Source organism: Scytonema hofmannii PCC 7110 (assembly GCF_000346485.2).
Classification (GTDB): domain Bacteria; phylum Cyanobacteriota; class Cyanobacteriia; order Cyanobacteriales; family Nostocaceae; genus Scytonema; species Scytonema hofmannii.
Map to the genome: position 1 here is coordinate 1,156,614 of NZ_KQ976354.1, position 57,671 is coordinate 1,214,284.

At 41.7% G+C, this 57,671-nt stretch carries 55 protein-coding genes, 1 tRNA gene, 2 pseudogenes and 1 CRISPR repeat array (2 of these 59 cut by a window edge); of the genes and pseudogenes, 27 read left to right on the forward strand and 31 right to left on the reverse strand.

What is annotated here, in order from left to right; all coding sequences use genetic code 11:
- Positions 1-645: the 5' portion of a hypothetical protein gene (locus tag WA1_RS05060; RefSeq protein ID WP_017743134.1), read on the reverse strand. Its footprint begins 135 nt before the window's first position; only the first 645 of its 780 coding nucleotides appear in the window; the start codon lies at positions 643-645; its stop codon lies off the left edge, out of view.
- 266 nt (positions 646-911) lie between these two features.
- The gene (locus tag WA1_RS05065; RefSeq protein WP_017743133.1) at positions 912-1,106 is read right to left on the reverse strand and encodes a hypothetical protein; all 195 of its coding nucleotides are present in this window, start codon (positions 1,104-1,106) and stop codon (positions 912-914) included.
- 1,218 nt (positions 1,107-2,324) lie between these two features.
- On the opposite strand from WA1_RS05065, the gene WA1_RS05070 reads away from it, so the two are divergent.
- From WA1_RS05070 to WA1_RS05080, 3 genes are all read left to right on the forward strand, one after another.
- Positions 2,325-3,560 carry a sedoheptulose 7-phosphate cyclase gene (locus WA1_RS05070; protein WP_026134619.1) on the forward strand — a complete coding sequence of 412 codons (1,236 nt, stop codon included), beginning with the start codon at positions 2,325-2,327 and terminating at the stop codon, positions 3,558-3,560.
- Entirely contained in the window at positions 3,560-4,393 is an 834-nt protein-coding gene (locus WA1_RS05075) for an O-methyltransferase (RefSeq protein WP_017743131.1), read from the forward strand. Before WA1_RS05070 ends, WA1_RS05075 begins: the two co-directional genes overlap by 1 nt.
- Before the next feature lie 82 nt (positions 4,394-4,475).
- Positions 4,476-5,873, forward strand: a complete 1,398-nt coding sequence (locus WA1_RS05080) for an ATP-grasp domain-containing protein (protein ID WP_017743130.1) — start codon at positions 4,476-4,478, stop codon at positions 5,871-5,873.
- A gap of 173 nt (positions 5,874-6,046) precedes the next feature.
- On the opposite strand, the gene WA1_RS05085 is transcribed toward WA1_RS05080, so the two are convergent.
- Both WA1_RS05085 and WA1_RS05090 read right to left on the reverse strand, forming a co-directional pair.
- A complete protein-coding gene (locus tag WA1_RS05085; protein ID WP_017743129.1) occupies positions 6,047-6,256 on the reverse strand; it encodes a hypothetical protein in 210 nt (69 codons plus the stop codon).
- A 390-nt stretch (positions 6,257-6,646) separates the two neighbouring features.
- On the reverse strand, positions 6,647-7,366 hold the full coding sequence (locus WA1_RS05090) for an SDR family oxidoreductase (RefSeq protein ID WP_017743128.1): 720 nt from the start codon (positions 7,364-7,366) through the stop codon (positions 6,647-6,649).
- A gap of 149 nt (positions 7,367-7,515) precedes the next feature.
- Here WA1_RS05090 and WA1_RS62075 point away from each other — a divergent pair, with 149 nt between their 5' ends.
- The gene (locus tag WA1_RS62075; RefSeq protein WP_017743127.1) at positions 7,516-8,226 is read left to right on the forward strand and encodes a winged helix-turn-helix transcriptional regulator; all 711 of its coding nucleotides are present in this window, start codon (positions 7,516-7,518) and stop codon (positions 8,224-8,226) included.
- Positions 8,227-8,603: 377 nt separating this feature from the next.
- Positions 8,604-9,452: a CRISPR direct-repeat array (repeat unit 37 nt; unit sequence CTTTCAATTAAATGAAACCCGCTTGCGGGATTGAAAC).
- 242 nt (positions 9,453-9,694) lie between these two features.
- Here the strand turns inward: WA1_RS62075 and WA1_RS05105 are convergent.
- From WA1_RS05105 to WA1_RS05115, 3 genes are all read right to left on the reverse strand, one after another.
- On the reverse strand, positions 9,695-10,585 hold the full coding sequence (locus tag WA1_RS05105) for a phytanoyl-CoA dioxygenase family protein (RefSeq protein ID WP_017743126.1): 891 nt from the start codon (positions 10,583-10,585) through the stop codon (positions 9,695-9,697).
- Between the two features lie 272 nt (positions 10,586-10,857).
- On the reverse strand, positions 10,858-11,175 hold the full coding sequence (locus WA1_RS05110; RefSeq protein WP_017743125.1) for a hypothetical protein: 318 nt from the start codon (positions 11,173-11,175) through the stop codon (positions 10,858-10,860).
- Between the two features lie 73 nt (positions 11,176-11,248).
- Positions 11,249-11,455 carry a hypothetical protein gene (locus tag WA1_RS05115; protein WP_017743124.1) on the reverse strand — a complete coding sequence of 69 codons (207 nt, stop codon included), beginning with the start codon at positions 11,453-11,455 and terminating at the stop codon, positions 11,249-11,251.
- 168 nt (positions 11,456-11,623) lie between these two features.
- Between WA1_RS05115 and WA1_RS05120 the strand changes: the two genes are divergently transcribed.
- Both WA1_RS05120 and cas6 read left to right on the forward strand, forming a co-directional pair.
- A complete protein-coding gene (locus tag WA1_RS05120; RefSeq protein WP_272819070.1) occupies positions 11,624-11,866 on the forward strand; it encodes a hypothetical protein in 243 nt (80 codons plus the stop codon).
- A gap of 36 nt (positions 11,867-11,902) precedes the next feature.
- Positions 11,903-12,737 (forward strand): annotated as a pseudogene (gene cas6 / locus WA1_RS05125) (CRISPR-associated endoribonuclease Cas6).
- A gap of 144 nt (positions 12,738-12,881) precedes the next feature.
- On the opposite strand, the gene WA1_RS05130 reads toward cas6, so the two are convergent.
- From WA1_RS05130 to def, 3 genes are all read right to left on the reverse strand, one after another.
- The gene (locus tag WA1_RS05130) at positions 12,882-13,229 is read right to left on the reverse strand and encodes a hypothetical protein (protein WP_026134616.1); all 348 of its coding nucleotides are present in this window, start codon (positions 13,227-13,229) and stop codon (positions 12,882-12,884) included.
- 301 nt (positions 13,230-13,530) lie between these two features.
- Positions 13,531-13,737, reverse strand: coding sequence for a hypothetical protein (locus WA1_RS05135; RefSeq protein ID WP_017743121.1), 207 nt, complete (start codon positions 13,735-13,737; stop codon positions 13,531-13,533).
- 11 nt (positions 13,738-13,748) lie between these two features.
- Complete coding sequence (def, locus tag WA1_RS05140; protein ID WP_017743120.1) at positions 13,749-14,312, reverse strand: peptide deformylase; 564 nt, start codon at positions 14,310-14,312, stop codon at positions 13,749-13,751.
- A 248-nt stretch (positions 14,313-14,560) separates the two neighbouring features.
- Here def and WA1_RS05145 point away from each other — a divergent pair, with 248 nt between their 5' ends.
- Positions 14,561-15,466: a cell division protein FtsX gene (locus WA1_RS05145; RefSeq protein WP_026134615.1), complete on the forward strand. Its 906-nt coding sequence runs from the start codon at positions 14,561-14,563 to the stop codon at positions 15,464-15,466.
- An 85-nt stretch (positions 15,467-15,551) separates the two neighbouring features.
- Here WA1_RS05145 and WA1_RS05150 read toward each other — a convergent pair whose 3' ends face one another.
- A complete protein-coding gene (locus WA1_RS05150) occupies positions 15,552-16,439 on the reverse strand; it encodes a hypothetical protein (protein WP_017743118.1) in 888 nt (295 codons plus the stop codon).
- Positions 16,440-16,900: 461 nt separating this feature from the next.
- Between WA1_RS05150 and WA1_RS05155 the strand changes: the two genes are divergently transcribed.
- Entirely contained in the window at positions 16,901-17,707 is an 807-nt protein-coding gene (locus WA1_RS05155; RefSeq protein ID WP_017743117.1) for a DUF3598 family protein, read from the forward strand.
- A 28-nt stretch (positions 17,708-17,735) separates the two neighbouring features.
- On the opposite strand, the gene WA1_RS05160 is transcribed toward WA1_RS05155, so the two are convergent.
- Together WA1_RS05160 and aat are read right to left on the reverse strand one after the other, a co-directional pair.
- Positions 17,736-18,023: a type II toxin-antitoxin system HicB family antitoxin gene (locus WA1_RS05160; protein ID WP_017743116.1), complete on the reverse strand. Its 288-nt coding sequence runs from the start codon at positions 18,021-18,023 to the stop codon at positions 17,736-17,738.
- 46 nt (positions 18,024-18,069) lie between these two features.
- Complete coding sequence (gene aat, locus WA1_RS05165; RefSeq protein ID WP_017743115.1) at positions 18,070-18,645, reverse strand: leucyl/phenylalanyl-tRNA--protein transferase; 576 nt, start codon at positions 18,643-18,645, stop codon at positions 18,070-18,072.
- A 68-nt stretch (positions 18,646-18,713) separates the two neighbouring features.
- Here aat and WA1_RS05170 point away from each other — a divergent pair, with 68 nt between their 5' ends.
- Positions 18,714-19,043: a hypothetical protein gene (locus tag WA1_RS05170; RefSeq protein ID WP_026134614.1), complete on the forward strand. Its 330-nt coding sequence runs from the start codon at positions 18,714-18,716 to the stop codon at positions 19,041-19,043.
- Between the two features lie 117 nt (positions 19,044-19,160).
- Here the strand turns inward: WA1_RS05170 and rpsN are convergent, their stop codons facing one another.
- The 5 genes from rpsN to WA1_RS05195 form a co-directional block, all read right to left on the reverse strand.
- Positions 19,161-19,463 carry a 30S ribosomal protein S14 gene (gene rpsN / locus WA1_RS05175; RefSeq protein WP_026134613.1) on the reverse strand — a complete coding sequence of 101 codons (303 nt, stop codon included), beginning with the start codon at positions 19,461-19,463 and terminating at the stop codon, positions 19,161-19,163.
- A gap of 277 nt (positions 19,464-19,740) precedes the next feature.
- Positions 19,741-20,421 (reverse strand): endonuclease III, encoded by a 681-nt coding sequence (nth, locus tag WA1_RS05180; protein WP_017743112.1) that lies wholly within the window; start codon positions 20,419-20,421, stop codon positions 19,741-19,743.
- Positions 20,397-21,494 (reverse strand): RIP metalloprotease RseP, encoded by a 1,098-nt coding sequence (gene rseP / locus WA1_RS05185; protein WP_017743111.1) that lies wholly within the window; start codon positions 21,492-21,494, stop codon positions 20,397-20,399. Before rseP ends, nth begins: the two co-directional genes overlap by 25 nt.
- Before the next feature lie 122 nt (positions 21,495-21,616).
- On the reverse strand, positions 21,617-22,909 hold the full coding sequence (serS, locus tag WA1_RS05190) for a serine--tRNA ligase (RefSeq protein ID WP_017743110.1): 1,293 nt from the start codon (positions 22,907-22,909) through the stop codon (positions 21,617-21,619).
- A gap of 137 nt (positions 22,910-23,046) precedes the next feature.
- The gene (locus WA1_RS05195; protein ID WP_017743109.1) at positions 23,047-23,616 is read right to left on the reverse strand and encodes a DUF3611 family protein; all 570 of its coding nucleotides are present in this window, start codon (positions 23,614-23,616) and stop codon (positions 23,047-23,049) included.
- A gap of 880 nt (positions 23,617-24,496) precedes the next feature.
- On the opposite strand from WA1_RS05195, the gene WA1_RS05200 reads away from it, so the two are divergent.
- Positions 24,497-24,859: a PadR family transcriptional regulator gene (locus WA1_RS05200; protein WP_017743108.1), complete on the forward strand. Its 363-nt coding sequence runs from the start codon at positions 24,497-24,499 to the stop codon at positions 24,857-24,859.
- Positions 24,860-25,004: 145 nt separating this feature from the next.
- On the forward strand, positions 25,005-25,538 hold the full coding sequence (locus tag WA1_RS05205; RefSeq protein ID WP_026134611.1) for a cofactor assembly of complex C subunit B: 534 nt from the start codon (positions 25,005-25,007) through the stop codon (positions 25,536-25,538).
- A gap of 395 nt (positions 25,539-25,933) precedes the next feature.
- Here WA1_RS05205 and WA1_RS05210 read toward each other — a convergent pair whose 3' ends face one another.
- Positions 25,934-26,251: a DUF3155 domain-containing protein gene (locus tag WA1_RS05210; RefSeq protein ID WP_026134610.1), complete on the reverse strand. Its 318-nt coding sequence runs from the start codon at positions 26,249-26,251 to the stop codon at positions 25,934-25,936.
- 325 nt (positions 26,252-26,576) lie between these two features.
- On the opposite strand from WA1_RS05210, the gene WA1_RS05215 reads away from it, so the two are divergent.
- A complete protein-coding gene (locus WA1_RS05215) occupies positions 26,577-28,001 on the forward strand; it encodes a sensor histidine kinase (protein ID WP_026134609.1) in 1,425 nt (474 codons plus the stop codon).
- 17 nt (positions 28,002-28,018) lie between these two features.
- On the opposite strand, the gene WA1_RS05220 is transcribed toward WA1_RS05215, so the two are convergent.
- The 3 genes from WA1_RS05220 to WA1_RS05230 all read right to left on the reverse strand — a co-directional run bounded on the left by WA1_RS05220 (position 28,019) and on the right by WA1_RS05230 (position 31,909).
- The gene (locus WA1_RS05220; protein WP_026134608.1) at positions 28,019-29,263 is read right to left on the reverse strand and encodes an S-layer homology domain-containing protein; all 1,245 of its coding nucleotides are present in this window, start codon (positions 29,261-29,263) and stop codon (positions 28,019-28,021) included.
- Between the two features lie 692 nt (positions 29,264-29,955).
- The gene (locus WA1_RS05225; RefSeq protein ID WP_017743103.1) at positions 29,956-30,645 is read right to left on the reverse strand and encodes a hypothetical protein; all 690 of its coding nucleotides are present in this window, start codon (positions 30,643-30,645) and stop codon (positions 29,956-29,958) included.
- A 340-nt stretch (positions 30,646-30,985) separates the two neighbouring features.
- Positions 30,986-31,909 carry an SMP-30/gluconolactonase/LRE family protein gene (locus tag WA1_RS05230; RefSeq protein WP_017743102.1) on the reverse strand — a complete coding sequence of 308 codons (924 nt, stop codon included), beginning with the start codon at positions 31,907-31,909 and terminating at the stop codon, positions 30,986-30,988.
- Positions 31,910-32,049: 140 nt separating this feature from the next.
- On the opposite strand from WA1_RS05230, the gene WA1_RS05235 reads away from it, so the two are divergent.
- The 4 genes from WA1_RS05235 (at position 32,050) to WA1_RS59410 (ending at position 36,655) form a co-directional block, all read left to right on the forward strand.
- Positions 32,050-32,493: a GNAT family N-acetyltransferase gene (locus tag WA1_RS05235; protein ID WP_017743101.1), complete on the forward strand. Its 444-nt coding sequence runs from the start codon at positions 32,050-32,052 to the stop codon at positions 32,491-32,493.
- A 35-nt stretch (positions 32,494-32,528) separates the two neighbouring features.
- Entirely contained in the window at positions 32,529-32,888 is a 360-nt protein-coding gene (locus WA1_RS05240; protein ID WP_017743100.1) for a hypothetical protein, read from the forward strand.
- A 482-nt stretch (positions 32,889-33,370) separates the two neighbouring features.
- Positions 33,371-36,397 (forward strand): exonuclease subunit SbcC, encoded by a 3,027-nt coding sequence (sbcC, locus tag WA1_RS05245; RefSeq protein WP_017743099.1) that lies wholly within the window; start codon positions 33,371-33,373, stop codon positions 36,395-36,397.
- A gap of 129 nt (positions 36,398-36,526) precedes the next feature.
- Positions 36,527-36,655 (forward strand): hypothetical protein, encoded by a 129-nt coding sequence (locus WA1_RS59410; RefSeq protein ID WP_272819071.1) that lies wholly within the window; start codon positions 36,527-36,529, stop codon positions 36,653-36,655.
- A gap of 51 nt (positions 36,656-36,706) precedes the next feature.
- Here WA1_RS59410 and WA1_RS52255 read toward each other — a convergent pair whose 3' ends face one another.
- Positions 36,707-36,898: a DUF5615 family PIN-like protein gene (locus WA1_RS52255; RefSeq protein WP_081403105.1), complete on the reverse strand. Its 192-nt coding sequence runs from the start codon at positions 36,896-36,898 to the stop codon at positions 36,707-36,709.
- A gap of 345 nt (positions 36,899-37,243) precedes the next feature.
- Here WA1_RS52255 and WA1_RS59415 point away from each other — a divergent pair, with 345 nt between their 5' ends.
- From WA1_RS59415 to WA1_RS05270, 5 genes are all read left to right on the forward strand, one after another.
- Positions 37,244-37,375, forward strand: coding sequence for a hypothetical protein (locus tag WA1_RS59415; protein WP_272819072.1), 132 nt, complete (start codon positions 37,244-37,246; stop codon positions 37,373-37,375).
- A gap of 363 nt (positions 37,376-37,738) precedes the next feature.
- A complete protein-coding gene (locus WA1_RS05260) occupies positions 37,739-37,975 on the forward strand; it encodes a hypothetical protein (protein ID WP_026134607.1) in 237 nt (78 codons plus the stop codon).
- Positions 37,972-38,319: a type II toxin-antitoxin system PemK/MazF family toxin gene (locus WA1_RS05265; protein ID WP_017743095.1), complete on the forward strand. Its 348-nt coding sequence runs from the start codon at positions 37,972-37,974 to the stop codon at positions 38,317-38,319. The genes WA1_RS05260 and WA1_RS05265 overlap by 4 nt, the downstream gene beginning before the upstream one ends.
- Positions 38,320-38,510: 191 nt before the next feature.
- Positions 38,511-38,684: a hypothetical protein gene (locus WA1_RS56625; RefSeq protein ID WP_017743094.1), complete on the forward strand. Its 174-nt coding sequence runs from the start codon at positions 38,511-38,513 to the stop codon at positions 38,682-38,684.
- Positions 38,685-38,880: 196 nt separating this feature from the next.
- Positions 38,881-39,672, forward strand: coding sequence for a class I SAM-dependent methyltransferase (locus WA1_RS05270; RefSeq protein WP_017743093.1), 792 nt, complete (start codon positions 38,881-38,883; stop codon positions 39,670-39,672).
- 276 nt (positions 39,673-39,948) lie between these two features.
- Here the strand turns inward: WA1_RS05270 and WA1_RS05275 are convergent, their stop codons facing one another.
- A complete protein-coding gene (locus tag WA1_RS05275) occupies positions 39,949-41,592 on the reverse strand; it encodes a purple acid phosphatase family protein (RefSeq protein ID WP_017743092.1) in 1,644 nt (547 codons plus the stop codon).
- Between the two features lie 375 nt (positions 41,593-41,967).
- Between WA1_RS05275 and WA1_RS05280 the strand changes: the two genes are divergently transcribed.
- The 6 genes from WA1_RS05280 (at position 41,968) to WA1_RS05305 (ending at position 48,849) form a co-directional block, all read left to right on the forward strand.
- A complete protein-coding gene (locus WA1_RS05280; RefSeq protein WP_017743091.1) occupies positions 41,968-42,687 on the forward strand; it encodes a response regulator in 720 nt (239 codons plus the stop codon).
- A 101-nt stretch (positions 42,688-42,788) separates the two neighbouring features.
- Positions 42,789-44,288 carry an FAD-dependent oxidoreductase gene (locus tag WA1_RS05285; RefSeq protein ID WP_017743090.1) on the forward strand — a complete coding sequence of 500 codons (1,500 nt, stop codon included), beginning with the start codon at positions 42,789-42,791 and terminating at the stop codon, positions 44,286-44,288.
- Between the two features lie 347 nt (positions 44,289-44,635).
- Positions 44,636-45,043, forward strand: a complete 408-nt coding sequence (locus WA1_RS05290; protein ID WP_017743089.1) for a hypothetical protein — start codon at positions 44,636-44,638, stop codon at positions 45,041-45,043.
- A gap of 464 nt (positions 45,044-45,507) precedes the next feature.
- Positions 45,508-45,690 (forward strand): CsbD family protein, encoded by a 183-nt coding sequence (locus WA1_RS05295; RefSeq protein WP_017743088.1) that lies wholly within the window; start codon positions 45,508-45,510, stop codon positions 45,688-45,690.
- 421 nt (positions 45,691-46,111) lie between these two features.
- Positions 46,112-46,831: a response regulator gene (locus WA1_RS05300; RefSeq protein ID WP_017743087.1), complete on the forward strand. Its 720-nt coding sequence runs from the start codon at positions 46,112-46,114 to the stop codon at positions 46,829-46,831.
- A gap of 347 nt (positions 46,832-47,178) precedes the next feature.
- Positions 47,179-48,849 carry a DUF8082 domain-containing protein gene (locus WA1_RS05305; protein WP_272819073.1) on the forward strand — a complete coding sequence of 557 codons (1,671 nt, stop codon included), beginning with the start codon at positions 47,179-47,181 and terminating at the stop codon, positions 48,847-48,849.
- An 8-nt stretch (positions 48,850-48,857) separates the two neighbouring features.
- On the opposite strand, the gene WA1_RS05310 is transcribed toward WA1_RS05305, so the two are convergent.
- From WA1_RS05310 to WA1_RS05330, 7 genes and pseudogenes are all read right to left on the reverse strand, one after another.
- Positions 48,858-49,775, reverse strand: a complete 918-nt coding sequence (locus WA1_RS05310) for a c-type heme family protein (RefSeq protein ID WP_026134605.1) — start codon at positions 49,773-49,775, stop codon at positions 48,858-48,860.
- 175 nt (positions 49,776-49,950) lie between these two features.
- Positions 49,951-50,118, reverse strand: a complete 168-nt coding sequence (locus WA1_RS56630) for a hypothetical protein (protein ID WP_017743084.1) — start codon at positions 50,116-50,118, stop codon at positions 49,951-49,953.
- 152 nt (positions 50,119-50,270) lie between these two features.
- Entirely contained in the window at positions 50,271-54,755 is a 4,485-nt protein-coding gene (locus tag WA1_RS05315; RefSeq protein WP_272819074.1) for a beta strand repeat-containing protein, read from the reverse strand.
- Between the two features lie 656 nt (positions 54,756-55,411).
- Positions 55,412-55,485, reverse strand: a tRNA-Pro gene (locus tag WA1_RS05320).
- Positions 55,486-55,537: 52 nt separating this feature from the next.
- Positions 55,538-55,678, reverse strand: a pseudogene (locus tag WA1_RS52260) (DUF1818 family protein); the annotation flags it as partial.
- Between the two features lie 54 nt (positions 55,679-55,732).
- Positions 55,733-56,974: a hypothetical protein gene (locus WA1_RS05325; protein ID WP_017743080.1), complete on the reverse strand. Its 1,242-nt coding sequence runs from the start codon at positions 56,972-56,974 to the stop codon at positions 55,733-55,735.
- 643 nt (positions 56,975-57,617) lie between these two features.
- Positions 57,618-57,671, reverse strand: partial view of a DUF1818 family protein gene (locus tag WA1_RS05330; protein WP_017743079.1) — the final stretch only. Its footprint extends 312 nt past the window's final position; the window shows 54 of its 366 coding nt (coding positions 313-366); its start codon lies beyond the right edge, outside the window; the stop codon is at positions 57,618-57,620.

The following is a 57,671-nucleotide window of genomic DNA, read 5'->3' on the forward strand; positions in this document are numbered from 1 at the left end:
AATGGAAGATAGGTGAGACTCGCAGCCGCAACCATGCTGGTAGGTAAAACCATATTTGGAAGCGATGCTTTGTATTTTCATTTGCACTGCAAAGACTTTTCCTGCATGCAGCACTGCATCCCACCCACGTTTGTGTTCGCGATCGCGAGGATCGAATCTTAGAGCACGTTCTTCAAATACAGTATCTCTGTAAATAGGCGCAAGGTGAACTTGGTAAAAGCTTGCAGGAAGTTCGTAACCAAACTCTTGAAACAGTTCCTGTGCAATACGAGCAACCTTAAGTTCGTTCGCCCACTCCGAGCCTTTTGACTCAAATTCACGAAGGCTTTCTGAAAAATCGGGATATTTCTCAATCTTAAAGTCTTGCCCGTAAAATTCCAGTGTTTCTTTTGCTAACTGTCCAAATATCTCAGTCAATGCTGGCTTGAGGCGAGCAAGTTCCGGGCGTTCGTTAAACAAGTCAACATCACCCTGTTCTAACTTGTACTGGAACAATTGCGCCATTTCAACATAGCTCTGACGGCTTGTCAGTCCAAAGCTAGCCTCTCCTGTAGCAATGTCTTGCCACACCTTTGGTAATTGAGAGATGGGAGCCGCATTCTCTCCAGCGATCGCTAAAACTTGAGGTGGATTGAGAAGAATCATATCTTGTTCTCTAGAGGTACATCCGTAGCAAGATTAAAATTGAGTTTACACTGATTAGCTCTTTTACAGTGTGGAGGGTCAAACCCATCACCACCTTATTGCGTACCTTTTTCTCTCATTTCTTGCTGTCGCATAGAAAATTGATATTAGCTCAAACCGTTAGTATGTAGCTCTTGATGCTATGGAAATCATAACAGCGTGTTGAATTTTAAATGGTTAGTGGTTAGTTGCACGACTAACCACTAACAACTAACCACTAACTATTTTTATACTTGAGTCACGTCTTCCTGATTTAACTGCTGCTCCACGTTACTAATAGCAGCATTTAAACCAGCAAGTTTGGTTTCTAAATCATCTCGCATAGTCTTCATAAATTTCAGCTTGCTTTCAAGGCGGGCTTTGCGAGAAACAGTTTCCCCACCATAGCAAGAGTTATTATACCAAAAAGAAAATGGAAACATAGTTCGCCGTTTTGAAATAAGAGCATATTTAAATTGTGGCGAAACTCTAGATAAAATAACGGCAATAAGATTGGGGGAAAACCGTCCAGGGAAATCCGGTTTTCAATCTTGGTTAAAAGCAGCTTGAACGTGATTAATACCTTTGCCTGTAATTATACCCTCGGAGAGAGGTAAAAAACGGTAAAGACATTTATTATCATGTAGACTCCAAGAAATTATTATTATCCCATTACAAAACGAGGTTTCGACCAAGTTAGTCCATTGCAAGCGTTCGCGAGTGCGTGTGCTTTATGATTATTTGCACCAGATGACTTAGTTAATGTAGTGGTTTCTCTCTTAAGGTTGCCTGAGGTGTGATTATAAGTATTTAGGTAAGCACAAAAAAACTTCCCGATCTTTCTTAATCCCCCTTTTTCCTTCAAATGCCTTAATGGTTAATAAATTGTTAAGAAATTTAAATTTTTTCTCATTTATGTTTTGCAATTTTCACAATAGCACGATCCTAACTTTGAGGACTAGTAAATATAATTACCACTTTCTTGAAGGGTACATATGTGTGATTTTGTGTATTCTGATGTCTTACTTCCTTTGGTGCTCTAAAGCTACCGATGTTTGTAGAGTGGGCATTGCCCACAATTTAATGTCAGTGGGCGAGATGTCCACCCTACGCTTATAGGTAATCTAGCTAGCTATTGGAGAGTAAAGAGGAGATCGAATAAGCAAAAAGACTTAGAAAATGCCTGAAAACCATTAAGCATATCATAATATGGTGCTCGCACTCGCTGTAATAAATATGACTTCTAATGTTTCGTAAACTTGATTGTTTGATTTCTGAGAAAAAATACATTCCATCTTAAATTTTAATTATAAAACATGATATTTTGTTAATTAGGTCAGCAAAAACTGACCGAAGACTACTCTCAAACCTGCTTCTTATATCAGATTTCTGCAAAATGCCAGCAAGTAACCTGATATAAGCAAATTTGACTCTCAAAAAGGCTCAGCAGATTCATTACAAATTCACAAAAGTATGCTCGAAATCGTATTTGGGGAAGAAGTAAGAGTTGATATCCGTTTTTCTGTTGCACTGGATGTATCTTTTGGGTGATTTATTCAAAGGTACATTTGGGGTTTGTTTGATAGTGTGCAGATTTTAATTGTCTTGTGAATAGTCCCCTAATTTTATTAGGGGATATTGTCAACTTAGGGTCAACAAGAATGAGTACCGTACAAACAAAGTTTGAAGCTACTGAAAGCGCTTTTCACGTAGAAGCTTACGAAAAGATTGAGTATAGCCTGGTTTATGTTGATGGGGTTTTCTCAATCAAAAATACTGAGTTGGCAGAAGTCTATAGAGATTTTGGACGTTGTCTAGCTGTTGTAGATACTAATGTAAACAGGCTATATGGCAGCCAAATGCAGGAGTATTTCGAGTATTACGACATTGACCTTACCGTTTTTCCGATTACGATTGCTGAGCCAAACAAAACTATTGAATCGTTTGAGACGATTATAGATGCTTTTGCTGATTTCAGGTTGGTTCGTAAGGAACCCGTACTGGTTATTGGCGGTGGACTGACTACAGATGTAGCAGGTTTTGCTTGTTCTGCTTATCGTCGGAGTTCTAATTACATTCGTATTCCTACAACTCTCATCGGGTTGATTGATGCAAGTGTGGCTATTAAGGTAGCTGTTAATCACAAAAAGCTGAAAAATCGCTTGGGTGCTTATCACGCTTCTAAAAAAGTTTTCCTGGATTTTTCGTTTTTGCAAACTCTTCCCACAGCACAAGTCCGCAATGGTATGGCGGAACTTGTGAAAATTGCTGTGGTTGCTAACAAAGAGGTCTTCGATTTGTTGGATGAGTATGGTGAGGAATTACTCCGCACTCATTTTGGTTACGTTGATGCTGAACCAGAAATTAGAGATGTAGCTCATAAGGCTACTTATGAAGCTATCAAAACTATGTTGGAGTTGGAAATTCCCAATCTCCGTGAATTAGACCTCGATCGCGTTATTGCTTACGGTCACACTTGGAGTCCGACTTTGGAATTGGCTCCTCGCATTCCTATATTCCACGGTCATGCAGTCAATATTGACATGGCTTTATCAGCAACAATGGCTGCACAACGAGGTTATATTACTAGCGAAGAACGCGATCGCATTCTAGGTTTGATGAGTCGTCTCGGTCTCGCCTTGGATCATCCCCTCATGGATGAAGAACTCATGTGGCGTGCAACTCAATCGATTATCCTGACAAGAGACGGTTTGTTAAGAGCAGCAATGCCCAAACCCATTGGCAATTGCTTCTTTATGAACGACTTAACTCGCGAGGAACTGGCTTCTGCTATATCCGAACACAAACATCTGTGCCAAAACTATCCTCGTGGTGGTGAGGGTGTAGAAATGTATCCAGATTCTTATAAGCCAGAACTCGTTGGGAGTGAAGCTTAATGTCTCAGCCTCAAGTTGCCGAAAAACCAATCGCTAGACCTGTTACACCATTGGGAATTTTAGCAAAACAGCTAGAAACCATTTTACAAGCCTTAGATGGGCAACCACCCAGTCTGCTAACTAGAGACCTTGACTTAGCATGGCGCTTGGCAGCTGGTTTAGACCCTTACCTAGAAGAATGTACCACCAATGAATCTTCTGCTTTAGCAGCGTTAGCAAAGAAAACTGCTGATGAAGCTTGGGGTCAGCGTTTTCATGAAGGGTCTACGGTACGGGAACTAGAACAGGAAATGCTTTCAGGTCATGTAGAAGGACAAACTCTCAAGATGTTTGTGTACATGACCAAAGCCAAGAAGATACTAGAAATTGGTATGTTCACTGGCTATTCTGCATTAGCAATGGCAGAAGCACTACCACCCGATGGAGAACTAGTTGCTTGTGAAATTGACCAATACACTGCTGAGTTTGCCCAATCCGCTTTTCAGGCATCCCCCCATGGAGAGAAAATTCGTGTAGAAGTGGGTGGTGCATTAGACATTTTGCAAAAACTCGCAGCAGCTGGTGAAACCTTTGACTTTGTGTTTATTGACGCTGATAAGAAGGAGTATATAAAGTACTTCCACACCCTGTTGGAAAAAGATTTGCTAGTTCCTGGGGGATTTATCTGCGTGGATAATACCTTACTACAAGGTCAAGTTTATCTCTCTGCCGATAACCGGACTCCAAATGGTGAAGCGATCGCTCAGTTTAACCGTACCGTTGCTGACGATCCGCGTGTGGAACAAGTCCTGTTGCCATTGAGAGATGGGTTAACTATCATCAGACGGATCTAGTTAGTGGTTAGTGGTTAGTGGCTGATTGTTTTAACCACTAACCACTAACCACTAACCACTAACCATTAACCAACAACCCTTTATGACACAATCCATTTCTTTTTCTTCCCCAGTACCCGCAACACCACCAATTTCTGTAAAAGCACGTTTTATTGCCCTGTTCCAGAACTTAGGTACTTTAACATTGCTCTTGTTAGCGCTACCTGTTAATGCAGTTATTGTTGTAATTTCCTTAGTTTGGAATAGCTTAACTCGTCTTTTCAGTACCCAACAAACAACAGTTGCACGCTCTAAAAATATCCTCATTAGCGGTGGCAAAATGACAAAAGCCTTGCAGCTTGCGCGTTCCTTTGGTGCTGCAGGACACAGAGTCGTTCTCATAGAAACCCACAAGTACTGGTTATCAGGACACCGATTTTCTAATGCCGTTTCTCGCTTTTACACCACTCCCACTCCACAGTACGATCCAGAGGCATATATTCAAACTCTAATAGACATCGTTAAACGAGAAAATATCGATGTTTATGTTCCTGTCACCAGCCCAGTTGCTAGTTACTACGACTCTTTAGCCAAACCAGCACTATCGCCCTATTGCGAAGTCTTGCACTTCGATGCGGATGTGACGAAAATGCTGGATGATAAATTTGCTTTTAGTGAGAAAGCACGAGATCTAGGTTTATCAGTTCCCAAATCATTCAAGATTACAAATCCAGAGCAAGTCTTGAATTTCGATTTTTCCCAAGAAACTCGCAAGTACATTCTCAAAAGCATTCCCTACGACTCTGTACGCCGCTTGGATCTGACTAAGCTACCCTGCGATACACTTGAAGAAACAGCAGCATTTGTTAAAAGTTTGCCAATCAGCCCAGAGAAGCCTTGGATTATGCAAGAGTTTATTCCTGGCAAAGAATTCTGCACTCACAGCACAGTCCGAAATGGAGAGTTAAGACTGCATTGCTGTTCGGAATCTTCAGCTTTTCAGGTCAATTATGAGAATGTTGAGAATCCGGAAATTCAGGCATGGGTGAAGCATTTTGTCAATGGTCTGGGATTTACCGGACAAGTTTCCTTTGACTTTATCCAAACCGATGACGGGAAGGTTTATGCAATTGAATGCAACCCCCGAACCCATTCGGCGATTACAATGTTTTACAATCATCCTCAAGTGAGTGATGCTTATTTAGGAACAGAGCCTTTAACTGAACCTTTACAACCATTACCTAACAGCAAGCCTACATATTGGTTGTATCATGAAGTTTGGCGGTTAACTGGAATTCGTTCTTTTTCTCAGCTTCAAAATTGGGTAAGGAACATTTTCAGAGGAACTGATGCTATCTACAAGTTGCACGATCCATTGCCGTTTTTAACGGTACATCACTGGCAAATCCCTTTGTTATTGCTGAATAACTTATGGCAACTGAGAGGCTGGACGAAAATAGATTTTAATATTGGGAAACTAGTAGAATTTGGTGGCGATTAACAGTGACCAGTGATCGGTGACCAGTGATGAGTGAATTAACTAACACTCAGGAACTTTAACTATGAAGATTATTACACAAGCACATATCGTCTCTTATGCAGAGGCTAAGACTCTTTTCCTTTAACACACGCACAACAGGTTGCTTGGTTCTCGTATAAATTAGCCCCACAGTTTTAATTACCTGGTTGTGACCAACCTTTGATAGCGGATTTTGCAACCTTAAGATACTTATTTTCCAAGATGAACTCGTCAATGGCTGTTTCACCACTTGCTTGTAAGGCACTAACTACGCGACGTTTAAAGCTGGGTGTGGTTTCATCATTGACGTAAGCGACTTTCTCTGAATCAGTAGCAGTAGGATTAGTACGCTCCAACTGTTTCAAAAGCTGTTGAATTTCTGCTGCGGCTTCCGCATCGCTTAATTCTCATGACAAATAGCGGCTTTAGGTTTTGACTTTTCATCATCTTAATCCATCGCTCAAAATCCTGTCTAGAAGTCTAGAAGAGAGTTTTAGTATTGCCCCCAAAATGTCTGTTCTAAGTTTTATTTATTAAAAATAAAGCTCAAGGATTGATTGCCAAAATTCCACCTTAGTTTAGAGCATTGTTAATATTTTTCTCCAGTCATATTAATTAAAGAGCTATATGTCACAGCCAAGCGCTTTGATAATAATTGCTTAACTGTGACAATTACCTAAATCTTGACTATGTCATGACAAAGAGGTCACTAGCGCTAATGGTTGGTCTATTTGATAGCATTGTAGATAAGTCTTTTAAACGGGTTGGTCTCTGGGAACTACCAAGAGATGAGGAATCAGAACATGCTCTGGCTGCTCTAAGATAAACCGGACGCAACGAGCAATATCTTCTGGTTGCAAAGCACCACCAGAATTAATGTAGGATTTGTCTTCTGCATTCCAATGGTCGTAAAGCCCTGTGTCTACTGTCCCTGGTGCGATCGCAGCCACTTTAATGCCAGTACCTGCTAGTTCCATTCGCAAAGCGTCTGTGAAAGCTTCAACCGCATACTTTGTGCCATTATATGCGCCGTAACGAGGTACTGTTTTCAAGCCGGAAATACTTGATGTATTAATCAGAAAGCCACTGCCTACTTGTTTAAAGTGCCGCAGCGCTATGTAAGCCATCCTATAAACAGATTCAACGTTTAAACGAACCATTTGACAAATAGCCTCAATGTCTACTTCTTCAATGGAACCGACAGTCATCCCACCTGCGTTATTCAGAACCACATCGAGTTGACCAAAAGTTTGAAGTGCGAAATTCACCAGTTTTTGGGGCATATCTACATCTGTGATGGCTCCTGCAAGAACACTAGCATTGTTCAGTGATGCAGCCAGTTGATCGAGCTTATCTTGCGATCGCGCACTCAGCACTAGTTTCATACCTAAAGCATCGAGTTCTTTAGCAATCGCTGCACCAATACCGCTACTAGCACCTGTGATGATAACTACTTTGTTTTGTAGAAAACTCATAATCTCCTCTGAATTATCAAACCTTTTTTGAGATAAAATTTCGTAGCCCTTTGTTGAAAAATTTTTCTCCTAAGCGTGGCTGTATCTTGAAATAAGGAATAGCACGAGCCATCAATAGTTACCAAATAGATACTAATGGAATTGTGAGTATGCCAAAGACAGAGTATAACTGCCCAGTTGAAGTGACGCTTGACGTGATTGGCGGTAAGTGGAAATGTGTTATCTTGTGGTGGCTGAGACGAGACGCAAAGCGGTTTGGAGAATTGAAACAGTTAATTCCAAGAATCACTCAGAAGGTTTTAACTGAGCAATTGAGAGAACTCGAAAGAGATGGATTGATTCGTCGCGAAACCTATCGTGAAGTCCCTCCTCGCGTAGAATATTCACTGACTCCATATGGCGAAAGCGTGCGCCCTATTACGGAGTTAATGTGTACCTGGGGAAAAACTCATAAACCAGGATACCAGTTTGGCTACTTGCGATTGCAAGGCTTACGCATTCTCATCGTCTCTAGTGAAACATCAGTTTGCGATCATCTCCAATGTGTGATAGAAGAACGTGCTGCAAAAGTTCTAGCTGTTAGGAATGTCACTGCTGCTTTAACAACAATACAGCAAATGCAACCAGATGCAATGATTGTTGACATTGGAAGACTAGGCGAGGATAGTTATGCACTTATTCAGCAAATGAGAAGTCTTGAGACAGTACAAAGAAGACAAACTCCAGCAATTGCGCTAACGAGGAGTGACTCAGATCGTGGACGAGCAATTTCCGAAGGATATCAAGTACATATTGCTGAGCCTTTTGAACCAGTCGAGTTGGTAGCTATTTTTGCCAGCCTCACCAGTCGTCCAGATTAACCAAAAGATATTCCAGTCTGCGATAAACTATAACACAGGTAGAAAAGTTCATTAACCCAGAAGATTCTCTGCGAATCTCTATATTAGATTATTTAGATGCAAGATCTGTAAAAAACCATTACCTAGGTTTCCAATAAACCTCGACAAGACGATGCCAGCACCCTATGATGGAAACAGAGACGAAATTTTGGCAGGGCGAAGCGCGGTCGAAAAACCGGGGGGTGCTGCCAAAACGCCAGAACCTTGACAACGTAATATTTCTAGCTTTTTATGAAGACACACACAGCGAGCGATGGAAGCCTGAAATGGACTTTCGAGAGAGGTTTGCCAAAATGCCACGCAAAACTCCTTTAAAATCGTGCTTTCAAGCTCCCCCACTTTCAATTAAATGAAACCCGCTTGCGGGATTGAAACATATATCTATTTTGTTAAAAACAAGAGGCTATGCTACTTTCAATTAAATGAAACCCGCTTGCGGGATTGAAACGAAGAGACTATTAAACGGATTGTTGAAAACTGCGATCTTTCAATTAAATGAAACCCGCTTGCGGGATTGAAACTATTGCCATATGCTTACAATTGCGCGTGGAAACCAACGCTTTCAATTAAATGAAACCCGCTTGCGGGATTGAAACGACAAAACAAGAGGATTTTAGACGCTCGTAAACTTGGCACTTTCAATTAAATGAAACCCGCTTGCGGGATTGAAACATTTATTGGCACCACGAACTTATGAGCGTTGGCTAAACTTTCAATTAAATGAAACCCGCTTGCGGGATTGAAACAGCACTTTAGCCGGAACACTTATGAGGACACCTCCGCGCTTTCAATTAAATGAAACCCGCTTGCGGGATTGAAACCAGCAATTAGCAATTGACTTGGCGAGCGATCGCGCTGCTTTCAATTAAATGAAACCCGCTTGCGGGATTGAAACATAACATGGTTGGCAGCTACGCCCGTAGTGCTTCGCTTTCAATTAAATGAAACCCGCTTGCGGGATTGAAACATTTATATTCAAGAGTCCAGCTTGTATGTGTTCCTGCTTTCAATTAAATGAAACCCGCTTGCGGGATTGAAACATTTTCAAGAACATTATCATATTCAAGATCGTCATCTTTCAATTAAATGAAACCCGCTTGCGGGATTGAAACATAACATATTAGAGGCTTACCAACAGCACCCTAGGTATCTTTCAATTAAATGAAACCCGCTTGCGGGATTGAAACGTCTGGCTAAATTGCAAATAGCGATCGCACCTCAGCTTTCAATTAAAAATGCACAGCAATTAGACATTTCCAAAAATTAATTATGCGTTCCTGAAATCCTTGTAAAGAAGCGCCATAGCGCATCTCGATTTTTTTCCGGAGATGTCTATTGGATATGGAATTACGACGGTGAGTGTGCTGGGCAAAGCGAAAGATTTTGTAGTGCTGATCGCAATGTATACAAGGTTGTAGGGGAATTGCGGCTAATTGATGGTTAGAGTTTTGTGGTGACTAAGTAGTGATGTGGCTGGATGCGTAACTGAATCCTCTGACAAAAGTAACTCGGCTCTGGGATAAGTATCATCCCAAAATTGGGTGCAAAGGTCTGGTCGCTCTGGAGGGTTAGCGGTGTAACAGAAGAATAGCGTTGAGCGCTCTTGTGTGCGTATTGTACCGTGATGTAAAACATTTTTTGTATCCACAATAACAATCGTACCTGCTAGACCTGGACAAGATTTCCAAGCTGATTTGGGAATGACTTTTTCTACATCTTTATCATCTATGCCCATATAGCTTGACTTCCAAAGTTCGTAATAAAGTCGGTAAGATTGCCAACTAAATAAAGAGGTTAAAGAGCGCGGAATGTATTGAAATGGCCCATGTTTTTCCTCTACATCATGTAAGTAAACAAAAATCTTGATTAGACGGCGATCTTCTGCATCGCTATGCCATAACAAAGTACCAAACTGATGGGCATTTGGAAAATCTTTACGTAAATGTACACCATGAAAAGTAATAGGAAGACCTATATAATTTTCGATGATGTTAAGTAGTCTTTTTTCTGTTGCCCAAACAGAGAACTCTGGTAACCCTGTAACTGTGTAAATTTGTGGCCACTTTTCATCTAGATGGTTATTATTTGGCTTTTCCATGCGAGACAACTGATTGTAAGCAGCTTTGAGCAATTTCGAGCTTGAATTTAAGCCTAAATCTGCAAGTGTTGTCACGCAAACGCCATCACGTTTAAGAGTATCAACAATCCAGCGATCTCTTTCTTCTAGTACTGGCCAATTTCTCTTATACTTCCAACGCGTTAGTTCATAAACTAAGTCTGAGTACAGTGCCAGTGTTTTACGTTTAATGGTGTTCAACATGATGCACATCCCTTGAAATTTTAATATTTGTGAGTTAGGAGTGGAGTGGACTCTGTTTATAATCCATATTTCCTGGACTCGATCCGGATTCTCACAAAAACAAAAAAAATAGGGACTTAAACTACTGAAATAATTTGCTGAAACTGTCTATTCTGATAAAACATATAGCGAGTATACTTAGGAAGTAATAAGCATTTCAGGCGACTATTCGGCAAACTTATACTTGTAATATATTGCACCCTATTGAAAACCGCTATATGTTTTCTATCAACTTACACTACAGGATCTTCTCGACCAATTCCAAGACCCAATAAAGTTTTTCTCACATCTCCCCAGTCAAGTCCGCAGTAGTAGTATTTATGCTCTAACAAGTTTGCCAAATAATATCCTGGCTTACCTCCATTGATTCGGAATAACTCAATGGCAACTTTCTTTTTTGTTGTACCAAACATGAATTCAATATCACCTTCGCTTGGCAAATTTAAAGGATTATAAAATACTTTTCCCTTAAGAAAGTGCCAATAAGACTTTTCTGGAGTGATGTTGCGTTGAATAACTCGATATTCAATAGGGTAAATGATTTTCTCCATATCTGCTCCTGAGATAAACTGCAATTAGGAAAGCCCCCAAGGGCTAGTTGGGGGCTACTTGGAGGTTTAGGGATTAGCGTTGGCGATCGCCGTTTTCCTCTTCGTCATCCCCTCGGATGTCGAGATCATCCAAAATGTCCTCTCTATCTACTGGAGTTTCTTGTCCCGATACGGGATCTATTTCAACCCAGGTACGTTGTTTGAACTGAAATTGGAAGATGCGGAAGACGGGCATCCAACCCTCACCTCTCCCATTGCGCCTTTGATTTGGATCTGTCAATTTATCGCCTCCTGTGAGGGTTCAATTTTTCTGTTGTCCCTCATAGTTTAATTTTGTTCCCTGTTAACAGGGGATACAACCCCCAATGCTAATTTTTAGGAAATGACCAAATTACAATAAAAGCTATCAATCGCGGTTAACTGGGATGTGTGCCATAATAATGGAGTTGTGATCGCATCCACAGAGAGTATGTCAAAAGGCAATCCCAATCCGGTTCAAACAAAAGCATTTATCAGCAAGCAGTTTCAAGCTTACGGGGAGATAGATAGCATCCCTCTGTCAAAGAAAGTCACAGGTATTAGACTCCCGCAAGATGTGCATGAAGCATTACACGGGCTGTCTCCAGAAGATAGAGTGAGTTACCTGCGACGCGTCATTTCCGAAGCGGTAAGACGCGATTTGATTTCATGAAACTCTCTATCATTATTTTATAGAGAGAAAAATTTTATGCCCCACAGCCTAGTTCTGCACTTGCTTCCTCAGTCTCCCATTCCACCACAATTTCTCACCGGCAGACATCTCCACGCACTGTTTCTCAACCTTGTAAGTTCCGTAGATCGAGAACTGGGCGATCGCCTTCATGACTCCACAGCTGACAAAGCTTTCACCATCAGTCCCCTACAAGTCAAAGCCAACTCCGGTAACAAAAACAAAATTTCAGACCCAACGTTGCAGTGGGAACACCAAAAACCCATACCAACCGGAACAAGTTGTTGGTGGCGCATATCTTTATTAGACGACAATCTTTTTGGTCAACTTACCCAACTTTGGCTCAATCTTAACCCCACTCATCCTTGGCATCTAGGTTCCTCTGACCTATACATTACCACTATTCTTGGAACTCCCCACACAACACAACCTTGGGCAAATGCCACAACCTACGCTCAATTGTACGAGCAAGCTTCCGATAGCCAGCGTCAAATTGCCCTCAGTTTTTGTACTCCCACTAACTTTCGCCAAGGTCATTTTGATACCGCTTTACCAACTAGAGAATGCGTCTTTAACAGTTTGCTTCAACGCTGGAACAAATATAGCGGTATTACATTAGAACCCAATCTCACAGAACTCATTTTCCCCAGTTTCTTTAACATTCGTACAGCAGTAGCAGTTGACTCACGCAGTAAATTTATCGGCTGTGTGGGGGAAATTAACTATCGGATTTTAGGTCAAATCGATCCCCTCATGATTAAACATATCAATGCCCTAGCTGATTTTGCTCTCTACTGGTGCAGGACGCAAAACCACCATGGGCATGGGAATGGTTCGCCGATTAAGTTGTTAGTTGTTGGTTGTTAGTGGTTAGTTGTTAGTTGTTAGTTGTTTGCCTTCAGCCTTCAAGATACCTCCGCGAAGCGCCCACAACCAAGTATGAAAATCCCTCTTCCCTACATCCTACTCCCTACTCCCTACTCCTCACTCCCTATTTTCAAGAAAGTGGAATATATGGTGGTGCGATCGCTTTTTGACAAGTCAGTACAGTTTTTAGTATCTCCAAATTGAGACCAAAACCCTTGGTGGCAAATTTTTCTGTATGGGTTCCTCGTAATTTGAAAAAAGTTAAATATGTTTGAGCAAATTCATTATCTAGTTTGGCACAAGCTGCAATTTTATCTACAGCTAATAAATCCAAAATAGTGTCGTGTTCCCAATCTGGAAGAGATTGAAGTCCCAACCAATTAGCCACAACTTTTGATGGAAAAAATCCATAACCGTTGAAAAAAATGTAGGCAAAGCTCACCTGTTTACCCACTTCACTGATATCTGTGTTGTTCATAAAATTTATGAAATTGTCACTACACCCTATGTTTGAATAAGGCACAAAAGCTTTTGTTAGTGAATATAATAACTTTTTATATAAAAAGGAAATTGTATTGTAAGGTACAAGAATTAAGGATAAAAGATAAACTATGAAGGCAAAACTCACCAAACAACAAATAAGATGGACTAAAGCCCACCCTACTTCTACTTCAAAAATCTGTCGTAAATTTTTAGAAATTCTGGAAGTAAAAGGTAAAAGAAAAAAGAAAAACAATTTATATTTTCTTTTCTCTTTTTCCTTTTTTTAGACCTGATGCCTATTTCATATTAGCTTTAGCATCCTTAACTGCAGCAACAAAAAATAATCCTGTAAGTGGAATGCTGAGTGCCAAGATAATCGCAGTCGTTTGAGTGCCTAAATCCGGTTGTCCGGAAGAGAGTTCAAAAATTGAACCAACCGCCGCTATGGCTGCAATACAAGAACCTGCTAGAAACAAACCACTTTTTGGAGTTATTGTGTTCACTATCAACCCACCTATGCTACTGGTTTTACTGCCTGGTGCGAAAAGCCATGCTTAGATAACTCTTGTGTTAAAGCCAAAGAGTTTTCTACTCTGTCTACAAATACTACCCCGTTAAGGTGATCTATTTCATGCTGAATGCATCGTCCGAGTAAATCTCCGGCTTTTAACGACTGGGGACGCCCGTTTTCATCTTTGTAGGAGATTTCTACCACTTGAGGACGCTTCACATCAAGGTATACTCCGGGTATACTCAAACATCCCTCTTGGGCAACACACAAATCGCGACTAACTTTTTTGATGGTGGGGTTAATTAATATCAAGGGGGGGTTGGCTGGGTTTTCTGGATCGCAGTCCATCACAATCAGTTGTTTGTGGATTCCTACTTGGGGTGCAGCCAAACCAATACCATCTTTGCTGTACATGGTTTGTAACATTTCGCGTATCAGTTGGCGCAGTTCCTCATCGACTTTGGAGATCCGCTTTGCAGGTTGACGGAGGACGCGATCGCCCAAATAATGCATTTCTAATGGTGGATTTTGTAACTTTTTCTTTTCAACAGCAATTTCTATAGGCATGATTTTGTAACTCGCTTATCTTGAGATAGGTTTTATAAGTTCAGATCCGCAACAAACAGCGTCTAAACTCATCTTAACAATTCCAGTTCCTTCACTGTACCGGGTAAAACCAATTATAAAGATGTAATAGCCATACAGATCTATCAAAGACGAACAAAGACGAAGTATGCGACCTCTGTTTGCAAAACACCCAAATTGCGAGTATAAGAGATGCATTATTTCTCCTTGCACAAACATTAGGGTTTGACGTGTTTAAATTCTTTACCAAATTTGACTACCTACTTAAAGAGACTTTTCTCGGTTTGCGACGTGGCGGATGGATGAACTGGGCGGCGGTAAGTACCGTCACAGTGTTATTGTTTTTATTCGGCATGAGCTTGCAAACGTCTTGGCAGTTAGAAAAATTACTCAATCAGTTTGGGAGTCAACTGGAAGTATCAGTCTACCTTGAACCGAGTGGGCGCTTAGAAACGATCGCACCACTCGTAGCCAAAATGCCAGAAGTAGCGGGTATTCAAACGATTACAAAAGAGCAAGCTTGGACTAAGTTAGTTAAGGAACTAGGTATCTCTAATATTGATAGTGCAACTCAACAGCTTGGCGATAATCCTTTAGTTGATGAGTTAAAAGTGAAGGCGCAAAACTCTTCTGTTGTCCCAACTTTGGCGACACAACTGGCGAAATTACAGGGAGTTGATGCGGTGCAGTATGTAGATGAAGCATTGAAACGCATTGCCCAGCTGCATCAAGGATTAAATTGGGTTTCATTCACTCTTACCATTATCCTGACGTTGACAGCAGTTGCCGTTACTTCCACAACTATTCGCTTGATTGTCATCGCACGACGGCGGGAAATTGAAATCATGCAACTCGTAGGGGCGACTTCAGCTTGGATTTATTTGCCGTTTGTGCTACAGGGAATCGTTTTTGGTATTCTTGGAGGTGCGATCGCTTGGGGGTTTATTAGCTGTCTTCAACAGTTTCTCAGTCGTTGGTTAGTTAACCAACCCGAATTTATTCAGTTTCTCACCCATGGTTTGCAACTGAGTGTATTGCAAACTCTCTTATTACCCCTCATTCTCTTGAGTTTTGGTGCTGTGGTGGGATTATTGGGAAGTCTCTTTGCTGTTCGGGAGACTCGTAAAATAGGATAAATCGCTATTAAACGGTATAAAACAGAATTGTTGTCTGAGTGAGAAGTGGTATAACAGCTAAGGTTTAGGCTTTCCACTTTTCTTTCTAGACGTTGGTAGGCTCCCACCTACCAGATGATTGAAACTCAGGATTCAACAGATGCTTAGGATCGAGCCAGCCCAACTTTACTGCATCTTCTAAACTCTTACCTTCGAGCTTCAAAAACATTGCAGTACGACGCAATAACACTGCTTGCACTTCACTCGCTCCCATGTACGGAGTTATATCCTTATCCGTACCTCGATGAAGGATAGCTAAAGCAGCGTTGCAGTCAGACTGCACAACGACCCCAGTATGCCTGGTAAAACTGTCTCCAACACGCTTCCCTAAAAGGGTCAAGGTGACAGAATCAGTTTGTGACGTATACGCAGCGTTGACCTCTGTGATGACCGAATCGCTCCAGTCAGCCCATTTTTGTAAACTGTCTCGCATGTATCCTTTCACCCAACTATTTAACTTGCGAGACAAGGATTTTGCTTGACGTTTGTTCTTAATCGGTTCTGTCAAGTCTTCAGCAAAAACTTTTAACTTACCTGTAGCAAACAGGGATTTTGATGCAGTACCGAGCAATGAAGAGATAGCAGCTTGGTCTTTTCTATAACGTTTATTTTCGGTTTTTCGAGATAGATTATTTTCCAGAATACGTGCCGCTTTAACTGGGTCGTGTTTTTCAAGTTTACGAAAGATAGCAAATAACTTACCGCGTTTACGGTTCTTGTCAGTAATCCGATTTGATTTCTTCGTTAATAACGTGCCTAGTCCATCACCATGAACTTTCTCCGACGAATCGATAAAAGCCTCCGTGTATCCTTTGTCAATACCAATGGGTGTTCTTTCTGAATCAGGAGACTTTGTATAGATGCCAAAGTTCACTACAAAATGAACTTCAAAGTAGTCTAGTTCTGAATTATAAATAAGTCTGATTTGTCCCATTACGTACTGCATCGTCAATCAAGACGACGTTAACAATCTGAGTTGACAACTTATGAATCTCGTTTTTCGCTTTCTTTTTGCGCTCTCGCATTGTTTGTACTTCCAGTGCAACTAGTCTAGCACAGTTTTTTCTGAATTGTCGGATTTAGTCTATCATCAGTTGCAGCAACGACTTTCTCCTCAGATTCAACAAGGTAACGACGATGCCCCCTGGGGATTTAATGCTTTGAATTTTTCCGTCCATAGCCCATCTACTTAAGGTTTTAGGATGATAGCCGTAGCGCTGTTGAGCTTCGTTGGGGGTGATATACATGAATGAAGTGAATGTCTGATTCACTCCATTATAGCCTGATTAATCCCAGTATTTTGTTACTGAGTTAAATGGCGATTTGCTAAAAATTAGATTTTTGGTGAACTAAAGATTTATTCTTAATTTATCACTTTTCTTTGATCGCTCAACTATGCACTCACAATGGGCAGCTTTGCTAAAAAATCTAGGCGAATGGCAAGGCTCATTTACTCGCCTCTCCCCTCTAGGTGGAATTTTGGAAGATACCCCAAGTGTAGTTGCTCTAGAAGGGCTAGATAATAACCAGAAAATGCGTCAAACAATCCGTCTGGGGGGAAGTGAAAAGGTTTTAGAATACAGCACGCTTGCACGAAGTGTACTGTTTTTTGATAACGGGGCGTTTTCCCAAGGTTCAATTCAACTAGCACCATTTTCTGAATTTGGAGCAGAATTTGGTTTGATTGATGAAAATCAACGCTTGCGTCTCGTTCAGTTGTTTGATAAAAACCTTCAGTTAGATACATTAACCTTAATTAGAGAACACTTAGCAGGAACTCAACCACCACAAAAGCCTCCGTTCACTGTGAACGATCTACTTGGAGAATGGCAGGGCGAAGCAGTGACAATTTATCCCGATTGGCGTTCTCCTGACAGTTCTTCTACAAAAATGCAACTACAGCTAGATGGGAATGGACGACTTGTTCAAAGCTTAACTTTTGGCGAGCGCACGATCTCCTCAACAGCTACTGTGAAAAACTCTATCATCCACTTTGACCAAGATCCCCAAAAACAGGTACAAGTCTTGCTCTTACCTGATGGTGCATCAGCAACGTCTCCACTCAAACTCTCACTGCGTCAGCCGTTTTTCCTTGAGGTTGGTTGGCTCATTCAACCAGGTTTGCGTCAACGGATGATTCGCAGCTACAGTGAAAAGGGGGATTGGACAAGTCTAACTTTAGTGACGGAAAACAAGATTTAATCCAAGAAGCAAGAGAGATGAGTATAAATCATAACAGCATCCTGAATTCCTCGCGAGTTATCTGGCAATCGCGCAGTATTTGTGCAAGTAAACCACGACCAATTGTTTCAACCGAAACTCGTTGGATAGCCACAAAATCCAATGAATCCTGCTCTTCTTCCTCAAATTCTAAACAGAGTTGGATCGCCTCTTGAATGCGTTCCGTAAGATCATCTAAGGATTTAGCTTGCGTATGACACCCAGGAAGGTTTGGGACAGAAGCGACAAAGTAGCCATCTGCATCCCGCTCGACAATTACGTTGAATTCTCGCTTCATAATTGATTTTTCTTGTTGATTTTATTTGACGTTCTCATTCCACTTGTCAATTATCCAAAGAGCACCTTTGTAACAAAGCTTTTTCAAGTAACACCTGATACTCATCATCATTGATTCGATAAGCCCCAAACCTCTCCAAATGGGGATTCATCATTTGGGCATCAAATAGTACAAATTGTCTTTCCCGCAATCTTTCTACTAACTTCACCATCGCCACTTTCGATCCTTCGGGAATGTGATAAAACATCGACTCCCCAATAAAAGCACCCCCAATAACAATCCCCAAAATACCTCCAGCTAGTTCGTCCCCTTGCCAAGTTTCAAAACTATACGCCCATCCCGCTTGGTAAAGTTCCCAATAGATCTCTTTTAACTCCGGCGAAATCCATGTTGTTTCCCTGTCAGCGCAGCTTGCTACAACAGATTTGAAATCACGGTTAATTGCAACGCTGAAACGCTCTTGATTCAACACGCGCCTTAAGGACTTGGGGTAGTGAAATCTGTCATTTAGAGGAATGAGAGTGCGATCGCGACTTCCATACCATCCCAAGCCATTATCCTCATCAGCCATGAGAAAATAGCCTTGAGCGTAACCTTGAACAATAGTGGCGATATCATACATAAATCAGTGACCAGTGACCAGTGACCAGTGACCTTAACTTTAAGTATGCCGATTTGACTGATAAAGATATGAACGAATCAATCCCACCTATCATTTTACCACCGGCTCAAAATCCCATACTTGAGGGAGAGTGGTTGCAACTGCGCTTGCATCGGTGGTTAGATGAAGAATTTATCCCAGAAGCAGTGAATCAAAAAATTGCCCAAAGAGCTGCACAGATTTTTGTGCGCCAGCGAATGGAGGGGGAAAACGATCTGGGTTCTCTGGTAATTGCCATTGTTACAGAAATGCAGTCGTTTGATTTTTCCAAAAGTTTTTACGGAGAGTTTGCTATTGCTAACGCCGTCAGCGATTTACTCTTGGAAAGTTTGGGCATTGATAAGTGTTGCGGACAATAGAATTTTGGATTTTGGATTTTAGATTTTAGATTGAGCTTAGTTTTTAACTAAGAAGACTTTTAAAATTAAGCGTTATCCGAACAATCCAAAATCCAAAATCTAAAATCTAAAATCTCACTACCAGCTAGACTTAACCACCCCAGGCAAAAGACCTTCGTGTGCCCATTCCCGTAGGACGTTCCGAGATAGCCCAAAATCACGGTAAACACCTCTAGGACGACCCGTTAACCAGCAGCGATTGCGGTGGCGGGTGGGGGCGCTATTGCGAGGAAGTTGTTGAATTTGCCGATGAATCTCCAGCTTGTCTAGAGGAGATTCTGCCTCTTTGAATTCTTCCAGCAATGCTTCTCTCTTAGCAGCGTACTTTTGTACCAGTTTAGCGCGTTTTTTCTCGCGCTCAATCATGCTCTTCTTTGCCATATTATTTGGTAGCTAACTTTTTAGACAAGATTATCCACATTATATAATGACATAAATAATGGATAAATTTTGGATTTTGGATTTTGGATTTTGGATTTTGGATTGAGGAAGCCTTACCTAGACTTACTCTCACCTAACTATCTATTTCATTCTTTGTTCAAACTGGTGTAACTCGTAATTCATCATCGTATCAAAAATTACGAATTACGAGTTATATTGACCGAACCAATGACCAAGTATGTTTACCGATCGCTGATCGCTGGTCACTGGTCACTGGTCACTGGTCACTGTTTGAAGAAGGGCAGAGGTCAGAGAGTTCACAAGCCTCACAGGCGGGCGATCGCGCTTTACAAATGGCACGACCGTGATAAATGAGCCGAATAGACCAATTTTCCCAGTCTGGTTGAGGTAATAGACCCATCAAATCTCGTTCAATGCGGATGGGGTCGGAATGTTCGGTTAAACCCAAGCGTTGGCTGAGACGTTTGACATGAGTATCAACTGTTACACCAACATGAATTCCATAAGCATGAGCGAGAACGACATTTGCCGTCTTCCGAGCTACACCGGAAAGCTTTAGTAACTCCTCCATTCGCTTTGGCACTTGAGAACCAAATTCGCTAACAATCATTTGGCAGGCGGATTTAATATTCTTTGCCTTATTGCGATAGAACCCAGTGGAACGGACTAAATTTTCCAACTCTGCTAAGTCAGCATTCGCTAAGCTTACTGCATCAGGAAACTTACTAAATAATGCTGGTGTCACTTGATTTACTCGCTCATCAGTACATTGAGCGGAGAGAATAGTAGCGACAAGCAGTTGTACTGGGCTTGCGTAGTTTAAAGAACAGGTAGCATCTGGATAGAGGCGCTTCAGGCGAACGAGAATTTCTATTGCCCGTTGCTTCTTTGATGACCGTTTGCGGGTACTAATCACTGGAATAACTTTTGTACCCACTCCAATTGGGTAGTTTCTTTAAGAATAAGAAAAATACCTAATCCCAAAAGTAACACCAAACCAGTTTGCATAACACCTTCTTGAATGCGGCTGGGTAAGGGTTTACCTCGCAAACCTTCAACTAGGAGAAAAGCGAGTTGTCCACCATCTAAAGCTGGTAAAGGCAATATATTGATGATAGCCAGGTTAATACTGATAAGAGCACCAAAGAAAAACAAACTGCCTGCATCATTTTGAGCAATGTTAGCCCCTATTTCTACAATCTTCACAGGACCTGCAACTTGATTTGCGGTTTCCCGAAAGTTCGTAATGAGTTGCCCAAAACCCAGGAATGTCATGGAGACAATCCGCTGAAATTCAGCCGCACCAATGCTCAAAGCTTTGATCGGATTGCTGACGCGACGACGCTCAACTTTACCATTAGGAGAAAGTTCTACACCAACAGTGCCATCCCCATTTGCATTTGCTTCAGGAACAACAGTTAAAGATAACGTTTTGTCGCCACGAGCAATTTTTAATTGGATTGGCTGTCCTGCATGAGTTTTAATAATGTTTCTTAAAGCCTCTATCTCTTGAAGTGCCGTTTCAAATTCTCTGTTATCGGCTGCTATTATGACATCTTTTGGCTGAATTCCAGCTTTTGCTGCCACAGAACTCACGTTTGGTGCGAGTTGTTGGATTAAAACCCCTGGTTGAGTTGCTTGTGCTGTACCAACAACACAAACCTGAGTCACAAGGAGGAGGTAGGCAAATAATAAATTGGCTATGACTCCTGCACTAATAACAATCGCCCTATCTAAAACCGGACGGTTACGCAACAAATTTGGATCGTTAGGCGGAATGGTGCTATCCGGATCGTCGTCAGGAAAACCGACAAAACCACCCAATGGAATGGCACGGATAGCATATTCAGTCTCCACTCCTTGATATTTCCAAATAACCGGACCAAAGCCTAAAGAGAAACGGTTGACGTAAATCCCTTGAGACCTTGCTGCAATAAAATGTCCGAACTCATGTACCAAGATTAAAACAGCTAAGACTGAGATCGCTGCTAAAGCCGCAAAAAATGACATAAATAATGAATGAACTGATTCAGCTATACTTTTCCATTGTAAGTGGTTAGTGGTTAGTAGGGGCGCAAGGTCGCCGCGCCCGTACAGTAGTTAGTGGTTGGTCACTGGTCACTGGTCACTGGTCACTGGTCACTGGTTAACACCTCTCGTCGCAAGTAGGGCTGTAGCGCTTCTGGTATCCGTACCGTTCCATCTTCTTGTTGGTAGTTCTCCAAAATCGCTGCCATTGTTCGTCCTACTGCCAATCCTGAACCATTGAGGGTGTGAACGAATTGAGTTCCCTTCTTACCGCTTTCTTTAAAGCGAATATCACCCCGTCGAGCTTGGTAATCCAAGATGTTTGAACAACTGGAAATTTCCCGGTACTTAGCAGAAGAAGGAAGCCAAACCTCTAAGTCATAGGTTTTGGCAGAGTGAAACCCTAAATCTCCAGTACATAAGGATAAAACTCGGTATGGCAACTGCAACGCTTGTAAAATAGCTTCGGCATTCTCCACCATTTTTTCCAGTTCATCACTAGAGGTACTGGGATGGACAAATTTTACCATTTCAACTTTATTAAATTGATGCAGTCGAATTAATCCCCGCATATCGCGCCCGTAGCTACCTGCTTCTCGACGAAAACAGGGAGTATAAGCACAGTGGTAGATGGGCAATTGTTCTCCATCAATAATTTCACCACGGTAGAGATTGGTGACAGGGACTTCTGCTGTGGGAATCAGCCACAAATCATCTGCTTGACACTTAAAGCTTTCTTCGGCAAATTTAGGCAATTGCCCTGTAGCTGTCATGGAATCGCTATTTACCAAAATAGGAGGCATGATTTCTACATACCCTGCGGCTATCTGGCGATCGAGCATAAATTGAATTAAAGCTCTCTCCAGTGCTGCACCTGCGCCTACTAAGGTGATAAAGCGACTTTGTGCTACTTTTACAGCCCGCTCAGTGTTAAAAATTCCTAACTTTTCGCCAATTTCCCAATGAGGAAGAATATTTTGGTTTTTGGGAAGGTATTCATCGCCCCAACGACGGACTTCAATGTTTTCTTCCTCATTCTTACCAACGGGTGTTGAGTCGCTAGGTAAGTTGGGTATTGCCAGTAGATATTCTTTAATTTTGGCTGACAGTTCTTTTTCTTGGGGTTCTATTGTCCCAAGTTCAGCTTTGATTGAACCGCCTTCGTCTCGCAGTGCTTTGATTTCTGGTCCTTTAGGGTCGCTACCAGCTTTGATTTTTTCAGGAATTAGCTTAGCAATTTCGTTACTGCGTGCTTGGAGTTGATTTCGCTTGGCTTCTAATTCGCGTTGCTGTGTATCTAACTCCATAAGCAGTTGAACATCGTAGTTTCCACCACGAGTATTCAACCGCTCCTGAACTAATTTTGGATTTTCCCGTATTTGCCTAATGTCTAACACAGATCTACTCAATTATTAATAGTCATTTGTTATTTGTCATTTGTCATTTGTCATTTGTCAATGGGCATTGGGCATTGAGTATTAGTTAGCACCTCTGCTCCCCCAATCCCCACTCCCCACTCCCCACTCCCCACTCCCTAAGATTGTGGTTTAGAAAGACGGTACAGCAGCCAAATAGAAGAAACAAGTCCTGCAAAATGTGCTGTCACCGTGTTGGTATTTGCTTGTACAACAAAAATATCGATAGGTTGGATAATTCGACTGGCGTCAATTTGAGTGTATACTCCAACACCAAGTTGTGGCAATGTCAGTGATTTAACGATCAGTGTACCAGCGATCGCTTGCGCTCCTAAAAGAGTCAGCAGCATTCCTGCTAGATGCACCACTAGTGCAAACTGTAAGACTTGAACGGTTTCAGTTTTTCGAGGACGGTTGTTAGCGTTGGAAGAGTCCAATCCCCTGCCAATTCTAGTGTAACGGAATGCTAAATAAATTCCCACACCTAAGGCAATGAGTCCAGCCACTGCAAAAAAAGCACCAAATCCAGTTCCTGGATTGTTACTGTTGCTGCCTCCCCTGCTAAAAACAATTGCACTTAGCAAAATCCCCCCAGAGACAATGCCTAGTACTAACTGGGTCCAAAAGCTAATCCAACCTGTCAGGCGAAGCGCTTGGGCGATCGCCCGGATTCCAGAGGCGTCTGACATACTTAAAATCACCAATATCCTGGGCGCTTGTTCAATTTAACATGAACTTTACCCAGTAGTTATACCCAGATATTCAAACCATTATGAAGGGATGGCAAGGCATTTCCCTAACTTCCCACCTTTTTCTGAAAAGAAAAATGTTAATTGCTGATTATCCTATGTTACAGTAAAAATTAATATTTCAAAAAACTTAGGGCACTGCTTTGTTTTTTAGAACTCAAGCAGTTGCTTTGTCAGTATTGGACAATACTTCCATTCATCTTCTGACAAATTAAGAACTAAGAGGACATAGTTCGGGGTAAAACTTGCTAAGAAAGAAGCACGGTTTCTTCAGAAAATCGTGCTTTTTGGGCATCAAAGTTACTAATGTAGGCTTGCCTGGGATCTCCGTCAGCCTGATATTTTTGTAGAATAACTATATAGAGAGATTGCTTATCCGAAACCTGCTTAAGTGTATCTACTGTTTGTCAACCTTCTTTACTGAAAACTATATCTAATCTTTAGCATTACCCTGGGATAATTACTGTCCGACAAAGTTTTGATTAAGTTGTTCATCAAAAATGCATTTTCCCTTTAAAATTGCTTAGGCGGTATTTTATGCTTAAGCAGTTTTTACGCCATCTGCATCAACCTAAATCGAGGGCAGCAGCTATGCTGTTGTCTCATAGCTCCTCAACAAAACGCCAAAAGCTTGGGTAGGGGTGTCCATCTGTATGTATACCCCTAGAAATGGCGCATCTATCCTACGACTTATCACTTTTTGTTCTTTGGTATTACAGCCTAAGTACCACAATATTCTTAAAGTTTTTGGGTAGCATCTCGGACACCCATGTGGGATTAGAAGCTTGACCCTTAGGCATTTTTTAGCCATTTACTAACCATGAAACTTGAGGATATATATAAATTCTTTGAAAATCCTCCGCCAACGTATCTCTGTCAAGAATTAGCTATTTGCTACATCTTGTACGTTTTACTACAAGGAGAATCCTACGGAACAGAGTTAATCCAACGGCTAGAAACCGAATATCCGACCTACAGGCTTTCTGATACTGTACTTTACAGTGCAATTAAGTTTCTCGAAGACCAGAAGGCAATCAATGGATATTGGAAGAAACTTGAAGGACGCGGTCGTCCAAGGAGAATGTATCAAGTTTCGCCAGAATGGCAATCGCAAGCTGCGAGTTTAGGTCGTTTATGGCACGAATACGTGCATGAGAGGACAAATCAACTCGTTAGTAGTTAGTAGTTAGTGGTTAGTAGGGGCGCAAAGCATTGCGTCCGTACATAAGTAGTACTAATCACAAAAAATACTGATGTTATGTGACTTGCGCTTAGTTACTTGATAATGAATAAGTCCCCTCCAACTTAAAAGTAACAATTACTGATTTATGGATACTGCCATTCTGCCATCCACGTTTCTGTTGACGTTACTATTGTCTGTCGGGCTGTTTTTCTTTATTCGAGCCTCGACCAAAGACCGTATGGAAACAGCTCAACTGGTTTCAGAGCAAGATGAAACTACTTTAATGCCTTTATTAAGGGATTACTTTCAATCACGGTCTTACCGAGTGGCAGCGGTAGACCCAGAACACAACCAAGTGACTTTTGAAGGTTACGTTAGACCTAGCTGGTTTCTAGCTATATTTTTAACCCTGTTAGCTGCCACAGGTATTCTTTGCCTATCGCTAGTCTTATCTTTTCTATTCCCCAACCTCAACCGAGTTTTTCTAGGAATGGTACTGCTTTCACCTTTGAGCGGTACTTTTTACTGGAAAAAAGCCAAAAAACTTGAGAAGGTTTCGTTGAAATTGGAACAGACCAAGAGCAACGAACACTTCCCAAGTAAAATCACTGTGATAGCTCATCGAGACGAACTCATTGAGCTTCAACGGGCATTAAGCTTAAAAAATTGCAAGTCATAGCTGTACACCACTGACTATCTCTAAAGACTGAGAGACGGACTTGTGACAACCTCATAAAAAAAAGAACTTGAGAGAGGAGATAAAACGTTCTCTTTGTCAAACATTCTCCCTGCATACTGTCGAGAGAAGTTACATTGCTCGGAAAGAGTACAATCTGTGGTCTGCTGAGATACAGAGTCGCTCATCTTCCTCTCTCATCTGCTCTTGCACGCAGAATCAACTCTTTACGCAAACAGATAGTTTGATTGGAGTTGATTGTCCAAATTAGGCTTGCTCCTCACTGGCAAATGAGCCATATCCTTAAAAAAACATGAAACTTTTGAATATACCCAGCATTTTTGCCAGTTAATGGTTGTCATGAGTCCAACTCAAATCCTATGATAGCCATTGATGGTTCAGCGACTGGCAACAGCTACTGGTTCTTGACCTGGAGAAGGTTCTAACGTTCTCAGGCTGGGAAATAAGAAGTGATTTTCTTCAACATACTGAGCACCAAACAGACCTTTCTCAGCCCAGAAGTAACGGTCTGTGGTGTGTTCGTTTCGCTTTACGAGTAGCAACGCAGGTGGCAAGATTCCCTCAGCTTGAATGAACCTTCTCGCTGCTGTCACAGGTTTTTCTTCGCCGCTTTCGATGCTATATTGAGGCACGTGCTCCAAAATTCGTCGTCCTTCTTGACGACGACGGCTCTTCCTTTTTCTTCTCCTTGCCAACCTTCTTTCCTCCTCTTGAAAGCTATAGATTATTGTAGTGATAGCTACAAAATCCGTCGTAATTATAAAAGTTCTAGTTCAAAATTTCAAGAGTTATTAACCTTTTGATACAAGAAAGATAATTTCGCTAGCAACAGGAAAAATACAGTCAGTATAAAGTGTACCCCCTTAGAACGAGCCAAGACAGGTGAGATTGAGTTAAGCTTTGTTAAAGAAAGGTTTTTTCCGGTACTTTTTCTTACCATAACCCCTAACACTGTAGGGGCGCAAGGCATTACACCCCTACTAGCCACTAACCACTAACTACTAACCCCTAACCAAAAAAATGTCAATGTCTACCAGTTCTGAGTTTGTTGCTCTATGCCGAGAGCAGATGGCACTGTTAGCCCAAGGGCTGGAGGCATCATTGAGTGTAGTTTATTTAACACAAGAATTGGTAGAGGCTTCGACGTCACCAGAGGCAAAGCTAATTCCAGTGGTGTTTTACCCAGAGACAGCAGTGGATCGGCAACAAGATAATGCTTTAGTGTTGCCTATGTCTATTTCAATCCCCGATAAGGTTTCATATAGTTCAGCCTTGACTGTCATGGAAAGAATCCCCCATTCTTCTACGGGCAATATCCGGAGATTGAGAGAAACCAAAAAGAATCAGAAGTTATTGAAAGCGGCAGAAGAATTTTCAGCTACCACACGAGAAACGGCAACAACGGAAGCATCGGAGTCTCATTCCTCAGAAGAATACTTTATAGGCGGCGATCAAATTGTCTTACCTCTGATTAGTCAGGATATGATGTTAGGGCTGCTAGTGACAGTTAGGGAAGATCGGGAATGGAATGAGCAGGAAAGGGGTGAAATTGAGCGAATCGCTCAAACACTATCACTGGCTTGTGTCATAGATCGACAGAGGGCATGGTTGGAGGAGCAGTTACACCAACAGCAAATTCTGCAAGAAAAGCAGCAGGATTTGCTAGATAATTTACTCCACCAGCTCCGCAATCCATTAACTGCATTGCGAACTTTTGGCAAACTGCTTCTCAAGCGATTGCGTCCGGGGGATGCTAACCAAAAAGTGGCAAGTAGTATAGTGCGAGAGAGCGATCGCCTTAAAGAATTGTTACAAAAGTTTGATGAAGTTATCGATCTCACAGCAGAAGATTTGGGGCTGGTGACGTTACCCTCAAAACAAGTGTATGTCGAAGCCAACTTGCAAAAAGAGTCAAAAGCGCCACTGTTGCTACCCGGTACGGGAGAGAAAGAAACAGATTGTTCAATAGAGGATATTTTAGAATCATTATTAGTTTCTGCTAGTGCAATTGCTCAAGAAAAAAATTTACAATTGGTAGTAGAAATTCCTCCTTATTTACCTCTAGTGCGTGTTAACCGCAAGTTATTAGAAGAAGTATTAAGCAATATCATTGATAACGCCCTGAAGTACACTCCTACTGATGGCAAGATTTTGATCCAAGCAGGGCAAGAAAAACCATCATTTCAAGGAATTGCCATTAGTGATACAGGTCCCGGTATTCCACCCCAAGATTTGGAACGTCTTGGCGAAAGGCATTACCGAGGAGTACAAGCCCAGACTCAAATTCCTGGGACAGGATTGGGATTATCTATTGCCAAACAACTCATAGAACAAATGCAGGGCGAAATCCAAGTTTTCAGCCCTGCGTTAAACTCCGCTATTACATCCCTTAATGCACGTGGAACTACTGTTATTGTTTGGTTACCAGTAAGCAGTGACCAGTGACCAGTGACCAGTGACCACTATCTAAGTGAAATCTGCAAATTTCTTTCTACAGTCATTTGTAGGTCGGTGTCTGGGTCAATAACAACCAAGTCAACACTCTTCTTACCAAAGAATAGACCGAGCAATCCACCAATTGCTGCACCACCTAGAACCTCTTCCGTAGCAATAGCGCGATCGCCAGTTACGGCTGATACTGCGGCGGCTGCACCCGCACCGAGGGCTGCATTTTTCACAACTGCTGTTGCGCTAGTCCCTTTCTTGATAGTTTCAGTCTTACTAATCACCTCAGAAGTTGCGCTCAATTGATATTCTTGACCGTTGGTAAGAACAAGTTTTTCAGCTGTGAATTGAGAACCATTTTTCGCTGGTTTGAGTTTACCTACAACTTGGCTACCAGCAGGAATGACTAAAGTTCCTCTATCAGTAACTACGTTTTGCCCAACAGTGAGGGTTAAAGGTGCTGTTTCGTCCTTGGTAACAAGAATTTTTTCAGCCTTGTCGTATTTCACAGGAATAACAGTTCCTTCAGGAATGGTAACTGCTATGGGTTTGGGTGGGGTTGTGTCACCAGCCGCTACGATATAGGGCGAGTTAATGGCTGAAACTTGACCGGTGCTGACCAGCGCTTGATAGATAAAGGCTGCTACCTGTGCTCGTGTTGCTACTGCTTGGGGTTGTAGGGACTTCACGTTGGGATAGTTAACTACGAGGCGCTTCTCAGTCGCAGCAGCAACAGGAGTTCGAGCATAGCTAGAAATATCGTAGGCGTCGTTGTAGTACTGCAAGGTGCTTTCAGTGCTATTGTTAGCGACATAGTCCAGACCGTTCGCTAAAGAAACTAATACCTGCTGGCGGGGAATATTTTGATTAGGCTCAAAACGATTGCCGGGATAACCAGATAAGAAACCTGTTGTATAGGCTTCATTAATTGCCATGTATGCCCAGTAATTGCTTGGCACGTCGTAAAATCTGACGGCTTGCCGCTCTGCTGATTTTGAAAAAGCTTTGCGGATCATGGCTGCAAATTGAGCGCGTGTGACTGCCTGATCTGGGCGGAAAGTACCATCAGGAAATCCAGCAATGACGCCGCGCTGTGCCAGATCTTGAATGAACTGTGATGCCCAGTAGTTAGATGAAACGTCTGAAAAGCTTGTTTGAGCGAAAGAGGCTGTAGGTGTAATTAAAGGTGCGATTGTGCCTGCTGTAATACCTAATGTCATGAATGCAGCACATCCAGCTTGCCAACGAGTATGACCAAACATTTTATTCTTGCTCCCCAACATTTTTGTTTTTTCTGTTAGTTGATTAGACATTTTTTGAGTTGAAAAGTTCCAAATTTTAGTTATCAGTTATTAGTTAATATTTGTTAATTTGGTAGAATATACTGATAATTTTTCACCCATTTTTTTGTTATTTACTGATAACTATTTACTGTTTTTAATCAGTTAATTACCAAGACGCTACACTGACAAAATAGTTGCATAAAAATCCAAAAAAAATACGTAGACACTTTACTACAATTATTTTTGACTTTTAAGAAATACACGCACTTACAGCCATTTTCAGGTAAATAGACCACAGGTGTAGGGGCGCAAGGCATTGCGCTCCTACCAACGATGTGGTTCATTTAAGTGAAAACTGCTGTAAGATAACCTTCTTGATTCCCAGACTCTGTAAGAGAATAGCTTTCCTTTAGTTACTAGCTTTTGTCTCACATTGTCTGCGGTAATGCCTACCCTTCAATATTTTTACAGGACAGAGGATAACCTAGCCACTGGTCACTGTTCACTGTTCATTGCGATTTCAGTATAAATCAAGCGAAAGCAACTTCGTCTGAGTATAAGTACGGAAATTTGTAAAAATTAGTATAAAAAAGTCAAGCGATCGCAAACCTCTACTTTGAGTGCGATCGCATTTCTGATGATGACATTCACGGACTTAAATAGATTTAAGTCTAGTAGTTGTTGTTGTATTGGTTGTTGCTGCGAGATAATTGCAAATTAGAGCGCAGTGTCAGATCTAAATCTCCTTCTTGGGGTTCAACAACAACAACGTCAGCTTCCTTCTTCCGCAATAAAATACTGGCTACAGCACCCGCACCTGCACCAATAATAGGTTCTAACGCTTCAATTCGGCGGTTACCTGTGAGCAGTGAAATGACGCTGGCTGCACCTGCGCCGATAGCAGCATCTTTGACAATGTCGCCTGTCTTGGCTCCTTTTTTGATTTTTTCCGTTCTAGTCACCACTTGAGAAGTTGCGTTTACGGTTTGGCGATCGCCGTTTGGGAAAACTAACTCTTGTGCTTCAAATCGGCTACCTTTTAGATCCCTTCTGCTTGCTGGTTGCATTTGTCCAACAATATCAGTTCCTTCAGGAATTAAGACCCTACCAGAGCGATCGACAATATTTCTTGCTACCTTAAGAGTGATTGGTGCTTTCTCGTCAGGAGTGACCAAAATTTTCTCTTTTTCGTAGGTGGTAGGAATGACAACTCCAGCAGGAATGGAAACGTATCGAGATTGTTCGCGTATTACTTGTGCGTTAGCAGGAGCCAAAGCTAACATAGGTGTAATAGTACCTGTCGTAATAGCCATTGCCATCATTGCAGCGGCTCCAGATTTCCAATGAATAAAACGAGTCATAAAGCAGGGTCCTGTCGTGTCTTGTTAGTTTTTCTGACGTGCTGTCACTGAGATTGTTTCTGACTTTTTTCCAACCTATCTCTAGGCGTATTCCGAGGGTTCATTGACTATGACGCGAGAAGAATGTGCAATTGTTCCACGTTATTCTTTTTGTAACGTTAAATTGTAGAAGTGAACAGTAACGCAAGACGTAGATGACGTAATTTATATGAAACTGTTCCTAGTGATGGTTTTAATCGCCATAAGTTTTATTCGGCTGGTACAAAAAAGGTAATAGCTAACTGCCTGATTCTGTGTGTCTTTAGACCGCAAAGTGGCTCAATAAATTGCAAACCACATATTATTTGACCAGTCCTTCTATGCCTACTTCTAAACGAACAACTTTGGCAGGTTCTAATCCAGTGGATAGCGGTAGTGACATACCCCCGTTAGTAACAACGTAAATACTCGCACGATCGCCCGCCTTTCGACCAAATGCTAAAGCTGTACTGCCAGTCACACCTTGCTCGGTTTTGGCGATCGTCGTCAGGAGACCATCTGGTGAAATTCGCACCACACTGTTATAGACGTGAGTGGTTGCGTAGAGATTACCTTGCATATCAAAGGCAAAGTCATCCAGGTTGACGTTCGTGAGAAACAGATCGGGAGAACCTGGTGTGTAATCACTATTAATTGGAATTCGGATGAGATGCTGTCGCTGGGTGTTTGAGGCATACAACGTGCTATTGTAAATCTTTAAGCCATTGACTGCAGGAAAGGGATGATTGGAATTGGATCGCGCTAATAAGTCATGTTCAAGCCAAACACGAGCTATTCTCTCGATAGCATCTATTTCCCAAATCGCACCTTTATAGGAATCTGCTATCAAATAACGGTTCTCTGTTAAGGGAACCATCCCATTTAGAAAAATGGCATCAGGGATAGTGATGATTGATTGAACTGTGCCATTACGATCTATGGAAAAAACAGTTGCTACTTTATCGTTCGTTGCCCCTGCAACCAGTAGATTACCTTGACGATCGATAACAATTCCTGCGGCATTACCTTTTAGGTTTATGACTTCGGTGATGTCCCCCGTTGTTGTGACTCGATAAATTTTACCTTCCTCATAACTGGCGATCGAGAGATTACCCTCTGTATCAACGATGATATTCTCCAGAAATGTATTCACTGGAAATTCAGCAATGAGTTGAGCAGGAACGATCTCCTCTGGTGTATTCGTAAAAATCGGTGGTAAGTCATTATTCAACACTGCAATCACCATAACTAAATACTTTAATCTTGAAGATGCGATCTGTAGTTTAGAACATTTGTGCTGTCTTGTAGAACTGTAAGTAATTGTGAAACATTTGGTACACAATATACTATGATTACCATTAATTATGGCGTTCAACAAAAATTCAGATGCCTGAGTACAAAATATCAATTGAAATTCAGCCAGACTCTAAACAAGTTGACTTTGTAGACAAGCAACTTCATGAGTTTAATGTAGGCAAGATCGGAGACTATCAATATACGCCACTGTTTCTGTTTGTTCGTGATTCAGAGCAAAAAGTGGTAGGTGGCTTAGACTGTTTTATGGGCTTAGGATGGCTTAATATCGGCACGCTTTGGATTGCAGAGGAGTTAAGAGGTTATGGATATGGAAGAGCGCTTCTATTAGCAGCAGAGCAAGAGGCTTTTAGACATGGCTGCTTTAATGCGTATGTATTTACTTACAGCTTCCAGGCTCCTGAGTTTTATAAACATTTAGGATACGAAGTGTTTGGAGAGTTAGAGAATTTTCCGACTGGTCATCGTCGATACTTCTTAAAAAAGAGACTCAAAGGAAAAATGCCACCCATCTGAAGCATAATTGTCAATATACTAGCATAATCTTCCTTATGGCTAAGAAATATACCTTCAAAAACCTAAAACTTACACGAAATCCGCTAGATATTGTGCTAGGTGACGCAGCTTTAGCGTATAAAACAGCAATGGAACGAGGTTACCCAATACCATTTAAAAGCGATCGCGACCCGATGATTATAACCGTTCCCTTTGAAGTTGTTGCTGTAATGGGGAACGAGCATCTGAAATTGTCCGGCAAGGTACGAATCGCCGATAGTGACGATATCACTCTACATTTTGATATTCCTGAAGAGAAAGAATCGGATGTAGAACATTGGTTTTCTTCTTGCCAAGCAAAGTTAACAGAAGAATTGATTAATCAGATTGTCAGGACTGGCAGGGGCATAAATTAAGAGTGCATTTGGTTGTTATATTTACTTCACTAGCAAGTTTTGTCTCTAGGTCATTGCGCTTTACTGTACAATTACCAAAGCCAATTGACATTCGTTTGTATAGCTGCGACTTCGAGTCATGAGCTATTTTGCCAGAAAATTGCCCAACTTTTCTCCTTTGTGCGATCCCATTCTTTCATTTTATCCCTTCATCTAGAAGTACTTGCAGAATAATACCTCTTGTTTAAAGAGTATCCAGATACCCGACTTCTCAAAGAAGTCGGGTATCTCACTTTTCACAAATGATTTGGGATTTCTATAAATAATTCCATCAAGATGGCAAAAAGGTTTTGCCCGCTCGAAAAAACTGACTCATAATATTGTTAACATTTATAAATTTGCTCTATTAGAGACTAGAAACATGATAGGAACCTAGTTAAACTAACAAAGAGAGCATCTGTACTGCTCACTTCTTTAAAATAAGGTGTCGCGCTGAAGCCTAAATGATTCCAAGACAACTTACACTTAAAAACTTTCTTAGTTACCGCGATGCCATTCTAGATTTTCGCGGGTTACATACGGCGTGTATTTGTGGTTCTAATGGTGCTGGAAAATCTTCCCTCCTCGAAGCTATCACCTGGGCAATTTGGGGTGAAAGCAGAGCTGTATCTGAAGATGATGTTATCCACACAGGGTCTAAAGACGTTAGGGTTGATTTTATCTTTGAAACCAACCAGCAAAATTATCGCGTGATTCGTACCCGACAGCGTGGTGGAAACAGTGGCTTGGAGTTTCAAATAGAAACACCAAATGGCTTTCGCCCGTTGACTGGTAAAGGCTTAAGGGCAACACAGGATATCATTTTAGAACATATTAAGCTAGATTACGATACTTTTATTAACTCAGCTTATCTCCGGCAGGGTCGTGCTGATGAATTTATGCTCAAACGACCTAACGAACGTAAAGAGATACTGGCAGAGTTATTAAAACTCAATCAATATGATGAATTAGAAGAACGGGCAAAAGACCTATCGCGTCAGTTTAAAGCACGGACTGAGGAATTAGAACGTTGTTTGGAGTCCCTGAAAAATCAACTGCTTTCTCGTGAGGCTATAGTCCAAAAACAAACAGAATTGGAAGCTGATATTAACCAACTGCAGCAAGTCCAAGCATTTGATACCATTCAATTGCAAAGTTTGCAGGTTGTTCAACACCAGAGGCAAAACAAAGAACAACAGCTTAACTTTGTCAGGCAACAATACCAAAATCTAACCCAGGATTGCGATCGCCTTCAACAAGACCGTGCAGCTATTAGCGGTCAGTTATCCGTCTTAGAAAAGTTATTGAGTCAAGAAGCTGAGATTAAAGCTGGGTATGCTGAGTACCAAAATTTACAATCTCAAGAAGAAGGGATGGGTGCAAGATTTGAAGAATATACTCGCGCCCAACAAGCACGTCAAAAGAACCAGCAGCAACTGACAAAACAAATTCACGAACTTGAACGCCAACTGCAACACAGTGAGGCGCAACTCGCAGCTTTGCAGCAACAAGAGCAAGATCTGCAACAAATTCTTGGGAAATCAGATGAAGTAGAAGGGGCATTAGCACAACTGAGTGCTGCACGCAACCGTCTCGCTCAACTCGATCAACTGCAACTACAGGTGTCTCCTCTGCTACAAAAGCGGACTTCCTTGCAAACCCAACTAGATCGAGCACATGCTGGGTTAGTGGCTCGACTCGAACAACTAGGATCGACGGAAAACCAATTGCAACGAGCCTCACAGCGACAGCCGCAACTGCAACAAGCAGTGATGGAAGTCGCGATTCAAATTGAGCAGTTAGAAAAAAAGCGAGTTTATTTGCAAAGAGTGCAGGAGAAAGGACAGGAGAGACGCCACCTGATAGAACGCCTGCAAGCTCACCAACGAGATCATGAAAGACTTTTGGGAGAACTACAGCAAAAACTGCAAATGCTCCAAACCCCCAATGCTCTTTGTCCTTTGTGCGAGCGTCCTTTGGATGAACATCATTGGAATCGTGTAGTCGATAAAACCAAAATTGAGTACAAAGATGCTGAGGATGAATTGTGGATAGTCCGAGAACGAATGGCTGTATCAGATAGAGAAATCCAAGTTCTCAGGCAGGAATACCGGGATATATCACAACAATTGTCTCCTTACGATACTTTACGCGAACAAAGAGGGCAATTAGCAGCACAATTGCAAGCAACAAGTGATGTCGAACAACAGCTACAACAAATAGTTGTTGAGAAGCAGCAACTAGAGCAAGCGTTACAAATAGGTGATTACGCTCACGATTTACAAGCCGAATTGCAGCAATTGGAGCAATACTTACAACAACTTAACTATAGCGAACAGGATCATGCGCTTGCGCGTAACGAAGTAGAACGATGGCGGTGGGCAGAAATTAGGCTCAGTCAGATGAAAGATGCAGCCAAGCGCCAAGCTCAAATACAGTTACGAAAACCGGAAATTCAAGGACAAATGCAAGGGTTGCAAGCTAGAGTTCAGCAAGAAGCAACAGACTCTGAGTGTGCTAAACAAATCGCTGCTCTTGAAAAGTACATTGCTGAAATTGGCTATGATACAGATCGGCATAACCAGGTTCGCTCAGCAGTACGCAAAACGCAGTCTTGGCAATTACAGTATCAGCATCTCTTAGGCGCACAGCAGCAGTACCCTCAACTTCACGCGAGACTCCAAGAGTTCGAGGTGGCTTTACAAGGGAGATTGGCTGAGCGGCAAAAACTTTATACCGAAATAGAAAGTATTGTTCACCAATTGCAAGAAACAGCAAACCCAACAGCCCAAATTCAAGAGTTAGAGCAGCAATTAGCATCCCGCAGGCGTCAGCTTGACGAACAACTTTCGCATTTGGGACGACTGCAACAGTTAGCCCACCAACTTGAAGCGCTACAACTTCAGTACGAACAACAGCAGCAGCAATTGCAAGAAACAAAACAGCAATATCGTATTTATCAGGAATTAGCGCAAGCATTTGGTAAAAATGGTATCCAAGCATTGATGATTGAGAATGTTTTGCCTCAATTAGAAGCTGAGACAAATCAATTGCTCTCGCGATTGAGTGCTAACCAGTTGCACGTTCAATTTGTGACACAGAGAGCTGGACGCAGTGGAAAATCGACAAAGAAAAATGTCAAGCTGATAGATACTTTGGATATTTTGATTGCGGATGCACAAGGAACGCGAGCTTATGAAACTTATTCGGGTGGAGAAGCGTTTAGAATTAATTTTGCTATCCGTTTAGCTTTAGCAAAATTACTGGCGCAACGGGCTGGGGCTTCATTGCAATTGCTGATTGTGGATGAAGGGTTTGGTACGCAGGATTCTGAGGGATGCGATCGCCTGATTGCATCGATTAATGCGATCGCTTCTGATTTCGCTTGTATCTTAACTGTCACTCATATGCCCCACCTTAAAGAAGCTTTCCAAGCTCGAATTGAGGTCAGTAAAACTCAACAAGGTTCTCAGATACATTTATTAATTTAATCACAGGTAGGTTGGGTTGAGGAACGAAACCCAACATTTAATTAACAAAGCATTGTACGATAGACAGATGTTGGTTAAGCCCAACGCTTGCATAATTGTATCTGCATTGCTCTCCCTGAAAATTTGGACTTGCTAATTTATAAAAATACTGGTACTCAATGCCGGATTCGCCAGGGAACTCGGTATCAGACATCTGAAGAATTGCTAGCTCAGTATAGTAATTTATTTGGTGAGTTACCAGAACAACAAAGTCAATAAACTTAATATGCCAAATCACTGTCAACCTAAAAGTTTTCATCCTCAAGAGTGTTAAATCCAACTCTCTACAGGAAATTCTCTCACTTGACGCATTCTTTGAAAATCACTATCTGATGTAACAAGAATTAATGAATGACATAAAGCTGTAGCAGCAATCCAAAGATCGTTTTCACCAATACCAATTTCTTGTAGTTGAGTTGTTTTGCGTTTACTCTTTTTTTTTGCTGCAAATCTTTTAATAATTTCAGACTTAAAATCTCCTTAACGCTCGTAAGGAGAAAGAAGGAAGAAGGAAGTTGTATCCCCATCAATAAATTGAGGGGATTTTCAGAGTGAAAAACCTTTATGAATCCATCAATAACTACCAGCCCAACACACTAGGACTTACGCATTGACGTAAAGCTCGCCCATCTGGGTTGCTTCCGCCGACAGACTTTACAAAAATCTGATTATGTGAGTCAGACTTATTTGCTGCCCAACATCTTTTATTAAGTGCAAGAAAAATCAACTTATGCACGAGTGAGATAGACATGGGAAATTCTTGCTCAATCTGATTCTACTTCTAGAAGGCTTCCCCATTTCCTGGTAGTGTGGAGAACAGCGATCTTCGTTTTCTCCGATCTCAAGCGATCGCTAATTAATTTGGATACGGGTATGGGTATAGGATTGGACTTTGGACAAAATCTAAAATGGCACAATGCTTGTGAGAAATCCGGGTAGTCGTGTGGGTTTACAAACTTATATGTACTTAGCAAATAAGGCGCGATACTAACTTGCATAATTTAGTTCCATTCTAAATTAACGGTCATCACAACAGTATGTACTAACGCTCGCACTCAAGCTCGATAAATAATCGTACCACTTGTTAAGAAGATGTGAGAATAGAAAACAAGTCCTTAACGTTGTCGGTACTCAATACAATTTGCTATACTAAAATACTCCTAGAAATATTTTTGAAAAAGCCACCAAAGTTATCTGAACTGTTGCAACAGCATTCTGTGGTACGAAATGAGTTGCCACTCTACCATAGTTCATTAGTAGTAACAAACAAAGATGATGGATACCACCTATACAAAGACAAATATGCTTACTCTTAAAGAATTAGTTGTTCAAGAATTAGAAACCCTGGATGAAGAGCGACTCAAAGAAGTTGCTGATTTTCTAGCGTTTCTCAAATTTCGGAGTCGTGGAGCTAGTTGGAAAATCGATCAAACACAGATGGCAGATCTTTATAGGGAATTTGCTGAGGAAGATAAGAGACTTGCTGAAGAAGGATTAGACGAATACGCTGAATTACTCAGACAAGAAGATCTAAAATGACTATCAAACGAGGTGAGGTGTGGCTAGCAGATTTAAATCCTACCAGAGGTTCTGAACAGGGAGGTACTCGACCTGTAATTATCTTCCAAAACGATGTTGTTTCTCAATTTTCCACCACTGTTATCACTATACCGTTAACAAGCAATTTGCGTCGAGCCTCTTTACCAACCTGTCTGTTAATCCCTAGTGGTGAAGGAGGTTTAGATCGAGAATCAGTAGCTTTGTGTTATCAATTACGAGTGATTGATATAAGTAGATTGCAGAGAAAACTAGGCGATCTTACAAATGAGACATTAACCAGTATAGAGGGTACAGTGCTATTAACTTTGGGTTATCAATTGTAAAGCAACAAACTCAGGTTCCAGGTTCTGAATACAATAAGCAAGTCCCTGCCGTTGTAGGTACTGAAATATTTTCACACATCTGAGTATTTCTGGTTTTCGCCAGAATTAACACATCTATTCGACTTATAGGTAGTCAATATCAAGAGATAGCACTTAATGAAACGGGTTGGCGTTGGAGTGAGGAGTTAGAATTGTATCTGGATATTGAGTCGGAAAAACTGCGCTATTTTACTGCTGAAGGCGATTTAGTTCCGACACCTGAAGAAGCAGCTTTGCAAGCTCAATCAGCATTAGAACAAGAACGCCAACGATCTGAAAGGTTAGCTCAAAGATTGCGTTCTCTTGGAATTGATAACTTAGAGTAAATAGCTCAACCAAAATATTCCAAACCGCGTGGTTGGGTTGAGAGAAGCGCGAACCCTAACCTACACATCTCTATTTTAAGATTTGATAAAAAGTACCAAACTCTTCTCTCTCTTACTCTGCGCCCTCTGCGCCTCTGCGGTTTAATATGCAAAATAGATATGGAACAGCTTAGATGTAGATTAAAGAAAAAACGTTATGTCCACAATACAGGAAATCATAGCTTGTCCTCTATGCCGCAAAACTTTAACTGAAGTTCCACAGCAGTGTAATACGTGTCATAATTCTTTCCAACAAGAATTAGCAAAAATACCCTCTGTTGTGGATTTGACTGATCAAGCATTACAAAGGCAAACTGAAAACTCCGTAACAGAGACAAAACCTTTACGTACAGAGTTGTTTCGCTCTCCAATTGTCTCCTTTTTATACGAGCGAATTTTACCACCACTTTGGGCAGTAGGACTGCGGAACTCTGGAGGTATAGATGCTGAGTTCCGCCTGTGTACAGAATTCTTTGGTCAAAATCCAGGAATTGTAGCAGATGTCAGTTGTGGTACAGGCATCATGGCACGTCGCTTGGTAAAGTGGGGAAAGTGCGAACAGATCTTAGCTCTGGATTACTCAGAAACAATGCTGACTGAGTTGCAACAACAAATGCAATTGGAAGGCATATCACCGTCAGAAATTATTATCATCCGAGCTGATGTAGAAGCACTACCTCTAGCACCGGATTCTATAGATGCTATCTATGCTGGGGCTGCAATGCACTGTTGGAATGATGCGACTGAAGGGATTCGCAATATTTACCAAGCGTTGCGCCCTGGTGGCAAACTGTTAGCCACAACTTTTCTCAAGCCATACCCTAGCATCGTGTTTCAGTTCTTTTCACCAGAAGAATTGCGACATATCGTATTAACAGGAGGTTTTCATTCAGACAAGATACAAGTAGAAGTAAGTGGATTTTACGGAATTATTAAGTGTATCAAATAAAGGGCTTCCCAATAAAAAAATATCCCAAAATTTCTTGTGGTGCGGGCGTCCTCGCCCGCCACTAAGATTAAGATGGGCGGCCTGCCACTAAGATTAAGATGGGCGGCCTGCCACTAAGATTAAGATGGGCGGCCTGCCACTAAGATTAAGACGGGCGGGCTGCCACTAAGATTAAGACGGGCGGGGACGCCCGTCCCACAATATGGGATAATTTATTTTCTGGAAATCCTAAAAAAGAACCAGTAGGGCTGCCATTATGTACCTTACTAGTTATAACTACGACTTCTTTAACTCAAATTCATCAAACTTAATCACCTCAGAATCCGGCTTACTTGTATCAAACAAGTAACTGCTGACCGTACCTGTACCTGTATCAAAGATGCTGAAAACTGTAAGTTCATTGCTGGCAATATATGGTATTGGCTTACCATCTTCTTCTGGAAACGGACGGATTGTTGGTAACACGGGTTCTAATCCATATGGATCTCCAAGTTCAACATAATCCTCCTGATAACCCACGGGAACTTCTCGCTTGTTATTACCCCAAGCCGCACCGTATGAATTACCAACATTTGATGTTTCGATAAAATGCATTCCACTGGAGGTGACAAAGCGGTTCCACAAATGGGAATGCCCGTAAAATACTAACTGTACGCCAGCTGCTTCTAGTAAAGGCATGACATCGCGAATTAGGTAATCAGCGTCTTTAGGGTATTCGTAACGCACTGCCTTAATGTTACCGAATGTATCGCGTTCTATAATTTGCACTGGATCGGTGTATGCTGGAACCACGTTACCACCGAGAGAATGAGGCGGATGGTGCAACATCACCACTTTGTACTTTGCTTGCTGAAATTCAGAGCTATTCAATTCTTGTACCAGCCAATTGTACTGCTTACTCCCTTTTGCGATCGCCTCGTAAATATGCTGTCCGTAACCCCAATTCTCTGGGTTGTTTAAATCTTTTTCGCTTTCCTTGTATCTGCCTCTAGTATCTGCATCTAAGTGATAAGTGCGCCACATATTTGTAGCATACAACACCACCAATCGCACATCACTAAAGCTGACTGCGTAGTAAGTTTTTCCTCCTTCTGGACTTTGCGGTAGGGTAAAAAGTTCTTCGTAAGTATCAGTATTAAAAGAATTATTTTTTAGCGTTTCGGTACCGTACAAATTCTGAGCAATAGCGCGAGGTATTGTCTTATCAAATTCCGTGTTTATACTTTCACGCCCAAAGCGTCCCATAATCTCATGGTTACCAATGCAAGTAAACATTGGGGCGTGTTGAATAATTTCACCTCCAGTATAAAATGTTATAGTCCCGTTTTTGTTCATTTCAAACTTGGCACGACCTTGCAAACAAGGAAAGAACGCACCACCACGATTATCATCAAACCATTCTGAAGCGCGATCGGGAATATTTGCCAAATCACCAGCAAACCAAACTGCATCAACTTGCCCAACTGTTTCTTCAACTTTCTGTAAATTTGCTGCTACCATGGGCTTAATTTGATGGTCAGAAGTCAGCAAAATTTTTAGTGGCGTTCCCAGCTTTGGAGTAGGTGCAAGGCTAAACACACTGCTACTAATGCTTTCGCCATCTTCCCTGACACTTGTGACTCGGTAAGAAACGCGTGTGTTAGGGGTTAAATCGGTTACCTCTGCCTCATGACGCCAAATATCACGCACAACAGGATGTTGATAAATTTGTCCATCCTCTGTTTGGTTTCCGACTCGTGAATTTTGGTCTTCGCGCACCCGGTTGAGTTTAATAGTTTTAGCAGTAGCAGTATGAGCCAGATTCTTACCATAAGCAACTATATGTCCAGAACCAGCAAATTCAGTAAACCAAACAACTCGTACCGAGTTTTCGGTTGGGAGTTGCAGGAAAGGATCGGTAAGCAACTGTGGTGGTGACATTATTTTTTACCTAAAACGCACGTTAATTAAGTTAATATATCTTGGGAGTGGGGAGTAGGGAGTGAGGAAGAGAAATTTTCACCTCATTGTAGGTCACTGGTCACTGCTCACTGTTTTGTATGCCTTTTGGCATAAATACATTATCCAATGTGGATAGTTAGTGGTTATCGAATGGCTTAATTGTAAAATACATCTGAGCTTTCTTATGAATGACTCTATCTGTGTCAAGAGGACAAACTGTTGCTTTTATAGACAGTGCCTCAGAGAGATAGACTGAAATCGTTATAGCCTTTTAAAATACTTATACTATCACTCGATAAATACAAAAGAGTTGATTTGTGCATCTCTTTAATTTAGAAGAATTGAGGCTTTACCATGAATGCAATTCGTGTTGTTTTAATTGAAGACCACGAGCTAACTCGGATCGGTATAATTGCTGCTTTGAAGCAACAAAATGGAATTGAGGTGATTGGTGAAGCCAAGGATGCCAGATCGGGTCTAAAGCTTCTGAAATCAACAAAACCAGATGTTGCTATTGTAGATGTGGATCTGCCAGACATGAGTGGCATTGAGTTGATCCAGCACTTCAAAAATTCTGAAGAAGCAGGCGAGATGCCTGAAACCAAGATTTTGATTATGACAATGCAGGATAATGAGGATACCGTGCTAGCTGCTTTTGCGGCTGGGGCAGATTCTTATTATATGAAGGATGGCAGTATTGACAAATTAGCTGATGCATTGAAGTTAACTTACGAAGGTAACTCTTGGATCGATCCGACCATCGCCCGTATTATCTTGCAACATAGCAATAAAACTTACGCAGAAGCTCAAGCAAGTTCTGAAAATACAACAGTTGCTATCAATGGTTTATCAACTGAGGAAAGCCAGATTATTCCAAGCTATCCCTTAACAGCTCGAGAATTAGATGTCCTCAGGCTCATTGTAGATGGATGTAGTAATGCAGACATTGCCGAAAAACTTTACATTACTGTAGGTACTGTTAAAACTCACGTCCGCAACCTTTTGAATAAGCTTTGTGTGAGCGATCGCACTCAAGTTGCTGTTCTTGCTTTGCGAGCTGGATTGGTTAGATAAGAATGTTAGTTGTTAGTGGATAGTGGTTAGTAGTTGATAGTTTATACAACTAACAACTATCAACTAACAACTATCAATTAACAACTATTAACCCTAAAAATATGCAAAAAATACTTGGAAAACCTATATCTTATTGGATAGATTCAACACCTGAGAATCACTTTTCACCACTCGTCAATACGGTAACAGTGGATGTTGCGATCGTTGGGGCGGGTATCGCTGGAATCACTGCTGCTACATTGTTAAAGCGAGCGGGAAAAACTGTTGCTGTGATTGAATCAAATCGCATAGCAACTGGTGTAAGCGGTCATACAACTGCTAAAGTTACCTCACTTCACCAATTGATTTATGCAGAGTTGATCGAGAAATTTGGTGAAGAGAAAGCCAGAATTTATGCACAGTCAAATCAAGCAGCATTAGAACGTATCGCTGCTTTTGTTGAGGAAGAACAAATAGATTGTGACTTCAGCCGTCAAAGTGCTTATTCTTTTACAGACTCTCAAGACCAACTCAGCAAAATTGAGCAAGAAGTAGAAGCCGCCCTCAGATTAGGGCTTCCTGCTTCCTTTGTCCGGGAAACTTCTTTACCTTTTCCTATTGCGGGTGCAATTAAATTTGACAACCAAGCACAGTTTCACTCACATAAATATTTACTGCACCTTGCTAAAGGCATTACGGGAAATGGTAGCTATGTATTTGAGAACACGCGAGTGCAAAAGGTTGAAGAAGATAATCCCTGTCAAGTCATCACCGATAAGGGAACTGTTCAAGCACAGGATGTTATTATCACTACAAATTTGCCAATCTTAGACCAGGGCTTGTTTTTCGCTAAAACTTATCCCAAGCGTTCTTACATTATTGGTGCGCGGATTGAGGCATCCAAAGCACCAAAAGGAATGTATATTGGTATTGGTGAAACATATTACTCGATTCGTACCACTCCCTATCGAGATGGTTTACTCCTTCTTGTTGGCGGTGGCGGTCATAAAGTAGGTACTGTTACTAACACAGAAGAAAAGTACCTCGATTTGGAAGAATTTGCACGTTCTCGCTTTGGGATTGATTCTTTTGAGTATCGTTGGTCAACCCAAGATGCTGTTTCCTTCGATCGCTTACCTTACATTGGTAAATTGACTCCATTCAACAACCATATTTATGTAGCCACTGGTTTTAGCCTTTGGGGGATGACAAAGGGAACATTATCTGGAATGCTACTTGCAGACAAGATATTAGGTATAAATAATCTTTGGGCTGAACTTTACGATGCAACCCGTGCGACTCCGTTTTTCAGTGTGGAAGGGATTAAGCAGAACCTTGATGTCGGCGTTCATTGGGTAGGCGATCGCATTAAAGGAATCGGTAATTCTTTCGTTGATGTTCCCAATAGTGAAGGAAAGCTAGTCACTGTTAATGGCAAAAAGGTAGCAGCTTACAGAGATGAAGGAGGAGAAATTCATGCAGTCTCTGCTGTGTGTTCTCATTTAGGTTGTGTTGTTGCCTGGAACAGTGCTGAGAAAAGTTGGGATTGTCCTTGTCATGGTTCCCGTTTTAATTACAACGGAACAGTGCTGCACGGACCAACGGTAAAAGATTTAGAATAACAGTGACCAGTGACCAATACTACTCGGATAAGGGGAAATTAGAACCCCGGTTTCTCCTGCGAAACCGGGGTTCTGACACCTCAATTATCGTAATCCCTTGCAGTCTTGCAAGACGTATTTGGATCTGCTTTTTAATAATAAATATGTTTGACGTCAAAAGCTTAACAAAAATTTAAGAAACAATCATAAAAAATACATCATAGGATAGAAAAAAGTTAATTTTCTTTAATCACTAACACTTCTCAAGATTTTAAGCTTCACGTCTTTAGGTACTATGTTTCAAATTATAAAAGATTTAGTTTATTTAGTATAAATGTTGAATGAAAAATTTAGCGAGGACATAATATATGACTAATGAAAAGGATAAGAAAGTCGCAGATACCTCTAAGCGAGTTGAGGTGGATACATACGATAGAGGGATTGTACCTGCTGAAACAGCAGCTCGCAAAGAAAGAGAGGGAGAACTATACAAAACACTTCCTAATGAACAGAGAGAGGCAAGCGCACCCACCGACGACCAAACACAGTCTACGAGCGTACACACAACAGATGGCTACACAGTAGACAGAGAAGGTTTGCTAAATAATTACGCAGTAGAACCGGAAATGTACTATGAAGTTCCTGGTGATGCGAAACAAGAAGCAGCAGAAGATACCGCTCATCGTGCTGAAGAACTACAAGAAGTGAATGAAGATAAAGAAGGTCAGTTAACAATTGATGATGACAAACGAGGCAGAGGTCCAGGAATTGTTTAGTATTTTTGTCTAAGTTTTTCGGTTACATAGGTACTGCTAAGATGATTGAGGTGTTGTCCCAATCATCATTTTTTTTGAGCAGTAATGAATACTATAGGAATCATAAGTAATGTAATAATGTAGGTAGGGCTAAAGCCCACCACATAAAGCTTGTGGTGGGCTTTAGCCCTACCTACTACGTATATTTCAAAAATCAAATAGGAGTCCTATATCTACCTAAAGCTAGAAATGTGCTTATCTTAGGGAAGAGTTAACCTTACTGTCTGTATCTATCTGATAGCTATAATTTTAAATCTTGCAGATGAGTTAAATAACATAAAAATCAGTAGTGAGGACAAAATATTAGTGATAAAAAATAGACTGAAGATAGATTCACAAACCAATCTTTGTCACATTAAGATACGTATAGACAAGAAATAGTTCACTAACAAGTTCGAGCAATCAATCGACCATAAGGAGACAATATGAGTATCGAGAATAGAATAGAAGCAACTGCTAAAAATATAGAAGGTAAAATCCAAGAAGTTGTGGGTGAAATTACTGGTAACCCCAATGACAAAGCTGAAGGCAAAGCAAAGCAAGCTGAAGCTCGAGTTCGCCATGGTGTAGAAAATTTGAAAGATGAGGTTAAGAAAGCTATCGACTAACTAAAATAACAGGGATTTGTATATAACAGTGTTTACTGAGAAAATCGGTAAACACTGTTTTCTTTCTTATTAAGAAGCAGTATCGTGAACTCGTAATAAGCCCTACTCCCCACTCCCTTTTTCAAGACGGTGTAGGTAGGGCTAAAGCCCACAATTTTTGGTTAAGTTGTCAAAAACGCCATAAGCAACTATAATATTATTTTTTTGAAGGATTGAATATAAGACTAGTTTGTTAATAACGAAGTACCGATCTCTCCAAAATAGGGTATGAAGCATAGTCAGAAATAATTTATTGTCCATGTCCCATACCCATTTTCAAGAATTTTTCTTGCTTGCGGGGGATGAATTTTGGTGACATCTTTCTTTTTGTATAAAATCTCTATTAGAATATCCATGTATAATGGGTAGAGGTCATTAAGCTATGAGTGAAATCAAGGTCGTCGTCATTGAAGACCACAACCTTACCCGGATAGGTTTACGGGCTGCTTTACAAACTCAGGCAGAAATGAAGATTGTTGGTGAGGCGTCCAATGCAACGGAAGGGCTGCAGCTTTTGAAAACCCTGCATCCAGATGTTGCTACTATCGACATTGGTCTGCCTGATATGGATGGAATTGAACTGACACGCCAGTTCAGGCACTATCAAGCTCAGACGCAAGACTATACAACAAAACTGCTGATTCTCACAATGCAAAATAGCGATGAAGCTGTTTTAGCAGCTTTTGCAGCAGGAGCAGATTCTTACTGTATGAAGGATATTGCAACTGATAAACTGGTAGAAGCAGTCAAAACAATTCATACAGGTAGTTCTTGGATTGACCCGGCAATTGCAGACATTATTTTGCAACAAATACGTCACGATTTCCCCGATAGCGACGGAGGAACAACGGGCAAACGAGTGATGATTAATGCTGTTGACCCAGAAATTGAGAAAACGCTGGAAACTTATCCACTGACTGAACGGGAAATGGATGTTTTGGAGTTGATTGTTTCTGGCTGTGACAATGCAGGAATTGCCCAAAAGCTTCACCTAACAATTGGGACTGTAAAAACCCATGTCAGAAGTATTTTGAGCAAACTCTGTGTAGCTGACCGTACTCAGGCTGCTGTCCGCGCTTTGCGTTCGGGCTTGGTACAATAAAATCTTGCCAGAATTGGTGAGGTTAGTCATTTGCGCTGCGAAAAACCTTATCAAATTTATCCATTAAAGATTAATATAGATAGGTGAACCAACAGCGCTTGTTTTTAGATGAATATTAGGGTACTTAAGTACTATAAGGTATTGCCATTCTCTTAGAAAATGGTCTTTGCCGTAGCTTGCCCTATAACAGACAGTTAGTCTGTACCTATTTTTGACCAGAACTAGTCTGGTGACCGAACCTGTACGTCTCGACCCTAATCGCTCCTCTGGTCTTTCAAAGTAGGGATAGTGCAAGCGTCGATACTTACATATCCGATTTTAACACAATTCCAAAACTTTAGTAATATTTGGAGAATTTTGAACAAAAACGCTATTACTTAGTAATAGCCGATCGCAAATGGAGAAAAATGCCTCCGCCAACGCTTAAGGCAGTCGTTATTAACTTGGGAAATGGGGATCTAAACAGTGGCTTTCCTAGAGTAACCGTTCAATTGTGGGTATCGGGCTATTCTCGACCCCAGCAATTTATTGGTAGCCTACCCGCAGCACCAATTTTGGCAGAACTCTACAGTAACTGGCAATCAATTTACAAACACCTTTGCAATCGGATGGCGAGTATGAAGGACATCCGCAGACGGTCTGTTGCCCAATTAGCAGAGGTGGATGTGGATGATGAGCTAGAAATTGAACTCGAAGGCATTACCAATATTTCACAGGATAGCTTTAATCAAGTTTGTTATCAACTAGAACAGAGCATAAATGCGTGGCTTCACTCACCAGGGTTTTTTAATGTCGCTCGCCAGGTGCGATCGCGACTGGATTCAGCATCAGAAATCCATGTCATGATTGAAACCAACGATGACTTACTGCGTCGCTTACCCTGGCATTGTTGGCAGTTTTTTGACGACTATCCCCAAGCAGAACCAGCACTGAGTCAACCCGAATACCAGCGTGAAGGACAGGCTCAGCGAGAGACAACAAAAGTCAGAATCTTGGCGATTTTAGGCAGTAGCAAAGGAATAGATTTAAAGGCGGAACAAAGATTTCTTCAAGATTTACAAGAGGCAAAAACCGAGTTTCTTGTGAACCCTTCCTATGAACAATTAAACCAGCAACTTCGGAATGCTCAAGGCTGGGATATTCTCTTTTTTGCCGGACACAGTCAAACCGAAGGCGAAACAGGCAGGATTTATCTCAACGACAATCCTAACAGTAACAGTTTAACAATTGAACAGTTGCAAGAAGCTCTTAAGGTAGCCATTACCAATGGGTTGAAACTGGCAATTTTCAATTCCTGTGATGGTTTAGGCTTAGCAAATTCTCTAGAAAAACTACATATTCCTACCGTAATTGTCATGCGAGAACCCGTACCCAACCGGGTAGCACAGGAATTTTTTAGACACTTTCTCTCGGCTTTTGCACGGGAACGTTTGTCTTTATATCGAGCCGTGCGGTACGCCCGTCAGCAATTAAAAAGGTTGGAAGCTTATTTTCCCGGTGCTTCTTGGTTACCTACCATCTGTCAAAATCCTGCTGTCGAACCTCCTATCTGGCTTAACATAGCTGAACCTTTGCATTTTGTATTGACTTCATCCCAAATTTATGATCTAGAAAAGGTTTTACTCGATCTTATTGGACCGATTGCTCCCATTCTGCTACAAAATGTGTTGGCACAGGTGGGGAATCGAAGGGAATTAATCGAGCAATTGAGGCGTCATCTGTCTCCATCTCAACAAGAGGAATTTCAGAAACAAGTCAATTTGGAGTTAACACAGCCGCTTTTAAAACAGGAAGATAGGGTAGAAATGTTAATAGACCAATATCAGGTATTGGATGAAAATTTTATCCGTCGGTGCGAGCAAGCGTTAACCGAAGCTATCGGACCAATTGCTCATATTCTCATTCAACAAACTCTTAGCTCTGGAGAACACTCTCGCGCAACTTTTGTCGAAAGCCTAGCTGCTAAACTTCCAAATCCTCAACTGACATTGGCTTTCAAACAGCAGGTGCTGGGATAATTAACGGATTAAGTTTTTTGTTGCTTTATCAAATCCATGGCAATCAACAGACTGGATCTCATGCGTTCAAAAGCGATCGCTAGTAAACCAATTTCATCTTTTGATTTTTCTTCAAAGTTAGCATTTATCTCACCCGTGCTTACAGCATTAGCTATTTTTGCAATATTTTTGATTCGTTGGATAACAACTTTCTTTAATAAAAAATTAATCAACAATATGACAGCAAAAAAGATAGTCATGATAACGAGCATAACTGAGAAGAAAGCCCGCCAAGTTTCATCAAAGACCTTTTCTGAAGGAACATAGACCATTTGAGCCGCAATAACCTGATTCAGTTGCCAACCAAACCCGTGTTCTCCATAGGTGACTAATAAACTTTTTGGTGCAATGTCTGGACGAGAATGGCACTCAAGACAGCGCTTTTCTTCTATTTTAAATGGATGAGCTGTATAAAACTTTTTCCCCTCTGGTGTAGAGCGAAAACCCGAAAGTTCCTTGAGTTCTGGTTGTTGGCGAAAACGTTCTACCAATGCAGTTTCAAAACTATCAGCTTGGTCTCTAGGATTAGTAGGATTGAGAGCAGCGTCTTTATAGAAAAAGTCGTGATATTTGTCATTTTTGCGTAAGTATTCCGAAACCTCTCTGACTGAATAGGTTGGAATTGCCTCGGGAATAAAGGTAGAACCAGTTTCTAATTGAGGTTTGAGCAGTGGATTGACACGATCTTGGGTATAATACCGCAATGAGTTCATTGTCTGCATGAGCAAATCAGCCTTGACGCTAATCTCGTACTCAGCTCTCTGTTGCAGAACACTCGATAGCATCAGGCTGCTAAGAAGGATGCCGACGAAGAAAGAGAGAACTAATAAAGAGTTAAACTTGGCTCCAATCTTGGCATTTAGCAAGTGAGCGTTGAATATAGCCATGCTTATTTATAATAATATCTTTTCAGCGATAAATTTTTTCCCCTAGTATAGCTAATCCTATAGTTATCATTCTACTGCCCCTAAAACTTTGAGTGTAGCTTTCTGCTCACCAGTTAAACCTGTAACACCAGTAATGTTCATGCCCTCCTATAGCCGAGCAGCTATCAGTGTTTGTTTATATACACCCGTTTTGACAAATGCTATTAAAAACAAAAGTTTCTTGTTGCAATGCCGCAATTTCTCCATCAAACAAGTCTTGAATTGAGGTAGCCACAATTTTCACTACCAGCGTATTGTTACCATAGCGATCGCACAACTGCTGCTTTTGGGCATCAGCACCCAATCAGTAATCTTAATTACAGTAGAGAGGGTAGCCAGGGGGACGAATTTATCTCGTGAAGATTTGTTAGCGAGATTTTCCAGATAAGCGATCGCTGTTTTCATCTGGATAGCGTTATTTACGGTTATCAAAAAGTTGTAATTGAGTAGCAATTTCTACCGACATTCGCGGCTTAAAACTATTTGCCCTGATGTCGTGCGATAAACACCTTGAGGTTCGATAATTGGGTCACCTTTTTTCCAGATTCCCGCATTGATGGAACTGGATTGATTGCTATAGGTAACATTCCTTACAGAACCAGTTGCGTAATTTGATACTAACAGATCGCCAGGACGGTTGGGTAAACCACCAGTACCCGTGATGGTGAAACTGTTTTGTTGTTTTTGATTGCTTCGGACTATGCAACTACTGGCAATTAGGGCATTAGAGTCAACCAAGTTTTGAGAGAGTTGGGTAAGGCTGTTTTGTAGCGAACTGTTATCAGGAGAATTCAGATTAATCGTACCCGATAAACCAAGGTCTGAACTAGCAGTAATGTCATTTGTTAGCTCTGATGGTTTGGGACGAGCTTCGATCCCAAAGATTCCTTGAGCAGTGACGTTAATATTACCACCGCGTCCTTGGAAAGCGTTAGCGGTAACATCGCTGTTTTCTTGAGGAACTGCGACAATGAATTTTGAGTTGATGTTGATGTTACCACCATCTCCACCTTTTTGCTCAGTACCGGCGTTGGTGGTAATTTGAGCACCACGACGGAGTAAGAGTAAATCGCTGTTGAGGTTGATGTTACCACCGTTACCGGATGCTGATTCGGCGTTGAGTCTGCCTTGGTTGTCTAAAGTAATGTTGGGTGAGTTGATTTCGATATCGCCTGTGATGCCTGAACCAGAAGAACTAACGAAAAAGCCACTGTTAGCCCTAACATTAGCGGTGCGATCGCCCAATTGAGCCTGTCGGTTGTTGTAATTAGGATCGCGACCACTAATCATTACCTTCTCAGTCGCATTGACTGCGATCGTACCTGCACTTCCATTGCTTGACGTAGTGGTGATGAGTTGTCCGCCGTTGAGTGCTTCAAAAATATTTGCCCGCACTGTCACATCCCCTGCATTCCCTTGTCCACTAGTTGAGGCTTCAAGTTGAGCGCTATCTCGTAAAGAGAAGGAACCAGTATCAATGGTTATGTTACCCCCATTACCAACTGTCCCCGTAGCTACAAAGCTGCCAATCCCACTGACAGAACCGTTTTTCTGCCCTGCAATATCAACATTACCAGTCACTTTCACATTGACATTGCCAGCATCACCTCGTCCTGCGGGTTGGGTATTAGATGCACCACGAGTACTAGTTTGCAGTTGAGCACTATCAATAAGTGATAAGGAAGCAGCATTGATGTCGATATTGCCACCTTTACCTATACCCCCTGCTTCTACCGTGCTGAATATATTACTATCTACAAGGGAAACCGCATCAACTGCCCGCACTGTCACATTCCCCGCATTCCCTTGTCCAGCAGTTGCGGCAGAAAGTTGAGCGCTATCTCGTAATGATAAGGAACCAGTATCAATGGATATGTTACCCCCATTACCAACTGTCCCCGTTTCCACTAAGCTGCCAATCCCACTGACAAGACCGTTTTTCTGCCCTGCAATATCAACATTGCCAGTCACTTTCACATTCACATTGCCAGCATCACCTCGTCCTGCGGGCTGGGTATTAGATACACCACGAGTAATAGTTAGCAGTTGAGCACCATCAGTAAGTGATAAGGAAGCAGCATTGATGTCGATATTGCCACCTTTACCCACACCCCTTGCATCCACCGTGCTGAGGATGCCAGCGTTACCTGCAAGGGAAACCGCATCAACTGCCCGCACTGTCACATTCCCCGCATTCCCTTGTCCACGAGTTGAGGCTTCAAGTTGAGCGCCATCTCGTAAAGAGAAGGAACCAGTATCAATGGTGATGTTACCTCCATTACCAACTGTCCCCGTAGCTACAAAGCTGCGAATCCCACTGGTAAAACCGTTTTTCTGCCCTGCAATATCAACATTGCCAGTCACTTTCACATTCACATTGCCAGCATCACCTCGTCCTGCGGGTTGGGTATTAGATGCACGACGAGTAATAGTTCCCAGTTGAGCACCATCTAGTGATAAGGAAGCAGCATTGATGTCGATATTGCCACCTTTACCTATACCCCCTGCTTCTACCGTGCTGAATATATTACTATCTACAAGGGAAACCGCATCAACTGCCCGCACTGTCACGTTCCCCGCATTCCCAATTCCAGAAGTTGAGGCAGAAAGTTGAGCGTCATCTCGTAAAGAGAAGGAACCAGTATCAATGGTAATATTACCTCCGTTGCCTACTGTCCCCGTAGCCACCGAGCTAATAATCCCACTGGCAAAACCGTTTTTCTGCCCTGCAATATTAACATTACCAGTCACTTTCACATTCACATTGCCAGCATCACCCCTTTCTGCGGGCTGGCTATTAGATGCACCACGAGTAAGAGTTAGCAGTTGAGCACTATCAATAAGTGATAAGGAAGCAGCATTGATATCGATATTGCCACCTTTACCTATACCCCCTGCTTCTACCGTGCTGAATATATTACTATATACAAGGGAAACCGCATCAACTGCCCACACTGTCACATTCCCCGCATTCCCTTGTCCAAAAGTTGAGGCTGCAAGTTGAGCTCTATCTCGTAAAGAGAAGGAACCAGTATCAATGGTGATGTTACCTCCATTACCAACTGTCCCCGTAGCTACAAAGCTGCGAATCCCACTGGCAAGACCGTTTTTCTGCCCTGCAATATTAACATTGCCAGTCACTTTTATATTAACATCGCCAGCATCACCCCTTCCTGCGGGTTGGGTATTAGATGCACCACGAGTACTAGTTAGCAGTTGAGCACCATCAGTAAGTGACAAGGAAGCAGCATTGATGTCGATATTGCCACCTTTACCCACACCTCCTGCATTCACCCTGCTGAGGATGCCAGCGTTACCTGCAAGGGAAACCGCATCAACTGCCCGCACTGTTACGTTCCCCGCATTCCCTTGTCCACTAGTTGAGGCTGCAAGTTGAGCTTCATCTCGTAAAGAGAAGGAACCAGTATCAATGGTTATGTTACCCCCATTACCAACTGTCCCCGTATCCACCGAGCTGAAAATCCCACTGGCACGACCGTTTTTCTGCCCTGCAATATTAACATTACCACTCACTTTTATATTAACATTGCCAGCATCACCTCGTCCTGCGGGTTGGGTATTAGATGCACCACGAGTACTAGTTTGCAGTTGAGCATTATCAATAAGTGATAAGGAAGCAGCATTGATATCGATATTGCCACCTTTACCTATACCCCCTGCTTCTACCGTGCTGAATATATTACTATCTACAAGGGAAACCGCATCAACTGCCCGCACTGTCACATTCCCCGCATTCCCTTGTCCAAAAGTTGAGGCTGCAAGTTGAGCTCTATCTCGTAAAGAGAAGGAACCAGTATCAATGGTAATGTTACCCCCACTTCCTTTTGCTCCTAAGAAGACATCATTAGCAATACTGCTCCTACCAGCAACTATAATTTCCCCTGTCGCATTGAGGGCAATATCCCCAGCGACAGTTTCAGGTGTCCCCAAACCTCGCGCAATACCAGCAGAAAAGATACTTCTTCCTGATACCTCTAAATTTCGGGCATTGATTGCAATATTACCGCCGCCAGCCCCTTCTACATTTATCGCTGCTTGATTGGTAAGCAATACATCTGCACGATTCACATTCTCAGGAAATCCCAACCTCAAATTATCCCCATCAAAGAGAATATTTACATTTCCAGATGTTGCTAACCCTCCCAACTCAACTCTTCCACCATAAGCTTTTAATTTCCCTCCATCCATGCTGACATTACCACCAATGAGTAGCAAACTCTTACCATCTGGTACTCGTAAACCAATTGTGTCAGTACCCGTAGGGTCTTTTCCTGCGGGTGCAATTGAATTATTCTGAATAGATGCAGTTGGATTAATCTGATTAAAAAACAACGCTCTTGGATTAATAGTCAGCAACGACGAAGGTGCTTCTGGATTTGTAGCACTAAAAGTCCCTAAATTGCCAAACTGAATCCCATTCGCCATTGTCGCCACAAATGAACCATTCACATTCAAACTGGCATTTTTCCCAAACACAATTCCATTCGGATTCATCAAAAACAAGTTAGCATTACCATCTACTCCCAAAGTTCCCAAAATATTTGAGGCTTGCCCACCTGTAACTCGTGTAAAAATATTTTTTACATCAAGAGGATTGGTAAAAAAGACTCTTTGCCCATCGTTGACATTAAACTGCGTAAAACTATGAAAAAGATTGCTACCACGTTGAGCACCGCCATCAATTTGGTCTGAGGGTAAGCCGTTAATGAGTGTGTTAGGAGTGACGCGAGAGTTTTCTACACCCAAAGTGTTATCGGGATTAATTTGAGCGCGGGCTGGAGCAAGTAAGCAAAGGGTAGAAGGCACGAGACAAAAGAAAATCATGCTGTTTGTGACTGCATAGTTTTTTTTGCCACACTGTATGAGTACCAGAAAAGCAAATGATAGCCTTTCTTGAAGCCAATGGTGTTTGCCTATCATAAAAAATAGACCCAAATAAATTTTATTTAGAAGTCTTTACATAAATACAACTGGCTTTATCTGGCTTAAGATGAGGAAGACTATGGTCATTCACCGAAAATAAGGAAGGAGGAAGAAGAAAGGACCGAAGTTGGAAAGAATTTTCCGTCTGCTCTTTCTCTCTTCCTCCTTCCTAAGGTAGAAGCCCCTCAATTTATTGATGGAAAAGTAAGATTTTGTTCTTGCCATTTCAAATCCCCTCAATTTATTGATGGGGATACAACTTCGGTCTTCCCTCTTCCTTCTTCCTTCGTTAAACACATTGGCAACAAATGCTGCTGTGCGTCGATCTACTAAAAGCAGAGAGGATACAGGTAACTTTTAGCTATAGCCAGATCATTTTGATTTTTTCACATTCTTCAAGAAAAAGCAATTTTTAGATTTAGTGCTTGGGCTATCGGCTGCTGTGTCGCTTAATGCTGCCTTAGAGCGTGTCCTAGCTGCCGGGAGCTACTATCTTGGATTTCGAGGCACATGACTCATTTGGTTTTATAAATAATTCTCTATCGTGACGCTGCCTTTTGGTTTTCGTCGTTTTGGCTGTGATTCCATACCTAAAAAATACCAATCAATGTCCTTGTTGGTAAATTTAAAGGTATCGATGAGTCCTAAATCAATCGGAGCGGCGGGATTCGAACCCACGACCTCCACTACCCCAAAGTGGCGCGCTACCAAGCTGCGCTACGCCCCGCAGTCAACCTCTCAATAATAGCAATTAAGATTGAAACGATCAAGAGGTAAATCTAAAAAATCTTGAGCATCCTAGTTGCTTGCAGCAAACCTGGAACTGCGGAAGCTTCCCACTTACCTTCTACACCACGTCCTGTGTTGAGACAGAGACGCAGGCTGTAGGCATGAGGCTAACCTTCCACTCCCATCCACAACCACGAAAAAAACTCAGACTCTCCTTTTCCTGCTCCTCGCAGACATTTGTGCAATTACAGGTATTGACTGAGTTGGTTGTAACTTAAGGTTAGATTGCCATTATCAAATACGAATTGTTCAAAATGAGTGGTATTCATGGCAATCCCATCTCGCTCAAACATCACTTTATTGTTATTAGCACCCAAACTGATATTAAAGTCGTCTATCTTGTAGCCAAGGCTAAGTGTATCGAAACCTACGCCCCCATCTATTTTCGCGTCACCGAAACCTTGAACAAAGTCCTTTCCGTCACCCATATTAATGTTGACGCTACCACCAAAACTGGAGGCTTCCAGTGTATCGGCTCCATTACCCATATTAATAATGCCGCCAAAGATGCCGTAAGATTCGCCGCCTTCTGCCTTGGCAATGATAATATCTTGTCCATCTCCAGTGCGAATCGTACCTTTGGAGTTGTCAATGGCGATCGCTATGTCCTTAACCTCGGCAAAAGCATTGACAACAGACTGAGCCAAAGCTTGATTTTCTGAGGGGGCACTGCTGACAGCAGAACTAGCAGCATATGACAAGGTCGCAGCACTAGAAGTAGCTGTAGCAGAGATCGTATCTGCACCCATACCTGTAGTCATTGTGCCATCTTTATTATTAATACCTCTGGCAATAATGGTTGCGCTAGCTAAACTTTCAGCAATTGCAAGAGCGAAAGCTGTTAGATGAGGAGAAACAGGAGCTTTGGCAACAGCCTCGACGATAGCTGAGGCATCTGCTGTAGCTATAGCAACTGCTGCAACAGAACCTTCGGTATCGCCATAAATACCATCACTACCCATACCGTTGTTAATTTTACCACCGGAGTTGTCAATACCATCGGCAGTAACCTTAACGTTAATGGAGGCAAAAGCCTTACTAATAACACTAGTGTCAGCAGTCTTAGCAATAGCTATGGCTTGAGATACTGTTTCTGCTGTAGCGGAGATGTTAGCTGTTGCGGTACCCTTTACTTGATCGGCTCCTATTCCTGTATTGATAACCCCTTTGTTGTTAATACCGTTGGCCGCAACATTAGCCCTCGCACTAAATGCGTTAGAGGCAATAACAGCGTTAAAGTCTTGGGCTTCTACACCCGCAAGGACTCCAAAACCAAAGTCACCATTTATAGAATCAGTACCAATGATTTTATCAGCACCTCCACCTGTATTTACAATGGATGATTTGGGGTTAAAGATCGGCGTCCCCGGATCGATGACATTTGATCTCTGATTGAAGTTAACTTTACTTAAGTTCAAGCTTGCCATAAATAGTCCATTAATACGACAGTTATGATTGTCCAAAACCTTGATTCTTTCGCAGACCACCCTCTTTGATTAAGTTAAGTAGTTAAACAAAATGAATTACACAAAATTAAACTGAAACCTTTGTTCAGTCTGGAACCTAATGTGTAAATATTTCTGTTGGATTACTTAGCTTTTTATCATTTCGGCTCCGAAAATTTCTCTGCACAGGGCGATCGCACTACCTGATTAAATACATTTGGCTTTTAACCCTATAGCAGAGATCGTTTGGACTGGCTTTTGTATTAAAGCCTACAATGTTACATAGCTACACCCCGCAATCTGCCTTTTGCTCCCAGTAAAAATTACATCCCATCTGTCTGTTACATTACTAGGTAGATACAGACTCCCATTGGGTAGACGGCTGGGATTTTATTTTAGGGCTTATATCTTAGTACAGCCCAATATAAGTGAGGTAAGGAATTAGCTGTTTGGATGAACTTTGTCCAGGGTCATCAAAATTTTGATTTTTGACCCTTTTTTACAGTGACGCGTCCTTATAATGATAACATACTTAATTTTGTTTAAAGTTGCAGTTTTACAAAAAGTTCATAATAATTTTTACATTGCTTTTCGTAGATATACTAGCCCGGTTCTGTTAGTGAGTCTAAAAGACCTCGAGCATCCCAGTTGCTTGCAACAAACCAGGAACTGCGGAAGC

Coding starts and splice junctions, on each gene's coding strand:
- WA1_RS05285 (WP_017743090.1), top strand. CDS start 42,789: ATGCAAAAAATACTTGGAAAACCTATATCTTATTGGATAGATTCAACA.
- WA1_RS62075 (WP_017743127.1), top strand. CDS start 7,516: ATGCCAAAGACAGAGTATAACTGCCCAGTTGAAGTGACGCTTGACGTG.
- WA1_RS05290 (WP_017743089.1), top strand. CDS start 44,636: ATGACTAATGAAAAGGATAAGAAAGTCGCAGATACCTCTAAGCGAGTT.
- def (WP_017743120.1), bottom strand. CDS start 14,312: ATGCCTATAGAAATTGCTGTTGAAAAGAAAAAGTTACAAAATCCACCA.
- WA1_RS05300 (WP_017743087.1), top strand. CDS start 46,112: ATGAGTGAAATCAAGGTCGTCGTCATTGAAGACCACAACCTTACCCGG.
- WA1_RS05110 (WP_017743125.1), bottom strand. CDS start 11,175: ATGGAGAAAATCATTTACCCTATTGAATATCGAGTTATTCAACGCAAC.
- aat (WP_017743115.1), bottom strand. CDS start 18,645: ATGTATGATATCGCCACTATTGTTCAAGGTTACGCTCAAGGCTATTTT.
- WA1_RS05265 (WP_017743095.1), top strand. CDS start 37,972: ATGACTATCAAACGAGGTGAGGTGTGGCTAGCAGATTTAAATCCTACC.
- WA1_RS05260 (WP_026134607.1), top strand. CDS start 37,739: ATGCTTACTCTTAAAGAATTAGTTGTTCAAGAATTAGAAACCCTGGAT.
- WA1_RS05075 (WP_017743131.1), top strand. CDS start 3,560: ATGTCTCAGCCTCAAGTTGCCGAAAAACCAATCGCTAGACCTGTTACA.
- WA1_RS05080 (WP_017743130.1), top strand. CDS start 4,476: ATGACACAATCCATTTCTTTTTCTTCCCCAGTACCCGCAACACCACCA.
- WA1_RS05065 (WP_017743133.1), bottom strand. CDS start 1,106: ATGTTTCCATTTTCTTTTTGGTATAATAACTCTTGCTATGGTGGGGAA.
- WA1_RS05310 (WP_026134605.1), bottom strand. CDS start 49,775: ATGGCTATATTCAACGCTCACTTGCTAAATGCCAAGATTGGAGCCAAG.
- WA1_RS05090 (WP_017743128.1), bottom strand. CDS start 7,366: ATGAGTTTTCTACAAAACAAAGTAGTTATCATCACAGGTGCTAGTAGC.
- WA1_RS05295 (WP_017743088.1), top strand. CDS start 45,508: ATGAGTATCGAGAATAGAATAGAAGCAACTGCTAAAAATATAGAAGGT.
- WA1_RS05270 (WP_017743093.1), top strand. CDS start 38,881: ATGTCCACAATACAGGAAATCATAGCTTGTCCTCTATGCCGCAAAACT.
- WA1_RS05105 (WP_017743126.1), bottom strand. CDS start 10,585: ATGTTGAACACCATTAAACGTAAAACACTGGCACTGTACTCAGACTTA.
- WA1_RS05315 (WP_272819074.1), bottom strand. CDS start 54,755: ATGATAGGCAAACACCATTGGCTTCAAGAAAGGCTATCATTTGCTTTT.
- WA1_RS05275 (WP_017743092.1), bottom strand. CDS start 41,592: ATGTCACCACCACAGTTGCTTACCGATCCTTTCCTGCAACTCCCAACC.
- WA1_RS05230 (WP_017743102.1), bottom strand. CDS start 31,909: ATGGTGATTGCAGTGTTGAATAATGACTTACCACCGATTTTTACGAAT.
- WA1_RS05150 (WP_017743118.1), bottom strand. CDS start 16,439: ATGGGACAAATCAGACTTATTTATAATTCAGAACTAGACTACTTTGAA.
- WA1_RS05195 (WP_017743109.1), bottom strand. CDS start 23,616: ATGTCAGACGCCTCTGGAATCCGGGCGATCGCCCAAGCGCTTCGCCTG.
- WA1_RS05225 (WP_017743103.1), bottom strand. CDS start 30,645: ATGACTCGTTTTATTCATTGGAAATCTGGAGCCGCTGCAATGATGGCA.
- rpsN (WP_026134613.1), bottom strand. CDS start 19,463: ATGGCAAAGAAGAGCATGATTGAGCGCGAGAAAAAACGCGCTAAACTG.
- rseP (WP_017743111.1), bottom strand. CDS start 21,494: ATGTCATTTTTTGCGGCTTTAGCAGCGATCTCAGTCTTAGCTGTTTTA.
- WA1_RS05205 (WP_026134611.1), top strand. CDS start 25,005: ATGGATACTGCCATTCTGCCATCCACGTTTCTGTTGACGTTACTATTG.
- sbcC (WP_017743099.1), top strand. CDS start 33,371: ATGATTCCAAGACAACTTACACTTAAAAACTTTCTTAGTTACCGCGAT.
- WA1_RS05130 (WP_026134616.1), bottom strand. CDS start 13,229: ATGAACAACACAGATATCAGTGAAGTGGGTAAACAGGTGAGCTTTGCC.
- WA1_RS05170 (WP_026134614.1), top strand. CDS start 18,714: ATGAACGAATCAATCCCACCTATCATTTTACCACCGGCTCAAAATCCC.
- WA1_RS05200 (WP_017743108.1), top strand. CDS start 24,497: ATGAAACTTGAGGATATATATAAATTCTTTGAAAATCCTCCGCCAACG.
- WA1_RS05235 (WP_017743101.1), top strand. CDS start 32,050: ATGCCTGAGTACAAAATATCAATTGAAATTCAGCCAGACTCTAAACAA.
- WA1_RS05280 (WP_017743091.1), top strand. CDS start 41,968: ATGAATGCAATTCGTGTTGTTTTAATTGAAGACCACGAGCTAACTCGG.
- WA1_RS05240 (WP_017743100.1), top strand. CDS start 32,529: ATGGCTAAGAAATATACCTTCAAAAACCTAAAACTTACACGAAATCCG.
- WA1_RS05220 (WP_026134608.1), bottom strand. CDS start 29,263: ATGTTTGGTCATACTCGTTGGCAAGCTGGATGTGCTGCATTCATGACA.
- WA1_RS05215 (WP_026134609.1), top strand. CDS start 26,577: ATGTCAATGTCTACCAGTTCTGAGTTTGTTGCTCTATGCCGAGAGCAG.
- WA1_RS05155 (WP_017743117.1), top strand. CDS start 16,901: ATGCACTCACAATGGGCAGCTTTGCTAAAAAATCTAGGCGAATGGCAA.
- WA1_RS05325 (WP_017743080.1), bottom strand. CDS start 56,974: ATGGCAAGCTTGAACTTAAGTAAAGTTAACTTCAATCAGAGATCAAAT.
- WA1_RS05160 (WP_017743116.1), bottom strand. CDS start 18,023: ATGAAGCGAGAATTCAACGTAATTGTCGAGCGGGATGCAGATGGCTAC.
- WA1_RS05070 (WP_026134619.1), top strand. CDS start 2,325: ATGAGTACCGTACAAACAAAGTTTGAAGCTACTGAAAGCGCTTTTCAC.